We start from the raw sequence: 57,671 nt of genomic DNA, 5'->3' as shown, positions 1-57,671 counted from the left end.
CGCGACAGCGGTTAGGCTATCATAAGAACGTTCAGGGGAACATGGACCCAGGGGTGCTATTTGGGTCACAGGACTTCATCCGCGATCGCATTTTGGATACGATTCGTAAAGCTGGAAACCGAGGTCATATCTTTAATTTGGGTCATGGTGTATTACCGGGAACCCCAGAAGATAACGTCAGGTTCTTCTTTGAGACAGCCAAACAGGTTGATCAATTGCTCACCGTTCATGCGTAAGAGATTGGGGATGGGGAAACACTTCCCTTTGATCGAGGGAACCTGGTTTTTAATGTAGGGGCGGGTTTAACTACTATCGTTTCTTCCCTCACCCCGATTTGACTAAACCCGCCCCTGACACAAATGCAGGTGACGCCACTACTAGCGTGATACAGCTAAAATTGTGGAATAGAGGTTGAGCTAGGATTAGGATATTCAAGATCTAAAATCAAATGGCTCCCAAGCGAATCTTCATGACCGGTGCTAGTGGTTGTATCGGTCAGTATGTAGCCGAAACTTTAATTCAACAAACAGATCACGAGTTGTATTTATTGGTCAGAAATCCAGATAAATTAGGATTTGACTACCATGCTCGTCCGGGTATTACAATTTGTCAAGCTGATTTACGGCAGATTGATCAGTTTGGCGATTTGCTTAAAACTGTAGATGTAGCTATTTTGGCAGCAACGGCTTGGGGAGGAGTACAGGAAGTTTTTGATATTAATGTGGTCAAAACCCTGCGGTTGCTGGATTTGCTGGATACTCAACGTTGTGAACAAGTCATTTATTTTTCCACTGCTAGCATTCTCAATCAGCAAAACCAGTTACTCAAACAAGCCGGTCAACTGGGAACCGACTATATCCGTTCCAAATATGACTGTTTACAGCAGCTCTCAAAACTCGCGATCGCGCCTAAAATTACTACAGTGTTTCCCACGTTGGTATTGGGGGGAGATGAGCGTAAACCTTACTCCCATATTTCATCAGGGATTAAGGATGTGGTGAAATGGATGGACTTAATTCGTTGGTTCAAAGCCGATGGGAGTTTCCACTTTATGCACGCCCAGGATATCGCTCAGGTAGTGCGCTATCTGGTTGATCATCCTCCGAGTCAGGAGTTGACAGCGAACACAGACGACGTATTATCGAGAAATCGTTTAGTCTTAGGAAATCCGCGCCTCACCGTGAATCAGGCGGTAGAAGAAGTCTGTACTTATTTCGGTAAAAAAATTTATGTTCGAGTCCCGTTATCGATTGGACTAGCGAATCTATTAATTATCTTATTCCGGATTCAGATGGCGGCGTGGGATCGATTTTGCCTCAACTATCGCCATTTCACTTATCAAAACCCAGTGAATCCCCAGACATTCGGTTTACCAACATACTGTCCTACCCTGAGTGACGTTTTGAAAATCAGCGGTATTCCGTAGGGGCGCACCGACGTGCATTGGTGTCAACTTAAGGTGAAAAGCAGGGGGAGCAGGGGGAGCAGGGGAAGCAGGGGGAGCAGGGGGAGCAGGGGGAGCAGGGGGAGCAGGGGAAGTAAAATACTTTCGTTACCAAGTTCGATGAAATACCTCGGTTGAGGCTATTCCTTCCTTGAATGGCTGTAAACCAGAATTGGTAAGGGTTATGGCTTAAGTTGACACGGATGACCGACGTGCGCCCTACACCGACGTGCTTTGTCAACTTAAGCTCAAAAAGAAAGCAATACCTTGAGACAGACCCCTCCCTAACCCTCCCCGTCGCCTTGGGGAGGGAACTCTAAGGGCTTTGGTTTTTCCCCATAGCCGATACCCGACACCGGACAAACGGGTTCAAAATATAAATTGTTACCTACTTCCTATCGCGTGTTCTATACAATGGAATAGAAAGAGATGGAGTTAGCGTTATAACCCCATGCTATCCATCCAGTTTTCGCGGATGATACCCTGGTCAAAAAACGGTTTCCCAAACAAGTCTCAATAATCTTTCTGGAATCCGTCTGATGGGTGATGTAGATTAATACAGCCTTTGACTAAGGTCACTCATTCCCCAAGAGGGTATCGCGTATACTATCTGCTAGAGGAGAAGCCCAGTCATCTAACCTGAGACAGATTTTAAGCCCAAAATGCTGAGAATTCTGTAAAAACGGAAACTGTGGCGATGCGTTAGCAGTAAATCTCAGTAAGGGTTTCCTGGCAAAACAGGTAACCCTTATCGCTGAGAAAAACGAAAAACGCTGTTATCCGGTCATCAAGGGTGGGAATTCTAGTAATAAGTGATGACACACTTCGATCAAGTGTCGTTATCGGTCGTAATCTAAGAGATCACTATGCCAGCCACTCCTTTTACCGACACTGAATTCGACCACGACCAACCTACCTACAGCCTGGATTTGCATGATACCCACGGCGATATAGACAATCCTGTGGATGATTTCGTTGATCCAGATATTGAAGAGGACATCGACACGAGTAGCTTTGCTAAAAGTGCCAACCGCCGCACCACCGATTTGGTGCGGCTATATCTTCAAGAAATCGGTCGGGTTCGTTTATTGAGACGAGATGAGGAAGTCTCAGAAGCTCAAAAAGTTCAGCGCTATATGCGACTACTGGACTTGCGCGTCAAGTTCGCCACACCAGAGGAGCCAGTTATTGAGCATTTCGTTCATTTAATCGAAACCCATGACCGTTTAGCCTCTCAATTAGGACATCGCCCCTCCTTAGAACGCTGGGCGACAACTGCTGGGGTGGATGTGGCTACCCTGAAGCCAAGTCTGGTGGCGGGGAAACGGCGCTGGGCGGATTTAGCGGAACTGACGGTTAAGGAACTGGAACAGGTTCAAGCCCAAGGGTTGCAGGCGAAGGAACACATGATTAAAGCTAACCTGCGCCTGGTGGTGTCGGTGGCGAAGAAGTATCAAAATCGCGGTTTAGAACTGCTAGATTTGATTCAGGAAGGAACCTTAGGATTAGAACGGGCAGTTGAGAAGTTTGATCCGACTAAGGGGTATCGGTTTAGTACCTATGCCTATTGGTGGATTCGTCAGGGAATTACTCGTGCGATCGCGACTCAAAGTCGGACAATTCGCTTACCGGTTCATATTACCGAAAAGCTGAATAAGATTAAGAAAGCCCAGCGGAAGATTTCTCAGGAACGAGGACGTACCGCCACGATTGAGGATATCGCCAAAGAGTTGGAAATGGATGCGCCGCAGGTACGGGAAGTGCTGATGCGAGTTCCGCGATCGGTTTCCTTGGAGATTAAAGTCGGGAAGGAGAAGGATACAGAACTAGGAGATTTACTCGAAACAGAGGAAACCTCCCCAGAAGACGTGTTGATGCGCGAGGCTTTACAGCGGGATTTACAGCAACTCCTAGCTGATTTGACCAGTCGCGAACGGGATGTGATTTGTATGCGCTTTGGTTTAGGCGATGGACATCCCTATTCCTTAGCTGAGATTGGGCGGGCGCTGGAACTGTCTCGCGAACGGGTACGGCAAATTGAGGCGAAGGCGTTGCAGAAATTGCGCCAACCCAAGCGGCGGAATCGGGTGCGGGATTATCTGGAAGCGTTGAGTTAGGGGAATTCCCCACACATTGTAGAGACGCGCCATGGCGCGTCTCTTGGATTATTTTCACCCCACCCCTTCCCAATCCTCAATTCCTAGTCCATTCACCCGACTGAATTCGCCCGTATTGTGTGTTACCAAGATTAAACCATTCGCTAGTGCAATAGCTGCAATTTGTACATCATAGGGACTAATCGGTGTACCCAAAGCCGCTAAGTGTGCGCGAATGTTTCCGGCAACTTGGGCAGATTTTTCATCTAAAGGTAAAATTGAAAATTGAATGAAAAATCGTTCTAGTGTCACTAAATTTCGTTCAGGATTACTGCTGCGATAGGCTCCGTAAACTAGCTCAATCTGTACGACAGTACACAAATAAATGGTTTCTGGTTTTTCCGCTGATAGGCGCTTCGTAACCGCTGGACTCGTATTATTTAACAAGCGAATACAAACATTCGTATCAAGCCGGTAGGTCAAAATAGCGTCTCCCTCGTCTCATACTCTCCTTGCGGTTCGCGGACTAGCGGTTCTCCTACCCAACCTCCAATCACTTCTTCAAAAAAACCAGGCATCCATTCCGTTTTTGATTTTGTTGGTTGTAATACTTCAACGCTTCCTTGATAGAAACGTTCCACAATAGCTAATAACTGAATACCTCTAATAATTACTTCCTCTGGTGAATTGTATTTTCCCGTATTAACCTGACGTTGAATAAACTGTTCTAGTTCTGGAGTTAAAGACACATTCATTGATTTTTCCCCTATACCTTCACTATATTATTACTTGCTAGGAGCGCTTGGCGAATAACGGATCAGGGAAACGCTATCCCTGTCTTCATCAGTAAGTAGAAGCGTTGAGTGAGGGGAATTCCCCACACCTTGTAGAGACGTTGCATGCAACGTCTCTACAATGGTAGATTTAGAAACCATCAAGATTCTGGAACATCCACTGCGTCTCGTTCTGTGCGAATCCACTTATTTTCCGGCTTCACGAGAAACGCAAAATACAGGGGAATCTTCCACAAAATATAAAAGGGTACAGTCAAAAGGGTCTGTGCTGGTATATCCTCACGGCAAAACTTAGCCCATGCGCCAATAATTGATAGTAGAATTAATACTCCTTCTAACCCGACAAAAATCGCTGGTATCCAGGATATTCCCACAACTGCTGCTAGTAACGTTCCCCCCATAGCCGCTACCCAAATCATGACTAATAGAGAAAGGGGTGGTACAACTAAATCAAGAGCGATCGCGAACAAGTCAACCCGTCGCTGAATCACAGACTGACCAAGGAGTCGCGGAACTTGGGTGAGTAAGGTTTGTAAATGTCCATGTTCCCATCGGGTGCGTTGAGTTTTGGCGGCTTCCTGCTGCTGGGGGAGACACCCGATGACTCTAGCGTCTAAACAAAATAGGGGAGAATGTCCAGCGATGGCTAAATCGATGCCAAGCTGCATATCCTCGACTATATTATTACTCGCCAGGGGCGCTTGGTGGATGACTGACCAAGGAAACGCCATCCCTGTTCCCATTAATAAGCAGGGGAATCCTAGGCGATTTAGTCCACGGGGACGGACTAAGTTTTTCACCCGAACCGATAGGGCGGAAATGGTATCCTTGGGTGTAGGGTTGGGGGGTTGTTCTAACAGGTAAATCGCTTGGGTGGGTCTTTTGGACGTGTTGGCACGTTGAGCGAGTTTCGCGATCGCGCCTTCATGTACGATACAGTCAGCATCTACGAGTACCACGATATCGGGTGGGTCGGTGGCAAGGTACTTTATGCCGTAGTCTAGGGCAAATCCTTTACCTTGATGTTCTGTATCTTGGCGTTCGATTACTGTTGCGCCTAAATGACGTGCGATCGCGGCGGTTTCATCGGTACAATTATCGGCAATAACCACCAGTCGGTCTTGATCCGTTAGCTGGGGTATTATTGTTTTTAGGGTCGTGCTAATTCCAGAGGCTTCGTTGTGGGCGGGAATTAACATGGTTACGTGGGGATGGGAGTCTGGGGCGACTGCTGGTGGTTGACGCGGTGGTAAGAGGGCGGCGAAACACTCAATGAACAATATCCCGATGGGGACGAGAAGGGAGAGTGCGATCGCGAGTATGATTATTTCTAGGATAAGAAGCCATGGCGGATTGGTAAACATGACCTGGAAACCTCGCTGTGTCTGGAACTTTGGGGATTCGGTAAGGGGGCAATAAATATCAACTGTTTAATTCCCAAAAATTAATAGAGAAGCGCTTTAACTTCCTACCAGCTAAAATTTACGCTATGAACTTTTTTAAACAAAAATGCAAATGTCGCTAAGAATAAAGACATTGCTAATAAAAGTGAGACATTACTGGCTAAACCAAATGCAACCATAATATTTCTTAAAGGGAGAAGCATTGAATGGGTTATAAATAATGGAAAGGCTAAAATCCCTATGCTTGATAATGATTGCAAAATTAACTTTACGCCAGAATTGAATTGATTATAATATACTAAAACAGTATTTGTTTTTATAAGGACTATAAGTACCAAACCTATATAAAAAAGCCATGTCCATAGATAGATTGGGCGAGGCCAAACCAGCCACATTTCAGACATTCCTACCTGTGAACAAACTACAAATCCTGCTGCAATCGCAGCGGCACTTACCCAAGTAAAACTTCTCGGTATACCTCTTTTTCCTTTTTCAACCTGTTGACGTATTATTATGCCTATTGCGATCCCACTAAGCGTCCCTGCGGTTAAATTAAAGTAACTATATTTAGCGCTAATCATAAGTTTAGCAAGTTCTATAAATCCATGAGTTTCATATACGCCTATAGGATCAAAAAAGTAATAGTGAGAGCAATAAAGAATAATACTGAGGAATATTGCTTTCGCGGCTGGATTTTTATTAGAGATAGCCTTAAACCAAAGTGGTAGGGTTGCGGTGATTAGTAAATAGTATGTTAGAACGGAATAGAATGAGTTAGTGAAATCGGTTAAAGTTTTGACTTCCCCATCAACAAGCTTATTGGCAAAGATCATTAGTGCGAGAACTAAAATTCCCCCTGCCAATAATCTCAAGGTGGTATAGAGGATTTTTCTTAGACGACTTGGATCAGTGTTAAAAATGCTAAACATCGAATAACCCGCAGATACCCCGTAGATGATCACAAATCCAGGAGTTCCTGCCGCAAATATATTGGCTAGCAATGGTTTCATTGCGGTTCCGATAAGGCCGGGAAGCATACCAAAGAAACCATCCGACCAGTGTCCACATATAACACAGAGAACTAACAAACCACGAACGATGTTAATGTTCATGCTTGTTCGTGTGTACTCGTTGGATATCGTGTGCGATGTTTTCTGGCTGTTGTCTTTTGAAGTTTCTATACGCTTAGCAAGTTCCCTGACCGATAATCCCTGTAACATACCTCTGGCGATTTCTGGCGAGATGCCAAGCTTTTCCATTTTGACCATTACAGAGATGGCAGTCAGCGAATCTCCACCAATTTCAAAAAAGTTGCTATCTGCATCAATATACTCTACACCCAAAACACCTTTCCATGCTGCAATAATTTCTTTCTCGCGTTCTGAAAGCAGTTGTTCACCTTGTCCTGGGTCAGCCTGTTCTGCTACTTGTGCCAGCTTTGCTGCTTGCAGGGCTTCCATTTGTGCCGCATAAAGTTGTGTAAGCTTGCGTCTTTGGATTTTGCCAGTGGCGGTGGTGGGAAACTCAGCAAACTCCATGATTTTTACGGCGTCTGCACTTTGAATTTTCTGCTTGGCTGCCGCTTGTACTGCAGCATCTTTGATGGTTTGTTGATCTAAACCTGCGCTTTTTAGAATACCCACTAGAATCGCATCTCCCCTCACAGAGTCTTCGACTCTAGCCACCGCAATACCTGATTGAATATTGAGAGTCTCTCTGATGCATTTTTCAATGTTGTCGGGAGATACCTTTATGCCACCACAATTGATCAGGTCATCCGAGCGACCTAAATAATAGATATAGCCATCTTTAATCGCACCCAAATCATTTGTTTCATGCCATCCATCGGCATCAATGTTTTTCTTGACTTGACCAGCAATCAGCAGCGTTTCGGCAACATGAGGTCCTTTAATCGTGATTTTGTTGTCAGCAGATAGTTTAATTTCAGTTTTTCCGTAAGCTTTACCCACAGATTCAAGATGTTCACCTTGGGTTTTATCGACCCTCAGAAATGTGCTTCGAGATGCTTCTGTCAGACCATAGTGCTGAACAATTGTTGCTTGGGGAAATAGTTGGCGTAACTGTTCTTTCTCGGCTCGGCTCATGTACTGGCTGCCAATCTCAATCCATTTGACAGCAGCAGTTTCATCTCCAAAAATCTCTTGACATTGGAACATTGTACGCCACAAACTGGGAACTGCTGAAATGGCGTTTATGGAGCCTTTGATCAACATATCTCGTATTTCTAAGGGGTTAAAGCCATTTTCGGGGATATAAAACTGACCGCCAGCAGTCGCCACAGCTCTGCATCGACCAAAACCAAATGAGTAATTTACCGGAACCCCAACATATTCTTTAATACTGGAGTCGATTTCCATAATTTCATTCAGGCGCTCGACAACATCATTTAGAGCGCGGTGGGTAAGCAGTACACCTTTTGGTTTTCCCGTTGTGCCGGATGTGAAAGAAATCTGAGCAACGGACTGTTTAGGCTTTGGCGTAAACTTGATATCACACCAGCCAAATTCTGACTTAGGTTCAATTATCTGGGTTGCTCCAGTTACCTGAATTTTGTATTGATCTGTTTTATCACTCAAAAACACCGCGATTTTATCGTGGTTGAAACAATCAAATACCGTTTTAACAAAATCTATTGAGTTGACAGAAACAATCCCGATCACGGGTTGTTTTTCATATATATTGTGTTCCACCTGGTTTATATGCTCAATAGCCATAGATAATAGATATAAGGTTAAAAATTAAAGGACGATTAAATTAATTAGACTTTTCTGCTGGAGTGATGCTGGATGTTTTTATTCCTAATGGTAATGTAGATTTAGGTTGAACCTAATCTAACTGAATCAGTTATGAGTCAAATAAGTTTTACTCTTATTTAAATGCATGACAGCTTAATTTTTGCAGGTACACCAACGGCTGTTGCTCCTACAGGTACGTCATTGAGTACGACGGCGTTAGCACCAATCTTAGCATGATCACCGATACTGACAGGACGAATGATTTTTGCTCCCGCACCAATGTCAACATGACCTCCTATTTTAACATTTGCTACTATTGTTACCTGTTGGAGAATGAGGCAATTCGGTCCAATGACCGCATTAGGATGAATAATCACACCATTGGGATGGGTAAGAAGTAATCCTCCACCAATCTGGCACGTTAGGGGGATGTCGGCACCAGTGATCACGCTCCAGAAGCGATGCTGGAGGACGTTAACCGGACCTAAAAATCTGCCCACAATTCCTTCGTTTGCCTGCCACTTTTGATAATTGCGGATAGATTTGAGCAGTTGGCGGCTAGGGTCCCACCACCGGCGCAGTTGTTCGCGACTCCAGTCGGGTTCTGTGGCAGAAATGTTGGGAACCTTGACGGATTTAACCATTGTCCTGAGTGTTTCGGGATTTTATGATCTTAGCAGGTACACCCACGGCTGTCGCCCCTGCGGGTACGTCACAAAGGACGACAGCGTTGGCACCGATATTGGCGTTATCGCCGATAGTCACGTTACCAAAGATTTTCGCCCCAGCACCAACGTTAACTCGATGCCCTAATTTTGGGGCATCAAATGGATGATCCACGTAGCGATTGCCCAGGGTAACGCCTTGACGGATAATACAATCATCACCAATGGTACAATCGCCGTGAATCACAATCCCATGTTGATGTTCGATGATCACACGACGACCCAGTTGAACGCTATAGGGTAATTCTATGCCGTAGGTATTACGGATTTTGCGATACAATGCTCGGTAGAGAAGACTAAACGGCGCTCGTAAGAGTTTGGGTTGAATTTGCATTCGCCAGACGCCAAAGCGCTGAATCGCAACGGCGCGGAATCCTGGTCGAGTCCAGTCGAGATCATGAGCAATCCAGTCTTCTTTGATTTGTTGCCAGAGTCCGAGTTGCTTAGGTACTGATTCTTCGGCGATGGTTTGTATCTCTGGTTGCGTGACCATAGTTTTTCTGGTTAACTGGGCGGTTGAAACCGCAGCTACACAAACTAAACCCGCCTGCGCGGGTTTCCACATCTCTAGTTTTGGAGCATCCCATTTTGGAAACACCATTCCCCAAAGCAACGATATTTCAATGGTTTCAGCCCTAGAAAAAGAGCTAACGCGCAAAATTGGAATGCTCCCTCTAGTTTTTCAGTATTAGTCCGCGTAGGCGGACTTTGTTTGTCTAGCCGCGATTTCCAATCGCCATGGCTGAAGTTGATTTAAACACGACAATAGTTTTATCACTATGATACACCGCCTTTGAGGAATACGCTATTGCGGAGAAAATCTCCTAGGAGTTGGGGCGGATCAGTATCAGGTTTATGTTGAATTACCCGACGCAAGCGCCACAAGGTAAACCCTGAAGCCCAAAGGAAGTCAGCGATGAAGGCGTACAGCCAACCGTAGTTTTTGATAAAATACCGTCGCCGAGAATCAAACCAGTACTGGGGGCGGCGTTTGGGGGGGCGTTTGGTATCAGTAACGCCAGAACTTTGTCCAACTAGGTGGACAACCCGACTTTCGGGAACATACCAACAACTCCAACCCACTCTTTTTGCTTGTAGGCAAAAGTCCATTTCTTCGTAGTACATGAAGTAGTCTTCATCGAGTAAGCCTACCTGTTCAAAAACTTCGCGGCGGACAATCATGCTGGCACCGGCTACCCAGTCAGTTTGGCAGGGAGCTTCGGGAACGGGAGGAGCAACAACCCATTGTTCGAGGAGTTTTGAGACTATACCCAGACGCAGCCCGTTATCGAGTTCACTAAATGCTGTATGAAAGCGAAATGCCGAACGTTGGGGTGTGCCATCGGGATCTTCTAAGCGACTTCCGGCAATTCCCACATCGGGATGGTCGTTCATGAAGTCTACTAGGATTTTTATGGCATTGGGGCGTGCGATCGTGTCGGGGTTGAGGAGTAGGATGTAGGCAGGGAGATTGGTTGACTCCAGGGCTGGACGAATTCCCGCGTTGTTGCCGAAAGCGTAACCGCCGTTGTGATCCAATGGCATAACCGATGCCCAGTCACCCCAACCTTCGGTTTCTATGGCGGTGCTGATTTGCTCAACTGACCCGTCGCCAGAGGCGTTATCGGTTACAACAACGCGAGTACCGGGTAGGGATTGGATTTCTCCGACTAGGGAACGGAGACAGTCAATCGTCATAGTGGGGGTACGGTAGTTAAGGATAACGATCAACAGATGATCAGCATAGCGAGAATGGGTTTGAGTGAGATTAGACATAATAAACTGGCGATCAAGAACAAGATTTGTCATCCGGAACACTATCCGGAAACAGCCTCGATCCTTTGTGGATATAGGTAAAGAAGTACCGAAGTTCGCGTTTGTGCTGAATAGCTCTCCAAGCAAACTGAATCGGTCTTCCAATAAGTTTGTGTAATGCCATTTATTGCCGCCTCAACAATTTGTTTTTCCTAGAGTGACAGAAGAGTGATACACTGAATAGCTTTGGGCGCGAGTGGTTTAGTCTACATTTAGATATTCTAATGCCATGCGTAGAGAAGATGTGTCAATTATTGTGGGTGATAAAGAATATTTTCTTGCTTGAAATGGCTTGAGGTTAAGGTCTTTGAACACGCTATCACTCATCTGACCGGTAACTCCGCACCATGTTCCTCCCACGGCATTAATCATCTTCCGAAAACTTTGTGGTATAAAACCTGGGTTAAATAATTCTATAACCTTTACCTGATTACGATTAAAGATAAGAGTAGATATGGCGGCTCCATGTAGACCTACTACCACTTTTGCATTTCTAGCTATTGACAATTGTTCACTAATTGACAAGTCTTCAAAGTAGAATTTTTTGAATTTGTATTGTTTTAAAGTATGTTCAACTTCATGTTCATTAATTAAATTTCTTGTTTTTTTTCGTGATATAAATACTCGATCAGGAGTTTCGGATGTATAACCCTGAATATCCAACTTGTTAAAAATATCTTCATATAATCCTAGACAACTTTGAAAGCCATTAAGATTATTACCATTGCTCAATACGTTTATCAATATATGCTTTCCGTAAACTTTTTTGTTTGTACAAATAACCGAAAACCCCATACTTTCATAGATTTGTTTACCTATAGAAGGTCTCCTATCCCCAATTGATTGACCCAAAATTACTGTTGTTTTAGGGTATACGTCACGAGTAATTAATAGTTTTGGCAATATATGAGTCAAGACGTGAGCCATATTGCCATCTACCTCATATCGGGTATCATGGATATACTCCTCGTCTATTTTAAGTTCTGGTGCAAGTTTTCTGTATATTTTTTTATATAGTCTTCCTCCCATTTTTACTCCAATATCGGCTGTAGAGCCGTGGTGAACCGTTAATTCTATTTCCTTGCTGTCACATTGGTATGCTGGCAGATGATGTGTCATAATTTCGGGTTGCAAAAAGGTTACTAATCGCGTTGGATAAGTAAAAATTTTTGACTCTTTTACTTTTATACTAGGGCTTAATCGTTTCATTTTTTATACCTTGCAATTAACTCAATAGTATACCGAAAATATGATAAATTCATTAATGTTTGTTGTCCTAAATTCACACACCTCCTTACCTGGAAAATTGTAACTTTTTAAAATTCAATTGATTCTTTAATCCTTCTGTTGTTTACATTAATCTAGATATTTCTTGATCAACTCACTACGCTCGCGAAAAACTACCTCATCATTGAATCTGCGACCGTTTATAGCTGCCTCTTTTATTAGCTTCGACAACTGATGCCGTTTTTTAAACAAAGTGTTTAAAAGCTCGCCGAGTTGTTTCCAGTTTTTCATCGGCACTAATATACCACCACCATACTCTTTAATGAGTTCCTCAGAATACTTGCTTTGATAGCCAATAATTGGTGTTCCGCAAACTAATGATTCAATTAGGCAGCGAGGAGATTCCTGAGTAACATGGGTAAAGAGCATCAGGTGAGATTCTCTTATCCGCTTGAGCAGTTTATCTCGATCTGGCTCAAATCCGACCAGCTCAATACAAGAATTCAGACCCAGATGACCAATCAATGCTTTCATTTCATCCAATAATTTCCCGTCACCGATCCAAGTAGCATGTAGGTTCACCCCCAATTGCCGAGCCATGCCTATTGCCTGAACCCAGTCTAGCGGAGCTTTCATCGGATCTATACGTCCTGCATAACAGATGCGAATTATCGGCTCATTAGCAACAAGCTCCACTTTTTCACCTAACTCTCTATCATTGATATTGTCTGAAGCTTTCAGGTGGATGTCGTAAATCAAATGACTGTTATCGCAGAAAGAAGCATAGGCTGCATAGCAATCGCCACCTTGCCATAATCCAAGGGCACAGTTTTTAATAATCCACTTGTGGTAGCTAAACATTAAAGATGCCAATAATTTTGCCTTTATTTGGGCTGGTAGTTTGGCTTTCTTACTTACTTCAAGCATAATTTCATATTCAACACGATCAGTGTGGATGGCATAAGCCCTACCCTGTTTTTTAGCCTCCAACGCCGCAACTGCAGCCCAGTCACCAATCAACCCGCCGATGACAAATTGAAGGTAATGGCAACGGGAGATCAATTCTGCTAAAGATTTACGCCCAGAACGATAACAAGATAAGAATTTTGGTAACGAGTAAGCCCATGGCAATGGCACCAGTTCAAATCGCTTAGGTTCAGATAAAGTTGCCGTGTCACGCCAAACCATTGTTGTGTTCTGTTCGGCTAATGACTCCGGAATGAGAGGTGCTACAACAACGACAAACTCGAAATTATCAGCCCACTGTTCCAAGCCATGGCAAGCCTGAAATTCAAAAAATAATTGGTTCCCTTTGGCTCGAAAAGGAACCGGCAAAACTAGTAGCATTCCTTTTTGTTTCATCATCACTGCTATTATATATAGTGTTTTTATTTGATTCGTGTACAGCCGAAGCCCTGAAAGCCTTACTTAGCAAGGGTTGCTTGTTTACATCTCAACTAAAAATGCTATAACTCCAATAATTGTCATAGCGGCTAATTTCTTTTTATTTTATGATAATAACGACTTAGACCAAGATTACCTCCTTTGAGCCAGGGAATGCTTTGTGGTCAATAGGCGACGCTTCACGTTCCTCGTTTGTGTTTCTTGCAATACCACCCCAGCGATTCCCCCACTGGCAAGGGGAAAGACTGGATTAAACATATCATTAGTAAGATTATCTGCCATATACAACGTCACCACAACCGCCACAACCGCCGCTGGTGCAACTCTGGGATTAAACCATAAACGAGCCGGATAACGCCAGCAAAAGATTAATATCGGTAGGCATAGGGCAGGGATGAAACTAAATAAACCGACTAACCCATTAGTACCGAATACAATAATCCACAAGCTGTCCGGCAAGGCAGCTGCTACAGGCTCTCCTGCCCAATTTTCTAGATATACCCAGCTTCGCCCCCATCCGCCCCAGCCAAAAATTATCTGCTGCCTTGCCTTCTCTCCAAAAATCTGTTCATTATCAAATCGAGCTTTTAAAGATGATGCTCTATCTTCATTGGTTATTTCAGTCATAACGGAAATAATCTGATCCTGCTGTGGCTGAGTAAACTGCCCAGTTGCTACATAGTAGGGGTAAAAAAAGATACCTCCAATCAAGAGTAACAACGGCAGGGCTGTGCCGAGTTGGCGGGCAACCAAGAGGATAATCAGTCCAAAGGCGCACAGAAACCATGCCCCTGTGGATTTACAGAGTATAAAGGTAATCAGTAATACAGGAACTAACCAACTCATAGATATTCCCCAGACTTGTTTAATTACCCCAGCTTGCCACAGCCAAATGCCAACGAGGGTAGCTGCCATCATCCACACACCCACAGCTAAACCATGCTGCATAAACACTTGTGGTCTAAATCCGCCATAACGCATTGTTTGAGCGAAACTATGAGGAAAGTAACCATAAACCATACTGTGCAATTGGGGGCTCATGCGAACTTCAAACAGGCATAAAGGCACATAAATTATGCCACCCAGGAATATGCCAAGCGCTAACAGACGTAATCCTTTCAGATCATTGAAATAAATTCGCCCCAAAAAATAAGGAAATCCCCACTGCACTGTTTGACTAAGTGCGCTGGAGAAACCGTCATAAAAACCCAAACCATTACTCATGGATGAAGCTATTGGACATACACACCAGATTAGCATTGGCAGGTCAAGCCAACGGAGTTTAAAGGAATGGAAGCGCCCCACATCGAAGATACAAGTCGCTAGCAAAATACCATAGCTTGCTGCCGATATCCGGTTATAGTCCGGGAAACCGGGAAACGAAAATCCTGCTTTCTGGGGCAGAAATAGCCAAGCACCCACGAACCCAATAACCACTGCCTTCTGTACCGGAAATCGAGCAAACAGGTACAACATGACTGGTATCCAGGCAAGCATTGCCAGTTGAGCTTGAGGAGTCATAGGCGGGGTTTTCCGTAAGTTTCATTTGAACTTTCGAGACTCTAACCACTTTATTAGGATATCTGTGATCCAGTCTCTCTCTGATTCAAGTTGCCAACAGTAGGAATTACTTCTTGAATCTGGAGCTTTATGAATTACTTTTGTTTAATGTCTTATCCACTCCCTCAAAAAGTTGTATAACTTGTTTCTGAATCTGGGGAATTGTAGCCCTCAAGGTGGCTGCGGCCTCTTGACGGTTGCCAAATTTCTTTTCCACTTGACTCAAAATTTTCTGCTCATCCTCGGTTCTTAAATCTACGACGTAGTTTCCCACACCAGCAGATTCAAACACACCGATAAATTTACCACTGTAGGCTAGACCAATTGCGGGAACGCACTGGGAAATTGCTGCGATACAGGAATGCATCCGTGAGCCTAAAAAGAAGTCACAACAACCAATGAGATATTTAACTTGCTTATGATTTAATTTATCTTCTACCAGTAGAACTCGTTCTGGATAGTCCCCTGATATTTGGTCATATACAGTTTGACATGCCTGGTTATCTTCTCCATAAACATGGGACACTAATATAACAATGGTATCCTTTTGTTCCATAAAGTATTTAATGATTTTGCCCGGTAGTTCCCGGTAATTGCCCTTGAGTCCAAATTGCTGATCCGCTTTTTGTCCTCCATTATAGAGAATGCCACTAATATTCAGGCCTATTATGACTTTTCCTTGTTCCTTTAACTTTTCCAGTTGCTTAATTATAGGAACATCTGGTTTATCGGGTTCCAGAACAAAAGCAACATCAGGTATATAAATAATTGACTTGTTTTCAGCTGCTGACCCTAGCAGTTCTTTTGTATATTCAACGCCATTTTTGTCTCGACTATAAATTAGAGTAGCTTGCTTGAGAATGTATTTGACTAGCGCCTTAGCCACAGGGCTTTTAAATGGTCCATAGGTTTGGGGAAGTAAAATTAATTTTTTTTGACACAGAATAACCAATATTTTCAGGAAAGCATCCGACCTAAAACGTGACATTCCATAAAGATCACTAAAGCTATCGCCATAGGTAATATCAGCCACTAGGTCGGCTTCCATTAATTCCTTGAAATAGAGATTTGTCCTTTCAAGGAATTGCTGAAATCCTTTGAACGGTAGGAGTTTTAAAAGCAGAGCATAAATAATCAGTACATATACATTATTCGGTTTTGACAGATTGATACCTGTCCACAAGGCTCTATTTTTAATCCAAATGTCTCGCCCACCAATGGTTATTTTCTGATCAGATTCGTCTACAACCGTCCGCAGAATTACTTCTGCATCATGCCATTGCGTGAATATACACTTTAGACTTGCTTCACTGAGAGCGTTCACTCCCATATTTGGGGTTTCCAGGGAGGCTCCCATTAACCATATTTTTGGGGATTTATTCTTCATTTTTGTTTAGATGAATTAAGATGGATAAGATTACAAACAACCAATCTTGTTTACCAGTCAATGACGATCCTATTTATATAAATTCAGTTCTCTATTCTGGGGGCATCATATAATAATGTAATGATAATGTAATGAACTAGACAAATTTCATCCTTGCTGCCGCTGTGCAAAAACGAGGAAACGTGGAGCCAGTTTACTCGCAAATAAACCTAATGATAACCCGTTGAACATCTGCATTCGACGATTTTGAGGGATAGAGTAAGAAACACGCTTCACCTCCAATCCTGACTGATGTAACCAAGAACGTACCATAGCTTCGTTGCTTAAATGTATCCCCAAAGTTTCAAAATCAGGCTCACCACCTGCTTCTATATCAAAGGGAGCAAACGTTTCAGAACTGAATTGACGGCACTTTGCATTCAAGAAGGTGGCAATTATTTCACCGTTCTCTTTTAAAAGATTAGCAAAGCGGGTCAAGATAGGTATAGGTTCCTGTAGATGTGGTAATACATCATCAAAAATAATACAGTCAAATTGTCGTCCGGATAGAGTGTTGAGTGCTGAATTAAAGTCGGGTTCCACTGTTTTGATCCCTTTGCGACTCGCCGTTGCCGCAATGACTGCATCTAAGGGTATTGCTGTCACTTGATGACCTTTCTGGAGCAATGCTACTTCAGTATTTCCTGAACCGCATCCAATTGAGAGGACATCTTTATGTCCAGAGTCCACTGCCTGTAATAGTTCTGAGTCACAGGGAGCGTAGTAAAATTTGTCAAAACTCCAATTTAATAGTTTAGTCTCTGTTTCAAACAGGCGAGATTGGGATAGGCTTCCCGATGCCACTTCTATTAAGGTTTTGACTTGAACGTCAACTTCTTCTTTCGGAAGACCGAATGTTCCTAAATATTTGTTGGGTAAATGATGCAGCAAAAATCGGTCTAATTGGGTAAGACACATCACCTTAGTCAGACCACAGTAGAGAAATGGGTTAGAGGCAGCACTTGCCATAACATAATACCGCGATCGCTGGGGTGTCAAAGAGTAAGCGCCAGAGTCAATCGCAATACGTAACTGGGAACGAGTCAACAGGTATAAAGCCGAATGCTTATTGCTAAACTCAGCAAATGTGTAGGAACCAAAGTTTTTTACTGAATCGGGCCACCAATGAAATGCGGCATGGATGGTCGATATATCAACCCTGTTGTCTTGTGTAAGTTCATACCGAAAAAAACCTGCAACATGGTTGTCTGGCAAATATTGAGTCGCCTCTAGGAATGCTTCTATGTGATCTGAGGTTAGTAGGGTATCATCTTCTGTATAGATAAATAGATCGTACTCGTCAGCGCATTCTGTAAATAGACGGCGGTGAGCATAAGGCAATGAGCGAGGATCTGGTGTTGGCAACCCGACAACAACCTTTACTTCGGTTCCCAAATCCTTATGAATATTTGTGTGTACTACTATGTCTTTCTCATAAGGTAAAGCCCGGTATTGATCTAAAACCTGCTCAAGGTAAACATCGTTCTTTGTACCGTAGTTAGCGATTGCAACTAAAACTTTCATTATAATTTTTCCATAATAAGGAATTAGTTTAAAACACCTTGTTTAGGCTGATGTTCGTTGAAATGATGTATTCCCTTAAACTATTTTACTGTTCTAATACCACCTCCTTATAACTCCCCGATTTAAGCACCTTTCCTTTTTCTAAAACATAAACCCGATCGCAGTTTTCCACCGTAGACAGCCGATGAGCAATCACAATCAGGGTTTTCGTCCCTGCCAGAGCGTTAATCGCTGCTGTCACCCGACTCTCTGTCTCATTATCCAATGCCGCCGTCGCTTCGTCCAGTACCAAAATCTCCCGTTCATGATATATTGCCCTAGCAATACCAATCCGTTGGCGTTGTCCCCCTGATAAGCGTACTCCCCGTTCACCTACCCCCGTCTTGATCCCATCGGGTAACTGCTCAATCAATTCCTCAAGCTGTGCGGCTGCGATTGCCTTATGCAATCGTCCCTGATCAATTTGATCATCAGGCACACCAAAAGCAATATTCCGTTCGATTGTATCATCAGTTAGAAAAATAGACTGGGGAATATAGCCGACCAGATTTTGCCAAGAGCGCAGATTCTCATAGATTGATACACCATCTACTTTAATATCTCCACTTTCTAGCTCTAAAAGTCCTAATATCACATCCACTAACGTCGTCTTTCCTGCTCCCGATTTACCAATTAAGGCAATGGATTCCCCTTTCTTAATCTTAAAAGAAATCTGGTCAAGCGAGAGTTCTGAAGCCCCCGGATAACGATAGGTAACATCAATCAGCTCGATTTGATTCGCGAAACTCAGAGATTTACCGCCTTGATTTCCCTGTTTGACTGACCCTTTCGCTGTTGAATCAGTTAAACTCTCTAAACTATTGTGGACTTCTCGTTTCTCTATCTCCTTGAGATCCAAGTAGAGCATATCTAGCGCATGGCTAGAGGTTCGCATTTGCGCCATTGAACTAATGAACTGACTTGATGCTGGAATTAAGCGCACTGCAGCCACAGCAAATACTCCCATTACAGCAGTCAAATCTTGCTCACTCTCAGTGAAAAAGATGTGAAACAGAGAAACAAAGAGAACGACAAATACAATTAAGCTGGTTTTAATAAAAATGTTCGGTAATATACTTGATGCTTGGGATAAAGTAGCCGCCCTCGCATATTGACGAGCTTGCCTGTCTATTTGATTCTCGAAATACACTTCACACCCGATTACCCTAGTTTCTTTCAATCCGCCGAGACCATGATTGATCGTGCGAATCATTTCTCTCTGAGTTTCCGATTGAGTTTTCCCCCACCGTTTAAATCTATGTCCCAACTTATTGAACAATAAAAATGTCGGCACTAAAATCGCCAAAATCATCACTAGAAGTAGGGGGCTGCTATAAGCCATTAACCCCACTAAAACTCCGACAACAATGCCGTTTGTCATGAAGAGGAGTAGGGCTAACAAACATCCCTGAGTAAACATATTCGTTTCGCTAATAATATTTTTGATGATGTTCGCTGTATTTTGTTTTAAGTAAAATGTATAGGGGGCATCTAAATAAGCTTTGAGTAACCGAGATATCAATCGGCTTTTTTGTTGATGTGTGTATCTATAGATATAGGTTTGAGCAAGGAAATAGAATATGGATTGAATACAAAAAATTGCAATAATTATAAATCCGACGATGGGAATAAATTGTTGAGGCGATTCAACTCCTGACTTTCGATAAGCCCAGTCAAGTACGGTAATACTTTGAATCGATTCTGGATTGGACGCTAGGCTGAAAAATGGCCCGACTAAGCCAATACCAAAGGCTTCGAGAATTGAGGTGAAGATAAATATTAGTAAGAGGAATACAAGACTTTTTCGGCTTCCTGTTAGGACATATAAAACTTTGGAAAGATAGTCAATCATCTGTATAAATATTTTTTAGATTAGAGCCTATTTACATGAATTGCCGGGGATGGGGAAGGGCGCACGTCGGTCATCAGTGTCAACTTAAGCTCAACCCCTCACCCCCAGCCCCTCTCCCACGCCGGGGAGAGGGGAGCAAGAGAGTCCGGTTCCCCTTCTCCCATGCAAAAAAAAGCTCTCGCATCCTCTGTCATCCCTCCTCGTAGGGGGGAACGAGGGGGGTGGGAGAAGGAAGGGGTTAGGGGATGAGGGGGAAAATGTCGAGGAGTAGGCAGACACAGATTAAAACCTTGTCAGTAGTAGTTTTCACCTTAAGTTAACACCAATGCAGGTCGGTGCGCCCCTACGGATGACTTTTGTTTATGAACAGGATTTGCTTTGAGCAGTAATACACATAGAATACTGAAAGTCGGTTGGCTTATAACCACACTGTTAGCTTTATGATGGAAGGCTGTAGCTCAATTCACTTACAGTCGGGTAGGGTAGCCAGTCTATCCTATACTCTTCCAATTTTAGAGGATAAATAGCTCAACTGTTAACCCTTGTCTGGGAAACACTTTTTATCACAGAGGGTTGAGGAGAGGGCGACCCGAACCCATTAAGTAGCTGGAGTTGTTAATTAGTGCAAGCGGGTCGCCCCTACCTTACTTTTTACGGTATGTGGTGCAAGGTGAGTTGTAGAGACGTTGCATGCAACGTCTCTACAACTATCTTTTCGGTTCCACCCAGATGTGACTAAACCCGCCCCGAATCAGGGTTCTAGACTTTGTGAAAAGTCAGGTCGCCCCTACAGGTTCACCCCAGTTTTTGGGCGACTAAGGTTATCAAACTAATTCTATTTGCGAATCATCGCCAATCATAAACCGCAACGCTTTGGGACGCCGTGGCGCTACACTCAACTGCGCCCGTTGTCCAATCACACTGTCCACAATCCGCTGCTGTACCCCCATCACCTTCGCCCCCTGTAAAATTACACTATGCTCTAAATCGGTATCAACCAGCGTAACCTGGTCAGCTACACTACTATAGGGACCAATAAAACAATTTTCCAGATGGCAATTGCTGCCAATGGTCACCGGTCCACGAATTGTACAGTTGACCACATTTGAACCCTGACCAATCTTGACCCGCCCAATCACCTGACTCTTTTCATCAACCTCACCCTGAACAGCGGTTTCTAACAAGGTATCTAAAATAACCCGGTTGGCTTCTAACAGGTCATCTTTTTTCCCAGTATCCAGCCACCAGCCCTGTAACTGAAAGGCTTCCACCTTCTTCGGTTGGTCAATTAGATATTGAATCGCATCGGTGATTTCCAATTCCCCTCTAGCCGAGGGTTGAATATTCGCGATCGCGTAGTGAACTGTGTTAGAAAATAGATAAATCCCCACCAATGCCAGATTCGACGGTGGAACCTTGGGCTTTTCCAGTAACTGCAAGACTCGCCCCTCTTCATCTACCTTAGCCACGCCAAAGGCGGTGGGATTAGGGACGGTACACAGCAGGATTAAGGCATCTAGCTGTCGTTCGTGAAAGCGTTCGACAAATAAGCTCAAGTCACTTTGTACCAGGTTATCACCCAGATACATTAAAAAGGGCGAATCACCAAGAAACGGTTGAGCAATCTTGACCGCATGTGCCAACCCCGCCGGCTGATCTTGCCGGATATAAGTAATCTTAGCCCCAAAGCGATCGCCATCTCCAGTTTTGCTCTTAACTTCCTCTCCGGTTTCTGGACTGATAATAATTCCTATATCGGTAATCCCTGCGGCGACAATTGCCTCAATCCCATACCATAAAATTGGCTTGTTGGCAACCGGAACGAGTTGTTTTGCTCCAGTATATGTTAGGGGTCGTAGTCGCGTTCCTTTTCCGCCGGAAAGAATCAGTGCTTTCATAAGATTTGCTTAGATGGGCTGGAGTATAGCTGGGAAGTGACATCCTCCTACACTGTACCCGCAGGGTACAGTGTAGGCTTCCTTCGTCGCAGCCTTACGATTGCGCTTCCGGCGTTTTATAGTTGGGAATATGCCCAGCCCAACTCTCTTGATATTGATCGCCGCGTTCCAGTCTCTATCCAAGATTAACCCACATAAACAGTGGTGAATTCTTACTGACAAATCTTTTTGAACTAGGCGATCACAACAAGAACATATCTGGCTTGTGTTATGAGGCTTTACTTTCACCACCGACTTACCAGCTTTTGCAGCTTTGTAAGTGAGAATTGACAAGAATTGACTCCAGCCAGCATCATTTATTGATTTGTTTAAACCTGACTTGGCGCTTTGCCCATTGGGTACATACCTCCCTTTTTCATCCTGTTTAGGTTTGTTTTTCCGGGACAAGTTTCCCGGTTTGATGTCCTCCACAAAGAACACCTTCTCGTCCCGGCTCACCAGTCGTGTAGCTGATTCATAATGGAATTTTTTCCGCTTCCGTTGCAACTTTTGGTGATGCTTGGATATCTTTTTGGCTAGCTTCCGCCGTGATGCCGACTTATGCGGCTTCCCTTCTTTGCGGTTAGCTAATTTTGCCAATTTCACCTCGGACTTGCGGTAATGTTGTTGAATAGGCTCAATCTCTCCATCCGATGCCGTCCAGAATTTTTCCAAGCCCACATCCAACCCCAAGGAGTTTTCTTCTGTTGCTTCTATCTCTGGTGGCTTCAGACTAGGGACGGATTTGTCTTCCAATGTTAGGGTTATGTACCATCCGTCAGCACGACGCGATATCAGTGCCGCCTTAATTGTGAATCCTTCCGGGATGAGGCGATGGTAGATTAGTTTCATCTGACCTACCTTGGGCAGGCTGATATAAGCAATATCTCGCCGTGTGCCGCCGTTTCTGCGCCGATGAGGATTAGCGGTAACACTCAGGCACTCCGGCTTCAACTGCGGGATTGAAAACGTCCGGTATCGCCTCACTGACTTGAAGCGCGGTTTTCCGCTTCGCTTCCCGGTTGAATCGCCTTTGATCAACCGATTAAACGCATCTTCTACCCGCTTAACCGCTTCCTGTATTACCTGAGAGTGAACCCCTTTGTATAAGTCCTTGTGGAATTCTCTTGACCAATGAGTAGCGCGTTTTTGACTGTAGTATGTTGGTTGGTCTTTGAGTTCTGGCAAATGGGTGATAAAAATTGGACAAGCATTGACTGGAGAGCGATTACACTCCCACCAGTTAAACCGTTCTTCCAGCATTAGATTGTGTATCCTGCACAACTTGTACAGCCAGTCCTTTAGCTGTTTTGACTGTTGCTTATCCGGCACAATCCTATACTGGTAATTCAGTTTAAACGTGTCTTTACTTCGCTTCAATTTCTATCACCTCCCTATGGCAATTATATATCAACCTCAGCCAAATACTATCCGGAAACATAAAAACAAGTTTTCTTTCAATGGCGATTCATCTCAGACGCTGACCCTACGGGTACAGCGCGAGGCTTATCGCCGAGAGAGCTAAATAATTCCCCGACACCCGCCAAGAACTCAAGTTCTTGGCTTATAGCTTAAGTCGTCTAAAGACGACTATAATTTTTATCCAGTCAGCTTTAGCTGACTTTAGCTTTCAGTTTTAAACCCAAGGCGGTTTAATGCTTCTGATCATAAAGTTGTTTAAGCATTCGCCGCAACCCGGTGCGCCAATGGGGAGGATGATTCCCTAATACAGCTGATATCTTCTGACTTGACAGTACCGAGTATGCTGGACGCGCTGCTGGTGTGGGATATTCAGCCGTGGTAATTGGTACAACCTGCTTGACTTGTAACGGGAAGCCAATTTGTAGAGCTTCCTCAAATATAGCCACAGCAAAATCATACCAACTGGTGACACCGCTATTAGTAAAGTGATAGATACCCGTCAGAGTATCTGATTGGAGAGATTGAGCCAACTGCGCGATCGCACCTCCTAAATCCCCTGTCCAAGTTGGTGTCCCCACTTGATCCACAACCACTCGCAGTTGGTCACGTTCCGCTCCTAGTCTTAACATGGTTTTAACAAAGTTGCCTTTCCCTTGCGCCCCATAAACCCAAGCGGTTCTGAGAATCAGGGCGCGATCGCAGTGTTTTAGCACTCCCTCTTCTCCCCATAACTTTGATTGACCATAAGCATTGATTGGATCAGGAGTATCGTCTTCAGTATAAGGTGTATTTTTTTTACCGTCGAAGATATAATCGGTGGAAACGTGAATTAACGCCGCCCCCAACTGCTGTGCGGCTTCTGCCATAATCGTGGGAGCTGTACCATTGATCGCATTTGCCAGTTCAGTTTCGGTTTCCGCTTTATCTACGGCAGTATAAGCTGCAGCATTAACAATCAAATCAGGCTTACATTTACCGATAACCTGGCGAATTTTATCCGGTTGAGTTAAATCCAACCTGTGACGGTCAACCCCCATCACCTCTCCCAGGGGGGCGAGGGTTTGTTGCAGTTCACTCCCCAGTTGTCCAGCCATACCTGTGAGTAATATTCGCGTCATGGATAAACTTCCGCTGTCTTCAAGGGTTGCCCTGCTTGGTCTTTTGCCGATAAGATCGGCTCTGTGGTCAAATCCCAATCAATGCCTAAATCGGGATCATTCCACAGCAACGTCCGTTCATGCTGCGGCGCATAATAATCCGTTGTTTTATATAAAACTTCAGCTACCTCAGAAACGACTAAAAAGCCATGGGCAAACCCCCCAGGAATCCAAATCTGTCGCTTATTTTCCGCACTCAGCCGACAGCTTACCCATTGCCCAAACGTGGGAGAACTTTGGCGAATATCCACCGCCACATCCAATATTGTCCCCACGATAGCCCGTACCAACTTCCCCTGAGGTTGCTGGATTTGATAATGTAGTCCCCGGAGAACGTTTTTGACGGAACGGGAATGATTATCTTGGACAAAGGTAGCGCCGATATTCGCTTTCTGTGTAAACGCTTTCTGGTTGTAGCTTTCCAAGAAAAAACCACGCTCATCCCCAAAGACGCGAGGTTCTATAATTACAACGTCTGGAATTTTAGTCGGAATAATTTGCATTTAGCCTTCTGGAGCTATATATCTTTGACGAAAAGGAGTCGTGCCGAAATTGATATTACACCTCTAGAATAGAAGTTAACTGAGTCAATTGAAAAGCTACTGAAGTTAAGAAGTATGACCCGCATTGGGGTAGTCACCATTGGCAGAAATGAAGGGGAACGACTAATTCGCTGCCTGAAGTCCGCGATCGCACTCCTTCCCCAAGATACACCAATTATATACGTGGACTCCGGTTCCACGGATGGCAGTGTGGCAGTGGCTAAATCTCTAGGTGTTCAGGTGATCAACCTGGATATGTCCCTACCGTTTACCATGGCGCGGGGAAGGAATACGGGATTTAGATACCTAGTCGAACAGTTCCCCGATATCAAATACGTCCAGTTTATCGACGGCGACTGTGAATTTATCCCCGGCTGGATTGAACAAGCCATCGAAACCCTAGATAATGATGATAGATTAGCGATCGCTTGTGGACAACGGCGGGAACGATTCCCGGATGCCTCAATCTATAACCGCCTCGCTGACATGGAGTGGAACACGCCTGTGGGTGAAGCCAAAGCCTGTGGCGGGGATGCCTTAATCCGCGTCAGCGCCATTCGGGAAGTGAACGGCTACAACGAAACCCTCATTGGTGGGGAAGAACCGGAAATGTGTATCCGCCTGCGTCAACGGGGCTGGAAAATTGCCCGCATTGATGCCGATATGACCTATCATGATGCCGCAATGCTCAAGTTTAGTCAATGGTGGAAACGCTCCATGCGTGGGGGCTGGGCAGTCGCAGAAGGTGCGGCGATGCATGGTGATCCCCCGGAACGGTATATGATTCGGGAAAATTTGAGCGGTTGGATGTGGGGATTTGTTCTACCTGTGACGGCTCTAAGTTTGGCTTGGGTTACATCGGGTCTGAGTCTATTATTATTTTTGGGTTACCCTGTTTTGATGTGGCGAGTGTATCGGTATCGCTGCAGTTATGGTGATTTGCCGTCCCACGCCGGATTGTATGCTCTTTTTTGTGTATTGTATAAGTTTCCGCAAGTGATTGGGCAGATGAAATACTGGCTGAGCCGATGGCGGGGTCAGCAGGCAACATTGATTGAATATAAAACATCTGTATAAGATCCTCCTGTTTCCTTAAAGGCTAAAGCCCTTACTACAAACGATACGCCCTCTGTAATAGAGTCTGGGGGTGAGTGACGTTTAAAGGCTAAAGCCCTTACTACAAACCTGCTAAAATAGCTCTGCTAATTTTGCCGCCTCTTTCGTTGCATCATGCTGTTTCGCTACTCGTTCTGCCCCCGCCTTACCCATCTGTTCCAGCTTCTCTACCGGAAGCTGTAAGGCAGTACGCATTGCTTCAGCCAAAGCGTTAACTGAACCTGCTGGAACTAACCAACCACACACTCCTGGCTCAACCAGTTCGGGTATGCCTGCTACATAGGTACTAATCACGGGACGAGAAAGAGCCAATGCCTCCATAATTACCACAGGTAAGCCTTCGGCAAAACTAGGGAGTACCACAGCCCGTGCTGCTAAAATCTGTTGCTGTACCTGATCATTACTCAGCCATCCGGTAATCTCAACCTTATCCTCTAACCCTAGCTGTGCGATTCTATTTTCAATTTCTGGTCGTAGTTCCCCATCCCCAACCAGTACAATTTTAAAGGACAAGCCCTCTGCCGCTAACAAACCTGCTGCTTCTATCAACAGCAGATGTCCCTTCTGTTCGCTTAACCGCCCAATGCACACCAAATGTGGACAATCTGGCACAGGGATAGGGGACTGAGTTAAAAACTTTGCATCCACCCCACAATGAACGATATGAATTTTCGACCATTGTTCTGAAGGACACCAGCGATACAGTTGACTTTTGCCGAAGCTGCTAACTGCCACAACAAAAGCTGCTCGCTTAATTTTTTCCGCTAAGGAGATTGCTCCTACTTTATCAAATTCTTCCGGTCCATGAACCGTAAAGCTATAGGGTGGTCCGCCCAAGACGTGACACAACATTGGCACAGTCGTAGAGTTGGTGCCAAAGTGAGCGTGAACATGGGCAATGTCTGCCTCAGCAAACCACCCTAGCAACACACAGGCTTCTGCCAGATAAGCGAGATGAAGCAAAACTCCTCGCTCTGATCCCCAACCCACCTGAATGGCTAGCTTTAATGCACTCAGAAACCGAATCGGTCGGGTTATGACAACCCGGAGTAAGCTCAAGAGTAAGCCTACTATACCAATATCTAATACAACCCGTGTCTTTTCCAGCTCTAACTTGTCCCCTTCGTCAACTAACTCGGACGCACAGGAACGGATAGCGAATCGAGCAACGGGAATCCCACAGGATTCTACTCCCAGAATTTCCCGTCTGATAAAGCTGTGGCTAACTTTGGGGTATTGATTAACTAAATAGGCAACTGTCATTGGTTATTAGTTATTGGTCATTTGTCCTTCGTCCTTCGTCATTTGTTAAGGGCGGATTTTGTTGTTCCTTTATCGGTGGGGAGGGCGGGTTTTGCTGTTCATACCAAGTTGCTTTCTATCATGTCATTCTGAGCGAAGCGAAGAATCTGGACAGATGCTTCGCGTCACTCCGTTTCACTGCGTTCTGCTCAGCATGACAGATTCTACCTTAGACTGCAACTTGGTATCAGTTATCAGTGGAGAGGGCGGGTTTTGTTGTTCCGTTATCGGTGACTAGCTGAATTTAGTCCCTCAACCCGCCCCTACAGATTCCCTAAACCCGCCCCTACAATGGGTGACCCTAGACGTTCCACCGGAACGTCTCTACGATACAATCACGAGACGGAAACCGGGGTTTTTTCCCAACTATTATCCTGGGGCGCGGGCGGTAACCCCATAAATCCTGAACGTTTGATATGATTGGCGATAATCCCTAGTGTGGGCAAGCCAAAGGCATCTAACTGCGTGATAGTTTGCTTAACTAACGAATTCTTGGTTTTCTTAATTGCTGTCACCATCAACAACCCATCCGTGTGCCTTGCCAAATAACTGATATCCATACAACTGGGGAACTCTGGCGTATCATAAACCACCAAATCAAATTTAGTCTGAAACTCCGCCATGAGTTCCTGCATCTGCGCCGAGGCAAACCGCCGCGTCAGATTTGGGCGAGGTTGACCTGCGGTTAATACAAACAGATTATCAGAAATCGGCGATCGCTGGATAAAATCATGAGGCATCAAATTCTCTGCCAGCAAGTCACTCAACCCTTTGGCATTAGGTAAATTCAACTGTTGATGAATCTGAGGGTGCATCAAATTTGCATCCACCAACAGCACCCGTTGACCCATTTGGGCTGCCGTTTGCGCTAAGTGTAACGCCACCGTGGATTTACCATCCCCCAACGCCGCAGAGGTAACACTCAGGGAACGAATCGGGCGGTCAGAAAACAGAAACCGGATACTGGTATAAATAGAGTCAAAGGCTTCCAGAAACGTCGCATCCGGATAACTCTGCTCCCCAGTCTCTTTATCCTGCCTCAGATTCCAATTTTGATAAGCCGGAACTTCACCCAACACCGGCAAATCCGTCGCATCCTTAAGGTCTTCTGTGCTATAAAAAATATCTCTAATTTTTTCCTGGAGAACCCCTAACCCCAGACCTAAGACTACTCCCCCCATCACACCCATCAACAGCAGTTTATCAGAGGATTCCGCCATATTCAAAGGATTCCCTGCTCCATCACGGGCGATTTGCGGTTCTGACAGAATTTCCCAAGGCAGTTTATTTCCCGCTTCCTCAACTTGGAATGTTTCCCGCTGCCTTAAAAGTTGATTTAGCGTCTGAGTCGCCACTTCCAACTGCCGCTGGAGTTCGCTATACTGACGGATAACTTCAGGCATTTGAGCGGCTTGTTGAGCGAATGTAGCTCTCGTCTGGGCTAACTGCTGAGTGCGTTCTTCTAAGAGTTGAATCTGGTTCGTCGCTTCCACCAGTTGCTGAATCAGCCCCATGCGAACTGAATTCTGAAATGTCATCACATCAGAATTATTCGTCGTGCTTTTTAGGTTCTCGCCAATAATCCGCTGGGCTTCTTGATTCAGCAGTGCCAGTAAATTCTGTCGCTGTTCCTCTAGGGCTTGCATCCTGGGGTTATCCGGGCCAAACCGGGCAGATTCAATGGCAATCTGACTTTCAACTTCCTGAATTTTCCCCAATAACCCTTGATAACGAGGGTCTTGGCTTAAGGCAGATGAAGCAATGGCTTCCTCTGGTGATAATCCTAATTGTTGCCGCAAGTTAGTCGAGAGGGTTCTCAACTCCCGTAGCTCTTTTTGGGTGGCTATCTGTTCGTTTTCAATATCCCGGACTTGGGCAAGTAATTCTGCCCCTTTAGATTGGGGGTCAATCAGGTTATACCGCTCTTGAATACTCTGAATCTGTTTCTGAAAATTAGTGACACGCTCCTGCAATTTTGGCAGTTGCTCATCGATAAATTTAACCCCTTCGCCAATACTGCTCTGGCGTTCATCCAGGCTATACTTTAAATATTTCTGGGCGGTTTCCTCTAAAACCAACTCGACCAGTTTTGGATTATATCCTTGATAACTCACTTCCAGGATCTTGGTTTCAGAGCCTCTACCTTGTCCGACAGTGATCTGTTCAATATTTAACCCTTGCCTTAAAGCCCCGACACTAAATCCCGGATATTCCGTTTCAATTTCCTCGACCACTGGCTTGAGAACACCCACTCCCTTTAATATTTCAATCTGAGTCGGATAATCCAGACTAAACATTTTATCACTTGGCACTCCATTGGTGCGAGCCAGGGCGCTAGGGTCACTTGCCCGTTCTTCATTAGTTACGGGTTCTACTAATAGGCGAAAATTTCCTGCATAAATTGGGGGTTCTTTGGTACTTACATACCAAGCAGCTGCGGTAGTTAGGGTAGTCAAAACAGCAATCAGCCAAGCTTTGCGCTTCGCGGTTCGCAACAAGGGACGCAAATTCAATCCACGTTGAGGAGTCGCTGTCACCTCATCAGCAAAATCGGAGGACAATGGCGGATCAAGTCTATCGCCCTTGCCGTTTGATGAAAGTGCAGAATCCCGTTCTATTTCCATGTTGACCTCTGTCATGTTGACTGTACCGCACCCAAACCCTTCTTTAGCAACAGTTCCTGGCATGTCTATTATGCCAGACCATTGAGCCAACTGTCTCTATCCCTCGGTGTCTCACACAATACTTTTTTGCCAATTGGCGAGTCTGCTTAATCCATTTTAAATGAAACCCCCGATGACCATCAATAAAGGTTTGATAAAGTTTACCCTGCTCGGTTGCTTGGACAACGTTAATACAACTTAGCATCAGGAGTGATTGTCTATTTTCAATAATTTTATCCATGAGTCCCCTTAGCCCCAACCGAGCTTGGCTGTCTTGATCTTGCTGTCAGGATGAAGAGTGAGTACAATAAAATTTAGCTTATTCACTCGGTACTTTGTACAAATTAAATTTTTGCTTTAAAATTAACCATGAAAATATTAAATTCTCCACGAGATACCTTTTCCATAATCGTTTTGGGTCAGAGAATAATTGATACAACCATTCGAGTCCAATCTGCCTCACCCACTTTGGCGCTCTTTGGATATTTCCCGCTTCAAAATCGAGGGTTAGACCGATACTCATAATAATCTTGATATTTGTCAACTTTTCCTTTTTTTTATTTATAAAGTGTTGATTGATCAATAGCTCTTGCTTGGGAGTTTTTGCTCCCACAACTAAAACAGTCGCCTTAGAATCATTAATCAGTTGGATAATTTTCTGGCATTCTTCTTCATGATTTTCAAATCCCCAAGGTGGAGAATATTCGGCTACTACAATTTGCCTGCATATTCTACTATTAATTCGGGTTTTGGCTTTTTGGGCTACGCTTGAATCCGTTCCCAATAGAAAGATTCGGATATCTTCGTCATCTTTATGATAGTTACAAAAAGCTGGAAATAGATCAATTGCCTGTAGTTTCTCTTTCAGGGGGGTTGCCAGAAACTTTGAAGCATAAACCATCAATTGACTATCACATAGTCTATAATCAGCGGCATGGTAAGCTGATAAGAACTCTTGATTACTTTGAAATTGCATAAGATGTCCGACATTAACTGTCAATACAATGCCCTTCTTAATAGTTACTAATGCCTCTGGCATTGAAATATTATGAATATACGCATTAAGCATTTTAACTTTTTCGTCTCGGTAAACACGATCATGTTTTTCAGAAAGTTTACTTTTGAAGCTCCATTTTTCTAAAGACAAACTTGAACGAATTTTTGAGCGAGTTGTCAGTGTTTCATTGTCTACGATAAAATAATACTGAAACGTTTTAGGATTTAAAAGCTTACTAACTTGTGGACTAATACCCCACAATATTAATTGAAGTTTTTTGTCATTCGATTGACCCGATATAACATATAAATCTCTTATAGCTAGACTATCAAAAAATGCCACCTTGCTCATGTCAATGATAATACGCTTGACATCTTTAGGTTTTACTGGATTAATTTGTTCTTGGATAAAATTCGTCTCTTTTATGTTGACTATTTCTGGAAGGATTATTAAAATATTTTCCTTCTCTATCAAAACTTCTATTTTTTCTGAATAATCATTCTTATTTTCGGTCACTTCATTTGTATAGTAATTCCCCATAGAGTTTAAATTTTCACCTTGACAACTATTGAGTAGGTCTTCATTTTGAACAACTAGTCTATCGATAACAGAGAGTTTTTGTAATATTTTTGCTGACAAACTCAATGTTTTAATTCGAGTTTTTGACTCTATAAACAAAGTTTGGCTTTTACAGAGTAATTTTGATAGTAAAAAGAAAGGAACAGCTACTCCAGCTCCCGTTGATACTATTAAATCCGGTTTTTCTTTGAGCAAAACTATTCCGGCTAAAAAAAGATTCCGGACGAGATTGTATAAATTCCGATTGGTTGGACTATACGCCCAATAAGCACACCACTTGCCAATATTAATCGCTGATTCTGTCGTTTCGGTTTTAAAGGTAACCCAACAAATATCTTCAAATTGTTCCCAAAACAATTTTAGCTCTTGCATGGCTTTGAAATGACCACCTGAAGAGCATACCAACATGATTTTTTTTGATTCTTGAAGATTATAGTAATTCAGTAATCTTTTCCAATGATTATCATCTTCCTGAACAATAAAATTGGGAACTATCGGCTCTCTAATGAACTTGACTAAATCAGTGGGGGAGCGGGCGATAGGAACTCCTAGCGTTTCTAGGAATTCAGCCATTTCGAGTTGATGATCATCTACATGCTCCCCAAAACGCCTAGTTCTGGGTACAAGAATGTAAGGTTTTCGTAATGAATTTAACAGAATAAATGTTCCTTCGCCACAGTGACCAATAACAATTCTAGCCCGGTTTAAATATTCTTTGAACATTTCTTCAGGCAAGAAATCATAAGACTTTACTTGCCTAAAATTTTCTATTTTCTCCTGATTAGAAGAACCGTATTGTATTATAACTTCTTCAGACTCTTTAATGAATTTATACTTAATAAGTATATTAATCCAGTCAAGTAAAGAATCAAAAGGATATTGTTCTGTTCCAAGGGTTACGACTATCATGAATGTACCATAAGTATTGAACTTTAGTTAAGTCTACTTTCAGAAAATGCTCATCTATCAGAGGGGGGAAACAGGCGCTTTATAAATATTTAACTTCTGTTTCAATATCAGCCACAAGAAACCAACATCATCAACAAAATATCGTTTCCACAATCATCTCGGTTCAATCAGGAACTGCTCAAACCACTCTAGACCGATGTCTCTGAGAAAAATTGGCGCTCTTTTGACATTGTCGGCTTCAAAATCGATGGTTGCACCGATTCCCATAATGATTTTAACGTGATCATCAAATTTGTTTTTGTATTTACTGATAAACAACTCTTGTTTCGGTGCCCCGACTCCTACACCCAACACTGTAGCGCCTGACTCATTAATCAGTTGCACAATTTTTTGGCATTCTTGTTCATCATTTTCAAATCCCAAAGGGGGTGAGTATTCTGCTACGACGATTTTCCGACCAACTTTAGCGTTTATTCTTGCTTGAGCTTTTTTGGCTACGCCCGGAGCCGCTCCTAATAAAAATATGCGAATATCTGGATTATTTTTGTGATAGTTGCAAAACTCTGGAAAGACATCTGAACCCGATAATTTTTCTTTGAAGGGAGTTCCCAAAAATTTAGAGGCGTAAACCAGAATTTGGCTATCACATATCAAATAGTCAGCCGCTTTATAAGCCTGTAGAAACTGTCGATTTTCTTGTAATTGCATGAGGTGATCGACATTAGGAGTAAAGACTACACCCTGCTTTAATTTCTTTAAAAACTCATCTTTAGAAAAATTATCAATATACAAGTTAAGAATTCTAACTTTTTTGCGAACTGAAAGACCGCTATCTTCACTAGCTAAAGACATCGGCATAACCTCTGATTCAGGTGTAAACTGACTATCCTGTTGATCTTTCATTGAGCGTGGAACTGATGATGAGTTCATAGTAGAAGCAACCCCATTAATAATAACATTAACTTAGGCTGGAATTGAATGGCTATTGATTCAATTTAAGGAGCCTGCGCCGAATAGTAAATCTGTCAGCCGACTGATTTTCAGATGGTTAACTGGTGTTGGCTGATAACCTGTAGAAGATACTCTAAATAGTCGAACCCAATTAAAGTTGAGCATGAGGACAAGGGAATAGGAAACAGGGAAATCTTAACAGTAAGGATTTGACGCTTTAACATTTCTTAGTACAGCGGAAAGAATTTATGTCTAGGTACTTCTATGTCTTTCCCTTGGCTAAGAATGAAAGATTGATTGATTCTGTTACGATACATTTGGTGTGAATCTTAGCGAAAATACGCCACCCGTGCATCCAAACCCTGCGATCGCAGCTGATGGGAAAGACTTTCGGCAGTGTTACGATCTGTAAATGAGCCAGCATTGACAAATTTGCCCCGCCCGGAGTCGGCGGTAAACGCCCCCGACGCATATCGTTGCACTCGGGTAAGTGTATCACCGTTGTAAATGGGGACAATGACAACATAGCGATTAGATTCAGGAGTCGGGATTAACCCCAACGCCTGAAGTGTGTCTTGACTCGCCACGCCATCGGGAAATAGATTATTCGCCTCCTGAAACTGCTCCACGGCGTCCTGAGTTTGGGCGCCATAGATGCCATCAACTGGACCTGGATCAAAACCTGCCTGTCTTAACTTTAGCTGAAGTTCAACGACATCTTCACCGCGATCGCCGGGACGCAACTCTCGGAGGTTAAACGGTTGCGTCGGAATGGGAGGCGGCGGCGTCACTTGCCCTCTAGGAGGGGTTAAGATGTTCCCGATACTCGGAGGGGTAGGCAATGTGCCGATCATGGAACTCGGGGGAGGTAAAGTGGTTAGGGCTAGGGTAGAATCGAAGGGGGAAAGACTCTTAAGGTTATCGAACAAGAAAGATTGAGTGCGTTGACCGACAATTCCATCCGCAACCAGTCCCTGACTACGCTGAAATTGCCGGACAGCATCTGTGGTGATTTGACCAAAATAACCTGTGGGTTGTTGATTGAAATAGCCTAATTCCCGCAAACGCTGTTGAATCTCAAAGACTTGAGATCCACGACTTCCTTGCTGTAGCGTTTGGGCTACAGCTTTATCTGTGATTCCTAGGCTGCTAAGGATGATGGCGAATAATAGCCAATGCCAGGGTACGCCAAACCAAGGCTTGGTCGGCTGCCATTCATCCAGATTGAAACTCTCTAGAACCACCTCGGCTTGGCTTTCCGACGCCCAGACAAGATGGCTATAGGCAAGGGTTTCCATAGGTTTCCCCGATAGCTTTTATTGCTAGTTTATCAAGCTATCTGGGAAAATGGTATGGGGGGTATGTTATTGTTGTCGGCTGGGGATGATGTCAAATTAATCCTGATCGCTCGATGAGAACCGCCGACAGCGCTGCTATCCCGGTAATTGTCAAGGCTAATATAGGGTGTTGACCTTGACTTACGGCAAACGAGGTGACGATTCCAGCACCCAAGGCGGCGGTAATTAATGCTGTCCAGATATCTTTATTCGTATTTTTGTGGTACATGCGTATTTTTCGTTAAAGGATTTTGGATCAATTTAGACAAGTTTTCTAACCGTACCACTCTCTTTTCTTTAACTGAAGTCTTTGCTGAAGTATTGCAATCAAGATTTAGATTTAGCTAACTTTCTTAATATAATCTCGATGCCACGCTATTTTGATGGATGATGGTTATGCCCAGTGATTGAGCAACTACTGCTATCAAGTCCGGTTCAGCGCTGATGATATATCCGGGTCTTGGCGGGAAAGCAATCGCACTAGTTAGAAATTCAAGCGGACATGATGCTAAATCAGATTGAGGAGTGATGAGGATGAGCCAAATTAGCCAATGGAGTAAGCTTGCCGCACTCTTGGCGTTAGGATTTACTTTAGTAGAAGGTTTGACAGCAACGGCGAGTGTAGCTGTTGGTGCAGGACAGACCCCGTTTGTGACCACTTTTGTTCATACCCAAGAAAATGTAAAGATAAATCCTGACAGAAACCTTTTAAGCCACCAGGGTGTGACGTTCTCATCAAAGCCATCTCATACCATTTCTGTTGAATCGTTAAAGGCTTACACAACTGGACTAGCGCCCAGTGGGTTAATAGGGCGCAACATCATCGAACATGGGTATAACCCGACAAGTTCTTTTCTCCTCACTCAAGGGCTGAGTGGGCAATGTCGGGCGGCGACGCAGTCAATTTTTATCTACGCGGAACGTTCTACCGCCAATCCAATTCGCGCCTTACAAGCTGATGAGCAAGTCATCCTCGCCGAAGCCAGTGGTAGGAATGGTTGGATTGCAATTCGTTCTCCAATTAGTGGATTTGTCCAAGCGAAAGATCTTAAGCCTTGTCCGGGGAATACTGCTGCGACTACGCCCTCACCCACACCGCCTAACCGTTGTCGGCGAGTGATTTATGAAGAAGAAGAAGGGTTAGCGATTCGTGAAAGTCCCAATACGAATTCAGCGAGAGTGGGTGGTGTCTTCCCTGGCGATCGCGTCGCTCTTTCTGATCCGCCCCAATTTAGATTAGATGACGCCGGACGGGAATGGGTGAGGATTACCGCCCCGACGGCTGGGTGGATATCGAATGGATTTCCGCAACTGGGCGATATTAATCTGAAGGCGTGTTTCTAGTGTCATTGGTCATTTGTCAAATAGTTCTCGTACTTAAAACTGAGTCGGGGCAGGTTTAGTTAAGTTACAGGTCGGCTTGTCAAACGTGCAGCTTATGACTTATGATAACCATATTTAGCAGTTGTAGTTAGTAAATTTTCTATGCTAATAACTTCTCTGAAATCACTAAAAATAGCAATCAACTCTCTGACTTTTCGCCATTGATTCCTAACTCACACGCAAAGGAGTAAAATTAATGTATTCTTCAAAGCCAGCCACCGTTCTTGTTAGCCAACCCCCCCTAGCGGAATTCGGATTGCCCTATTTACCCTTGATGTGGGGAATTTTGAAAACCCAATGGGAACACTACGGCTTGGAACCAGAACAGATCGATTGGTTGGCGCCGATTAATGAAGTGGCAATTGAAGCCGCCCCCTTATTGCGTCCCTATGGAGATACTCCAATCGATGTATTGGTCTTAAGCTGCTACATCTGGAACTGGAAATTGCAGTGTGCGATCGCGCGAGAAGTAAAATCCCGCTACCCTCATTGTTTGGTCATTGCTGGGGGACCAGAAGTTGACTACAAAGATCCCAAGTTTTTTCAGAAGAACCCCTATATCGATATGATCTCGGTGAAAGATGCGGAGATTACGCTCACCAATATATTCAATAAGGTAATTCAGCATGGAAGCAGTCGCGAGTTGACTGAAGCCAAGTCTGTTATGTTTGCCGATATTCCAGGTCTGTATTTACCCAATCCCAAAGGTGACTTTCATATCTGTACCGGACCTGCAGAAGTGCCGACAGAGTTTCTCTACAGTCCTTATCTCGAGCAGAGCGCCGATTATGAATCCAAGATAGCGGCTGCGGGACAGGGTATTGTAGCTCTGTGGGAAACCAATCGCGGTTGCCCGTATAAGTGCAGTTACTGCGATTGGGGTTCGAATACGATGTCGAAGATCCGTCAATTCCCGATGGAGCGAATCGAAGCCGAGATAGAGTGGTTTGGGAAACAGAAGGTTAGCTTCTTATTTTCAACCGATGCCAATTTTGGGATGCTGCCGAGAGATCCAGAAATCGCGGAATTGGTCATCAGAAGCCATCAAAAAACTGGATTCCCTCTATCCTTTACTTATAGCAACTCAAAAAACACTCCCGGTCGTTCGGTTGGTATTGCTAAAAGACTGATTGAGTCAGGCTTACTTTCATTCCATTTGCTTTCCATCCAACATACTAGTCCTGAAGTTCTTGCCGCAACAAATCGAAGCAATATTTCAGTGAAAAAGCAACGGGATATCGTTCGTGAATTGATGCAGGACGGCATAACAACTTACGGACAATTGATATTAGGTATTCCTGGAGATAAGGTCAATCTATGGAAAGCTTGTCTTACGGATATGATGGAATGGGGAATTCACTCGCGCTACTGGGTGAATCCATACAACTTGCTTCCTAATGCACCCGCGGCCGAACCTGAGTTTATCGAAAAATGGAAAATTGAGACCGTTAAAAGGTATGTTTTAATCAACCATGGCGCTCGCCCGTGCGGTCCCATAGATTCCTCAATCGAGCATCCCGCATTAATCGTTCAAACGAAGACGTTCTCTCGACAAGACTGGGTGGAAATGCAATTATACACAAGTTTTATTCAATGTTTTCACTGTTGCGCGGTTAGCCAATTCATATCTATCTACTTGCGATTCACCCACAATATTACTTACGCGCAATTTTATGAAGACCTGTTTGAAAACTTTTTTACTCGCGCTCCCCTTGCCCAAGCATTATACCAAGCTATACGAGACTGCTATCAAACCTATCTAGATCGTGACGATGCCGTCGCATTTATGGACGTAGGTCAACTTCCTCAGCTCGAATTTCAGCTAGAACCCAGCCGTTGGTTATTTGTTCAGATATGTTTGCAGATTGATGGCTTCTTTGATGCCCTGAATGGTTATCTTATGGAACGCTATCCACAGATAGCAAATTTAGAAGATTTGATTCATTACCAAAAAAATCTGATGATTTTGCCAAGCTACGATCGTTCAAAAGGGAAAACCTTTATCGCCCATTGCGATTGGATTACATATTTTGCCGATGCATCAAAACGCCTATCGTATGAAGATGCGGCAATGCCAGAGCCAGGCCCGACCCCTAATGCGGTCATTGTGGTAAGTGATCGCTCTTGGTCGGACAATGGTCTTCATTATGCGTTCGATTGGGAAGACAAGACGGGAGTTCGGCGCTGGATTCAGTGGATTGATGCAATGGTTTTAGGTCGTAATGCTAGGACTAAAAATAATTTTCAAAAGCTCCGCATGATCAAACTGTGTGATACTGTTGTAGCTTAAGGAGTAAAATTAATGTATTCTTCAAAGCCAGCCACCGTTCTTGTTAGCCAACCCCCCCTAGCGAAATTTGGATTGCCCTATTTACCCTTGATGTGGGGAATTTTGAAAACCCAATGGGAACACTACGGCTTGGAACCAGAACAGATCGATTGGTTGGCGCCGATTAATGAAGTGGCAATTGAAGCCGCCCCCTTATTGCGTCCCTATGGAGATACTCCAATCGATGTATTGGTCTTAAGCTGCTACATCTGGAACTGGAAATTGCAGTGTGCGATCGCGCGAGAAGTAAAATCCCGCTACCCTCATTGTTTGGTCATTGCTGGGGGACCAGAAGTTGACTACAAAGATCCCAAGTTTTTTCAGAAGAACCCCTATATCGATATGATCTCGGTGAAAGATGCGGAGATTACGCTCACCAATATATTCAATAAGGTAATTCAGCATGGAAGCAGTCGCGAGTTGACTGAAGCCAAGTCTGTTATGTTTGCCGATATTCCAGGTCTGTATTTACCCAATCCCAAAGGTGACTTTCATATCTGTACCGGACCTGCAGAAGTGCCGACAGAGTTTCTCTACAGTCCTTATCTCGAGCAGAGCGCCGATTATGAATCCAAGATAGCGGCTGCGGGACAGGGTATTGTAGCTCTGTGGGAAACCAATCGCGGTTGCCCGTATAAGTGCAGTTACTGCGATTGGGGTTCGAATACGATGTCGAAGATCCGTCAATTCCCGATGGAGCGAATCGAAGCCGAGATAGAGTGGTTTGGGAAACAGAAGGTTAGCTTCTTATTTTCAACCGATGCCAATTTTGGGATGCTGCCGAGAGATCCAGAAATCGCGGAATTGGTCATCAGAAGCCATCAAAAAACTGGATTCCCTCTATCCTTTACTTATAGCAACTCAAAAAACACTCCCGGTCGTTCGGTTGGTATTGCTAAAAGACTGATTGAGTCAGGCTTACTTTCATTCCATTTGCTTTCCATCCAACATACTAGTCCTGAAGTTCTTGCCGCAACAAATCGAAGCAATATTTCAGTGAAAAAGCAACGGGATATCGTTCGTGAATTGATGCAGGACGGCATAACAACTTACGGACAATTGATATTAGGTATTCCTGGAGATAAGGTCAATCTATGGAAAGCTTGTCTTACGGATATGATGGAATGGGGAATTCACTCGCGCTACTGGGTGAATCCATACAACTTGCTTCCTAATGCACCCGCGGCCGAACCTGAGTTTATCGAAAAATGGAAAATTGAGACCGTTAAAAGGTATGTTTTAATCAACCATGGCGCTCGCCCGTGCGGTCCCATAGATTCCTCAATCGAGCATCCCGCATTAATCGTTCAAACGAAGACGTTCTCTCGACAAGACTGGGTGGAAATGCAATTATACACAAGTTTTATTCAATGTTTTCACTGTTGCGCGGTTAGCCAATTCATATCTATCTACTTGCGATTCACCCACAATATTACTTACGCGCAATTTTATGAAGACCTGTTTGAAAACTTTTTTACTCGCGCTCCCCTTGCCCAAGCATTATACCAAGCTATACGAGACTGCTATCAAACCTATCTAGATCGTGACGATGCCGTCGCATTTATGGACGTAGGTCAACTTCCTCAGCTCGAATTTCAGCTAGAACCCAGCCGTTGGTTATTTGTTCAGATATGTTTGCAGATTGATGGCTTCTTTGATGCCCTGAATGGTTATCTTATGGAACGCTATCCACAGATAGCAAATTTAGAAGATTTGATTCATTACCAAAAAAATCTGATGATTTTGCCAAGCTACGATCGTTCAAAAGGGAAAACCTTTATCGCCCATTGCGATTGGATTACATATTTTGCCGATGCATCAAAACGCCTATCGTATGAAGATGCGGCAATGCCAGAGCCAGGCCCGACCCCTAATGCGGTCATTGTGGTAAGTGATCGCTCTTGGTCGGACAATGGTCTTCATTATGCGTTCGATTGGGAAGACAAGACGGGAGTTCGGCGCTGGATTCAGTGGATTGATGCAATGGTTTTAGGTCATAATGCTGCGACTAAAAATAATTTTCAAAAGCTCCGCATGATCAAACTGTGTGATACTGTTATAGCTTGAGGTTTGTTGCAATGGTCAAACTGAAAATTCCCCTTACTGCGATCTCTTGACCATAACTACTCTGGGAAAGCCTTATTTTATAGCAAAAAATTGAACAAAGTGTCTTGTGGTTTGGGAGCATTCCAATTTGGCACGTTGGCTCTTTTACCCTTGTAATTGAGTTACTTTAGGTAATGCTTTTTCCAAAACGGGATGCTCCCTGTGGTTTTCGCTTTGTAAAGTTTTGAAAACTGAATTGACTTTGTATTGCTGCTTGCAGTATATTTGTTGCGTAGCTTGTCCAACCGTCGTTAATGGCAGGTCAATACTATGGCAACAGATCAAGAAAAAATAGATATCTTACACCGTTACATAGAGACGCTTAAAAGTGGTCATTTGGATGCAATTCATTCCCTTTTAGGTGATGAATTATCCAATAACCTTAGGCAGAGTCCGATGTCCCATGAAGTGCATTCCAAGGAAGAAGTTGCTGCCCATGGGAAGGCAGGAGGGTTTGATACTTTCACAATGCACGACATCTTTTGTGGTGAAGATAAAGTAGTTGGGCGGTATTCCTACACGCTTTCAAGCGATATCGTACCCAATGCGCCGGATGGCAAAACAACAACTGTAACTGGAATAACGATCATACGGATTGAGAATGGCAAGATTGTGGAAGTGTGGAACGAGCAGGATCACCTTGGTGCGGTGCTTGGTCTAGAGATACCGTTGGGACAAGGTTAAAATCAAATCGGCAATTCTCTATGCGAAATAATTTTTCTCATTGGTTTCAGAAGTCTTTCCAGAAATCGATTGATTTATGCAAAATTGTCAATCTATCTATATTGGTCCAAAAACTTCAAAACTATTGAATGAATCCAAAAATGAGAATTGTTACAATTTGATAATTGCCATTGCTTTTTGCGGAATCTAAATATAAGATTCAGACATTGTTTTGTGTAGTTTTGTCTTAAAGGATTTAATACTATGTCAACTACGGGAGCTTTACAGGAGCGTTCGTCTGAAACTACCTCCATTGAAACTCAAAAGGTAGTGAGCCAAGTGTCGGCCATGGCGATGGTAAATGAAGAATTTCGAAATCGCTTGATTGCTAACCCTAAAGAAGTGCTTGTCGAGCAGGGAATGGAATTTTCATCTGACATGGATTTGAAAATTCAAATTTGTCAGTCATTTGAAGAGGTTCCTGATGAGCGTCCCCGCAATACAATGTATCTGGTCATTCCTCAAGCGGAAGAACTGTCGCAGGAAGACTTGTCGATAGGAGTGTCTGCAGCTAATAGTTGCCAAAGTACGGCTAGCACGTGTTGCACGACTCCTTCGTGTCTCTCTAGTTCTTCTAGTGCATCGACGGAATGTGCCTAGGTGAAGCGATCTACAAAACAATACTCTAACTCTTGAGTCGGAGTAGTAATCCTTTATTAAGGAAATGATGTAGCGTTTATCAGGTGAGTGAGGTACACCCAGTCTTTTTGCCGTAAACTCGACGGCCTTCAAGAAGAACAACATGACCCATCATACCGGGAAAGGTTGCCAGCTCGTCAACGATTGTTTCGGTTTGGGTGAACGAATACGAGCGGGATAGAGCCGGAAGCCCTGAAAGGGATGACGGCTCGATCCCATGTCTTGTAGAATTGAGTCTAAAAACTAAAAATAAGCGCAACAGTAAAGTAGAGCAGTTGATATTCTTGATGTTGTGAAGGATAGTTCGGTCTCTATTTCATTTTCGCACAATCTAATGATTGAGAAGCCCAAAATAAAAAGTCATCTTTATGCTGAAGCGGTTGGCGAGAAGCGCGTTCTATTGATTGCAGAAGGTCGTTATTTTGCCTTGTCTGGTCGCGCTTACGCACAAGTAATTCCTTTAATTGATGGTTTTAGAACTACAGACGAGATTGTTGATACTTTAGAAAGTAAGCTTTCCGCAACTGAAGTCTACCGTACGTTGCTTTTGTTAGAAAAATACGGGCATATTGAAGAGTCTGTTGCAACGTTGCCGAGTTCGATCGCAGCGTATTGGAATACTTTGGGCGTGACGACTCACGCGGCTAGCGAGGCCTTAGATGCCAAGCGTGTCTGCCTGTTTCCATTTGGGAATGTTCCAAAACAAGCTTTTTTGGCCCAACTAGAAGCAATGCACGTTAGCATCGCATTGCAGGATGATGCTGACTTGTGGGTGGCTCTTGTGGACGATTACCTGCAAGGGGGATTAGCTCAACTCAATCGACGCGCTCTTGAAACAGATAAACCCTGGCTGATCGTCAGGCCGAGTGGGGTTTATGCCTGGATCGGGCCGCTTTTTTTTCCCGGACAGACGGGGTGTTGGGCTTGCCTGTCCCAAAGACTGCATAACAATTTTGAGGTGGATCGCTATGCCTGCCAGATGATGCATCGCGATCGCCCCTACCCTGCCCTAGCTGCTCTGCCTGCAACGGTCAGTATCGGCTTGGGAATTGCGGCTGCAGAAGTTGCTAAATGGATTGTATTGGGAGAAGCGGCTTCTCTTAAGAGTAAAGTGCTGACCTTTGATTCAATATCGCTGCAAACCAAAGAACACCTCCTCGTCCGCAGACCTCAATGCCCAGAATGTGGCGAGCCAGCGAAGTGGAAGGGAAATTTGCCCGTTCCACTCCGGTTGCAAAGCGTTGTCAAACAGTTTGTCAGCGATGGCGGCCATCGGGCTGTAACGCCCGAACAAACCCTCAGCAAATACGAGCATCACATCAGCCCGATTACGGGAATCGCGAAAAGTCTTACCCGCGTCTCGAACCCTGACGATGATACCGTACATGTCTACGTGTCGGGCAATAATATGGCTGCGCGTTACGATTCTTTTACACGGTTGCGTCGCCACGTTCGTAGCGCCTGTTGCGGTAAGGGGATTTCCGACGCTCAAGCCCAGGTCAGTGCCTTATGCGAAGCGATCGAGCGCTATTCGGGGGTCTTTCGCGGGGAAGAAATTCGCCAGATCGGTACGGCACAAGCCCTAGGAGATCGCGCGATCGATCCGCGCGATTGCATGTTGTTTAGCCCTCAGCAGTATCGCGACCGCGATCGATGGAACGCGCTAGATCGGCGTTTAGATACCATCCCTCTGCCCTTCGACCCGACGGTGGAGATGGAGTGGACTCCCCTCTGGTCGATGACCCGTCAGGAATTTCGTTACTTACCCACGAGCTACTGCTTCTATAGTTATCCTTCACCTCCCGAACAGTTTTATTGTTTGCCAGACTCTAATGGTTGTGCGGCAGGTAATACGCCAGAGGAGGCCATTCTACAAGGATTTATGGAATTGGCCGAGCGAGATAGCGTTGCCATGTGGTGGTACAACCGGCTACGGCGACCGACTGTGAACCTTGATAGTTTCGACGATCCCTTTATCCAAGAACTCAGGGTGTATTACCGTCAGATCGATCGGGATCTGTGGGTACTCGATTTAACGAACGATTTGGGCATTCCTGCCTTCATTGCCATTTCCAACTATCTCGGAGGCGATACAGAGGATATCATCTTTGCCCCAGCCGCTCATTTCGATCCCAGAATGGGGGTGGTGCGAGCGCTTACGGAGCTAAACCAGATGCTGCCGGGGGTTGTCTCAAGCAAAGGCAGGGGTACGGGATATGAGTACGACGATCCAGAAGCTATCCATTGGTGGCAAACCGCCACCTTAAAAAATCAGCCCTACCTGCTTCCCGCTCCCAATACTCCTGCTCGCCAACGCAACGAATATCTAACTGTTCACCATGACGATATTCGCGAAGACGTGATGCATTGCCAATCGATTGTTGAAGGCTTGGGGCTAGAGATGTTGGTGCTAGACCAAACCCGCCCGGATGTGGGGCTGCCTGTTGTTAAGGTTGTCGTTCCGGGGCTGCGACACTTTTGGGCACGCTATGCGCCGGGGAGACTGTACGATATTCCCGTCAAACTAGGTTGGCGTACCGCGCCACTTTCCGAAGAAGAATTGAATCCGATTTCAATTTTTATTTAAGCGAGTGGAGTCGGTTATGAGTAACATTGATGCAGAGGCAAGGTTGTGATGGCTGTTGAGGATTTTCCGAAAGTTTACCTGACGGGTTCGTCCGATCTCAGTCGCGGACGGTCTTTGCAGGTGAAGCTGCGAGAGGGGCTGGCGCTGAACCAGGCATCAGATGGAACGCTTGCAGTCATCTTTGAGCTAGGACAAAAAATTTTCTTCAAGCAGATGCCAGCTAGCGTAAGACAGGTGTTTGTGGAATTAGCTTCAGAAGGTGCCACGATCGACGAATTGAGCGAAAAGATTTTGGCTGCCGATGGAGGGGATGCCCTCACCCGGTTCTATTTGCATTTTAACCAATTGCTCCATCACGGTGCAATTCAGCACGCGGCTGTGGTGGCAGGACGGTCTATTGCCGCGATTGTGGGCCTAGCTCAAAACTATCAATTTCATCTCCAGCAGCTCGATATTGATCGACCCTATTATCTCTCTCGCTTTGCCTACTGCCGTCGGGAGGAGAATCGTCTGCTCTTGGAGTGTCCCCTCGGTTACGCTCAGATCGTTCTCCACCATAGCCTTGCTGCCCAGGTTTTGTGGGCGCTCGCCCAACCTCACTCCGTTCGACAGCTAGCAGAACATCTGCCGCTACTGGGAATTGAAGGGGTGGCCGACTTTTTCCAATTGCTGCTGAACGCCCAAGCTCTGACTCCAGTGTCAGATGAGTATGCCGCTCCTGCTGAGGATGGCGACGCTACCCTAGGTCAATGGAGTTTTCACGATCTGCTCTTTCACAGTCGTAGCCGATATGGTCGAGGCAGTTATCCCTTTGGAGCCACTTTTCGGCACATTGATCGCTTTCCCCCTTTACCTGCCCTACGCTCGTCCCCCGAAGGTCAGAAGATCGATCTCTACCGGCCGGCTCTCGATTGCCTCGACGATCTACCCCTCATCCAAGTGATGGAAGAACGGCGCTCGGTTTACGACTACGAAGACTCGCATCCCATTACGGTGAAACAGTTGGGCGCATTTCTCTATCGCGTTGCTCGGGTACGATCACTAGGAGATATGCCAGTTCAAACCGAACGAGGACAAGCTGTGATGCAGATTAGCAGTCGTCCCTATCCTGCTGGCGGTAAGTGTTACGAGATAGAGATTTATCTAACAGTAGATCGATGCGACGGACTCTCAAGCGGACTGTATTACTACAACCCTCAGGAACACGGTCTTGTGCTGTTGCGCGAGCGCGATAGGTGGGTGGACGCCCTTTTGAATTACGCTTCTATCTCCGCCCCGCGCGGCAAGCCCCAAGTATTGATTCATCTGGCGGCACGGTTTGGACGCATGTCTTGGAAGTACGATGCGATCGCTTATGCAACAACTCTCAAACACGTCGGTATCCTCTACCAGAGTATGTATTTGGTTGCGACTGCGATGGGCCTCGGTCCTTGTGCCCTAGGTAGCGGCGACTCAGATACCTTTGCAACGGCGGCTCGGACGGACTACCTGGCGGAAACTTCCGTGGGAGACTTTATGCTGGGTAGTTTGCCAACTACCGATACAATCGATCAATAATGCGATCAATACTTTGAGAATATCCTGTGGAGTGAAACTTTGGAGCCTCGTTTATGTTACTCAATACCTACCACCAGGCCATGCAGAAATATGCTGACTTCAAACGTTTTAACGAGAGGTGGGTTTCCGATCCAAACTTCCGTAAGGCTTTGGCAGCAGATAAGGTTGGCACCTTGACAAAGTACAATATTCATTGCCATCCTGACGATGTCCATTCGTTGCAGGATATTCAGCCCAACCAACCCGGTCCGCCATCGGCAGCGATGAAAGCGATATGGGAAGTGGTATTGGCTAAATCCACTTTTGTTGGCGAATTCTATAAAAAGGAGGGGCAACCAAAAGACCCACGGTTCAAAGCATGGCGGGAGCGACAAATTGCACGGCAGTGGCTCGAAATCGGACCGTTTCCTACAAAATCCAATATTCACGCATCCTTGAGTATCGAACTTACCAAGGGCTGTTCGGTTGGTTGTTGGTTTTGTGCTTTGTCTCCAGAGCAATTGAGTGGCGTTTTTTCCTATACCGATACCAATCGGGTGCTGTGGCGAGACGTACTCAATGTCCTGAACGATCATTTGGGGCCGGCAGCAAAAACAGGTTTTCTATACTGGGCAACCGATCCCCTGGACAATCCTGATTACGAACGATGGTGTCTTGACTATCACGAGATTGTGGGTATTTTTCCGCCGACAACAACAGCAAAAGCCGGTGAAGATCCCGAACGTACTCGCGCCCTGCTCGAACTCTCGCAATCGCGGGACTGCTGGCTCAATCGCTTCTCCATAATCAGTCTCAAGATGCTCGATCATGTGCATGCGGAGTTTAGTGCCCAGGAACTGGCTCAGGTGGAATGTTTGCCTCTAAATCGCGAGGGTGCCTTTGTCTATGGCAATGCCGGGCGATTCCGCGAGCGAGCGCAAAAAGATCCTAAGCTCATGGAGCAGCAGCGTAAATCTCTGTTATGGGCTCCTTGGTTCACTGCCGATCCATCTTATGCCGACTGCGATGATTATCCAATGTCGAGCATTGGTTGCGTAACGGGTTTTTTGATTAATATGGTCGATCGCAGCGTACAGCTGATCGCTCCTTGTGCGTCGAGTGATCGTTGGCCCCTAGGATATTTCATCTTTGATCGCGGCCATTTTGCTGATGGGAATGAATTGGCTCAGTGGATAGACCGTACGATGGACGAGCGGATGTGGCCGATCTTGCGTGGAGGCGATCGCCTTCGCTTTCATCATTGGTTGGAGTTAGAACCTTTGGAGGATGGATTCCAACTCAATGGGCGCTTTAAACAGAGACTTGCCTTTCGAGGGCCGGAACGCAGCAATCAATGGAAAGCCATTGGGGATCTCGTGGCGCAAGGAGATCGAACGACCGAAGATATCGTTGAAACAGTTTCCGTGCAGCAAAATATCAACCGCGAAGTGGTGTATTCAATGTTGAATAGTCTCTTTTGTACCGGGGTCATTGACGAGCTCGACCTTCCCAGTTGCTAGGGCATGTCATTCATGAATTTGAAACATCCATGAGTTTGAAACATCCATGAGTTTGAAACATCCATGAGTCTGAAAACTGATCGTCCACTGCAACTCTCGTCCCACCAACAGGATCGGCTCTGGCAAATTATTGCGCGGGCAATGCCGCCCCACGAACGTATAACTTGCGAAGCTGTCGTTCCGCATGCCGAAAATAGGGTTAAAATCGACAAGCTCAGACGGCAATGGCGTCAAGCAGTTACAGACGGAACGCCGGGCCAGTTTCAGATATATCTCCAAATGCTTGGACTGAGTGAAGAAGACTTCGATCGCTGCTTGAACGATGTCGATTTGCATCATTTCACTGCTTTACCTCACTGGGCTAAGACTTTAGTTACAGTGTTAGATGCAGCCGTCCGCAATGAAGCAAATTTAGTTCGCTCGATCACGGGAGGCGAACATCCGCAAGACGAACGAAAAATTCCTCACGGGCGAGCCATAGAGCCATTTTTGGAGGTCGCCCAACAGTTTTTAGAGACGTACATTGCCCGAGAAAAATGGGCGGTTTCGCCTGCGGGACTCGCGGATATGGTGGCTGTTATTGCCCGTCGCCTGTCACAGTTAGTGGTTCCCATTCTAGATTTCGAGCTGCGTTTGGCAAATGCTAATGCTGGCTTGTTCGGCCGGCAGGATGCGAGCGAACAAGCCGTGTTAGAGAATACGGTGGATAGCTGGCTTGATCGGTTCGAGCGATTTCCTGTCTTGGCTCATTTGATGGCAATTTCCTACGCCCACTGGCAGGAATGGATGAGGGAGATATGTGATCGCCTGTCAGTAGATTGGATATTACTGCGCGATCAGATGTGGGAAGATTTGGAGCCGGGTTTGTTGACGGGGTTTCGAGGAGATGCGGGGGACATTCACGGATGCGGGCGAACCGTAGCAATTCTCAGCTTTGCGAGTGGGAGCAAAGTTGTCTACAAGCCGAAGGACTTGCGCTGTGTTGAGGTGTTTCTCAATGTGCTCGCTTTTCTCAATCAGGGCGGCTTAGAGCCGCCCTTACACGTTCGTCGCGTGATCGTACGGGATGGCTATACTTGGGAAGAGTTCGTTCCTTTCCAATCCTGCCAGACGATGCAGGAAGTGGAGCGTTTTTATCGTCGCATGGGTATTCTCATTCGCCTGCTACAGCTCTTTGAAGGGCGAGATTTTTGGCTCGACAATCTCATTGCCCACGGCGAACAACCTGTCTTTGTCGATCTAGAAATGCTGTTGCAACCTCGCCCAGACTGGCAGCTTTCAGCTGAGCAACACATCGCCCGAGACATTTTGGCTGAGTCTGCCCTCGAACTGTGCGTCCTTGCTATGCCAACGCCTATTGGTGTTGGGGTTGGCACCGAAGATTTTGGTGCCCTGGCCTTGCCTGGCAAATTCGTGATGCCCTACAAACGCGTGTTGAGTTCTAGCAAACCTGCGTGGAAAGGTTGCCCTAGCCGCAATGACTACACTACTTGGACCCATACAGATCACGCACCGTTATTGAACGGGACTCCCATTGATGCTGCCAACTACCTCGATTTTCTATTGGAAGGCTATGCGAACGCCCAGCAATGCCTAGAGGCCCAACAAGAAATGCTTCAGGCCTCTGACGGACCGCTAGCTGGTTGGACTGGTTTGTGGGTAAGATTCATCTACCGTGATACTTGGACCTATCACAGAATCGTCAGATCGAGTCTAGTGCCAGCGTTGCTGGCCGATCCCGTCCAGCGAGAGATTTTTCTCCAACAACTTCTCCGTCCTGTGATCGCAGAGGATTTGGACGGAGCAACCCGTGATCGCCACGCCCAGATTGTTTGCAGTGAAATTGCAGCGCTACGACAACTGAATATCCCATTGTTTGGAGCATTGAGCGATGATGATCGGATCTTAACCTTGGAGGGGAGTGAGATTATAGACTATTTCAACGGCACGGCCTGGGAGCGACTACAGAATCGATTGAAACATCTCAAAAGCTTTCCCCTTGATCGAGAAATGGAACTAATCCGATCTGGTTTTGTTACAGGTCACCGGACGGCTCGAAAACAGTGGAATGGGTTCAAGCGAGATAGCAGCATTTCTCCCCCAGCCGAGCGAGATCGCTGGTTAGAAGAAGCAATTTCCATAAGCGCAGAAATTTTGGCGGATGCTGTCGAATCCCCCACAGGCAACTTAGCCTGGTTGGGTTTTGTTTATAATCCCTACATCGATCTGCTTTCGGTAAATATATTGCAGCCCGATCTACTTACAGGCAGTTGCGGTCTGGCAGTGCTGTTTAGCGATCTGTACGCGGCAACGGGCGGGGAACAGTGGAAACAGGCAGCGTTAGGAACGCTTGCGGGCATTCAAAATGCAACTGAGGAAGCTTTTTCTACCTGGCAAAGAAAAGATGCGACTATTCTGCATTCGGATATGCCCGTGCATTGCGGAGGCTATTTGGGCTTAGGTGCTTTGATATTCAGCTTGTGCTACTGCGCTCAGATTCTCGCCGCGCCAGATTTGACTCGTTTGGCTCTCTCTAATTGGTCGCGCCTGCCAACGGAAATGTTTGTACAGCGAGCTAGCACTGATGTTGTTTCTGGTATGGTTGGGCTTTTCCTTAGCACGATCTCTTGTGCCAATAGAAGTGGAGACGTAGAAGGAATCGAGATTGCTATCAACTTAGCAACCCAATTGCTCGACTTACGAGAGCAGTCTGGAGAGTTTCCGCCCCCGCCGTACGCTCCTCAAGGACTGAAACGTTGTTGGGGTTTTCCAAATGCTGAAGTTGGTTTGGCATTGGGATTATCCAGAACGATTCAAAATAGTGAATGCGTTGTCCCCGTCCGCTTTCAGCGCGAGCTGGAGAATGCGATCGAGCGCATTTTCCAACTGTCCAAACCCACACCAGGACACCTTCTAGCATACCTAGAACTCGATGTTGATCGAGCTATCGATCCGATTAACTTCTATCTAGCTATAGAACGCCCAGCAACCGATACAGTTGCACTGTTAGATGCTTTTGAGGTTGCTGCAACGGCTTTTGAAATGAGTGGCGAGCCGATGTATCTCGAACGCGCTTCGCTCTTTGCCACTCAGATCCATTGCACTCGGGCAGAAGCCGGATATTGGTTCCCCACATCTCTGGCTGCTGATCGCCACAACCTATCGATCTTTTGGGGTCTAAGTGCCATTGCAAGAGCATTTCTGAGGATGGATAACTCCACTACAGTTCCCTCAATTCGACTCTTGCACCTTCCTCAGTAATATAACCTGAGTTCGATATAAGAAGCTATTTGAGGCTGTTTAACGGAAGAATGACGATTTAAGGCTACGACAGAATCAGACTTTCAGCTTATACCAGATCCGGTTAATAAAGACTACTTACTATTCAGGGGAGAAACCTTGCAAATAGAAATGAAGTTGATTTTTTTTAAGTACCCTATCATAACCAGATTTGGGATTACGTCGAACTCAGGTTACACAGGGCTTGCTGAATACACACTCAAAATTAAGACGTGCCATGGCACGTCTGGCAAATTCAAAATTCAAAATTCAAAACCTATTCCACTCGCTCAACATTTCCCGCCTTGACCCAACCTTCTTGTTCACTACCCGACAAGCGTACTCTCTGCCATTTTTTATCATCGCTTTCTTTGAGGATGATAATATCCTGATTGTAGGCTACCCCGCCAATGCGATTGGCATCAAGACTGGGAGAATCGCGCAGGCTTAATCCTTCGGGCCAAGTTACCCTCGCTTCATAAGCACCAGGGGGTAATTCCTCGGGTTCTGGGGATTCACTGGGAGTAGGACTAGGACTAGGACTAGGTTTTGGCTTCTGGGTAGATTGGGCGGGTTTCTTCGCCGAATCGGGAGATTTAACTGGCTGGGCTGGTTGTTCTTCAGCAAAAATGGGTTTAGCTGGATTCGCTGACAATTTTGTGAAAAAGTAATAGGCGACAGCGCCACCTCCTGCTAATAGTATGGTAATACCCAGAATAAGACCGATAAAAAATTTGGCAATACCTGATAAAATCATAGGATTTGTCATTCCTAAAAAAAACTCAAAAGTCTCTCACTTGCACGGGGCGGGTTTAGTCGCATCTTTTGTGAGGTAAACAAACGATAATAGTGAGAAGATCCCCTACACAAAACTATGCCCGATTAGCAAAGTCAAGGATCACAACTACAAATTTTTATTGGAGTTGACGCTGAATCCGACTACTCAAACGAGTATCTCTAGACGCCATACGTGCTTTTCCCGCCGCCGCCCAGTCTTTGAGAAATTGAATTTGTTCTTGGGCGGTACGAGCGAGGGGAACGATTTGGCTGGCGGCTTCTAATATATCATCAGTGGTAAAATCTCGATTTTGACTAAAGCCAATGTGCATGGCTTCGATCAGGGTTTGTTCAATTTCTGCACCGGAAAAGTCGGGGGTTTCGTAAGCTAGTCGTTCTAGATCATAGTTCTTTAGGTTATGAGGCCGTAGTCGCCCTAAGTGCAGTTCAAAAATAGCTTGGCGTTCGTCTTGAGAGGGTAAGCCAACGAAGAATATTTCATCAAATCGCCCTTTCCGCAGCATTTCAGGAGGGAGTGCTTGGATATTATTGGCTGTGGCGACGACAAAGACGGGAGATTTTTTCTCGGCTAACCAGTTGATAAATGTACCAAACACCCGACTAGCGGTACCGGAATCGCCTTTGGATTCCACTCCCGCAAACGCTTTGTCAATTTCGTCAATCCAAAGAATACAGGGGGCTAAGGCTTCAGCGAGTTGAATCATTTGGCGGGTACGGGATTCTGATTCTCCGACTAAGCCGCCAAATAAACGCCCCACATCTAAGCGTAATAGGGGAAGATGCCAATGGTGAGCGATCGCCTTAGCAGTTAGTGATTTTCCAGTTCCTTGGATTCCCACTAATAGCAAGCCACGGGGATGGGGTAATCCATATTGTCGGGCGCGTTCAGTAAAAGCACCGCCTCGACGTAGCAGCCAGTCTTTGAGGTTATCTAAGCCACCAATATCGGAAATTCTTTCTGCGGTGGGGTAATAGTCTAAGATTTGGGTTTGACGAATCGATTGGCGTTTCTCCTCTAGCACCATTTCCACGTCATCGGGTTGGATTTGTCCCCGCGCCGCGATCGCTCTGGCTAATACCCGGCGTATCCGTTCTAAGGATAACCCTTGACAAGAGCGCACCAGTTCATCTAAAACTTTGTCGCTGAGGGATTGGTGGGTTGCGGCGACTAAGCGGCTAATTTCGGCTTTGATTTGTGAGACATCGGGTAAGGGAAACTCTTGTACTGTCAGCACTTCAGTTAAGTCTGGGGGGATGGCGACTTGGGGGGTGACGATGACGATATTTTTCGGCTGGGATTTGAGGAGTCGCGCCAGGTTTTTCAGTTTACGGGAAACGGAGATATCCTCCAGAAAGCGGTGAAAGTCTCTGAGGATAAAGATAGAAGGGGCATTCGGGGGGATTTTCTCGACAAACTCTAAGGCTTGTAAGGGATTGCGGCGTCCAAACCCTTGATCATTAGGGTTTCCTTGATAGCCATCGACAAAATCCCACAGATAAACCCCACGTTCACCCAAGCGTTGAGCCACCTGTGCGATCGCGACTTCGGCTCGTTCTTCTTCTAGGGTGGGGATGTAAATCAGGGGGTAGCGGGCGCGTAGAAGCAGCTCAAACTCATCATTAAAACTCATGGTGTATTGGGGTTAAATGCGACAACCTCAAACCGAATCATTCACCAAACCTATATTTTACCTCTGTTCAATGAGAGGAGGGCGGGTTTTGTATCTCAGTTCGGAAAAATCGTTAACATTAATTTCTCAACCCGCCCCTACCTACATAAATCTGGGAAAATGACCAATGACCATTATTTGGGCAATTGTCCCTTTAAAATTTCCAGAGCATCCCAACGTCGGTCTGTTGGCTTAGTGGTGCTATTCTCATCAATAACAATTCCTGGACAGTTAGCGTCACATAACTGTCGGGGAGGAATTTCTAGACACAATTGCTCATAAAGCCAACTATTGGGATCAAAATACCCTTGGGGATGTAAGGTTTCCACCAACTCCTCCAAGGGCGTTTCTCGTTCTAGGACACCCTGATCCTTTTGGTCGGCGGCTTCATCTAACCAAACCAGTTCAGACACATCCAAGGTTAACCGATGATTGTACTGCTGCAAGCAACGGTTACAGGCTAGGGTAATAATCGTTTCCGTTTGCGCCGATACTTCCAAATAATTCCCTTGATGCTTAACGTGTAAGCCGCCTCGAACGGGCGTTAGAGTTTCTAAATCAGGCAGGAATTCATTCACCTGAATCACATCGGTTTGCTCTGGTAATTTAAGCAATCCAGGAATATAAACTGCTTCCATGATGCCACTCCTTTGCTGCAAACAACCCACCGTACTCCAGAGGTTAAACCCTCGCTCGCCACTCAAGGACGTAGACGAACCACTAAGCGGCGATCTGGTTCTTGACCCTGACTATGAGTTTCTAAATCTTCACATTCCTGAAGAAACGTATGCACTTGACGGCGTTCTGCAGCGGAGAGCGATCGCAATTCATAATCTTGACCGGTCTCCCGCACTTTCTGAGCCGCCTGATCTGCTAGTATCCGGAGTTCCTCTTGACGCCGCAGACGGTAACCATTGAGTTCAACGGTATACGCCGCCTGATCTACTGGTAGCTGACTGAGGTTAAGAATTGCGTTTGCCAAATACTGTAGCGCATCCAGAACCTCACCATTGGTGCCAATCAGGGTTTGAATTTCTGCCTCGGTCAATTGGCTTTGCTCAATGGTCAACCAGTAGCTCGCTTTAGGATCTTGGTTCTCTTGCGTAACTTGCACCGTCGCCGACACATTGGATAAGCGTAGCAACTCTTCCAGCCACTGCTGACCCCGCTGCTGATTACTCATAACTAACTTGACGCTTTTTTCTTGGAACGTTTCGGTTCAAATGGCAGTGATTCTCGCCCTTCGCCTGACTTTTCTTTCGATTGGGTTTTCTGTTCCGCTTTTTCTTGCTCCTCAACCATTTTCTGGATATTTTCCGGTAGGGGTTCTCGCATCAAAATAAAGGATTGTAGCGTCTGAAAAACGTTAGCAATCACCATATACATCAACACACCGGCTGGTAAGGGGAAGAAGAAGAACATCCCAGAAAATAAAACTGGTGTAATCTTATTCACCGTGTTTTGCTGCGATGAACCACTTGGAGCATTCTGACCGGTGAGAATCTGGTTCACATACAAACTCACGCCAAAAAATAGAATCATGCCGACAATATCCCAGTGGATGCTGCCATCCTCTTCAAAGGCGCCCACCCGTCCCAAGGCGTCAATAAAGAGGAATCCTCGATCTGCCGCCAATCCTGGAATTGTTGCCTTGAGCGTTACCTCGCCCGGTGCTAAGGCTTCAATGGTGCCATCTTCTCTCAAGCGCACCTTATCTTCCCCTTTGGTGATTTCCCATCGAGGAATAATTTTGGTGTCTGGATATTCCTGCTTCAGGGCGCTTAAGGATTTCCCCTCAACGGATTGAAAGTCGATTGGCGTCTTCTCCCCCACCACTAAACGATTACCGCTCGGTAATACGGCGGCGACTGGTGCGTGCACACCATCGGCAAAGTAAATATTTTGGGGTTTGGTGGCAAAGGCTTGGGGTTGGATGAACTCCATTTTTTCCCGGGGAAAGATTTGAACATCCACCGTATAGTTCACATTAGAAAACGGTGATCCCCGCAATGTGGCAAATAGGGCAAATAAAACAGGCATTTGTAGCAGGACAGGGAAACAGCCAGCTAGGGGATTACCAAACTCCTGGAAGAGTTTGCTCATTTCCTCTTGTTGCTTCACCTTGTCATCGCCATAGCGTTTCTGAATGTCCTCTTGCCGCTTTTTCATTAAGGGTTGGGTAATTCGCATACGCCTCATGTTGCGAATGGAGCCTGCGTTCAGGGGATAGAGAGCAAAGCGAATTACCAGAGTCAGTGCCACGATGGCAAGACCGTAGCTAGGCACAATCCCGTAGAAAAAATCCAGGATTGGCAGCATGACGTTGTTAGAGAGAAACCCGATACCAAAATCCATTCGTATAAATTCAACCTAGGCGCTGTAACGTTTTCTGAATCTAATTTATCGAATATTGGCGGCAATGGGAGGCAATGTCACCCAATTTATCGCTCTTAAGAATCTAAGCTGTAATTGGATGGGGCGACTTTGGCGTCGATCGCCCTCTTTGGCAGCCCAGAGAAATTCAATGGGCAAATGTATCCAAAGTTACGGAAATTTTTTGAGCGGTATAAAAAAGTTCAGCTATTTCCCGTACCCCACACCCAAACCCTAGGAACATTGCCCTCCTGCTCACCGCCGCTATACTTTAAGCCTTAACGGAATCCAGCGGTTTACCCGTTTTGGCAGACACTTTTTCACCGATGTAATCGTAAATTTCGCGAAACTGAGGCATAGCCCGCAGTTCTAAACGGCTACCATCTTTCAGGATAACCACAATATCTCCCCAAAGACCGATACCACGGGGAACTTTCCGCAGTTGAGCAATTTCGGAGTATACAATATCCGTGCGATCGCGCCCTTGCCATCCTCCTGTCACCGAAATGCGGCGAGTGGTAATCCGATAGCGCAACCACAACGCCCGCACAACTGCTCCAATGGTTAAGGGCAAGGCGATAACCGTGAACCCCAGCAAAATGTTTATAATCAAGTCACCGACGTGGGGACCCCCCTCATAATAGGTTTCTTCTTTAATGCCCATTTATTACCTCAGCATCTACCAATAACTGCTCTAATTCTTGCAAAAATTGAGCATATTCGCACTCCAAGGCGTTGGGAAGTACTCCAACTATGACGTACCAACCCGGTTTCAGTCGCGGCAATAATTGGCGCAAAGCGGCTCTAATCTGTCGTTTCAAGCGATTACGGACAACGGCTTTTTTACTGACTTTTTGGCTGACGGAAATACCAATGCGAGTAGGCGGCTGGCTTAACAGATTAAGCTGTGAGCTGTCTGAACTTAGAACATCCTCATGGATAACCCTAGGCAACCGCAACCCTCGCACTGTTAAATGACGTCCATAGCGACGAATTCCCTTTTGGTATACTGCCTTAAAATCTCGCCAATGCCTGAGTCGATTTGCTTGAGGCAACAATTGTTATTTGTCCTTTTTCCTTTTTCCTTCGTCATTCGTCAGGGAAGGGGCTATAGGGCGCCTGATCAAGCACCCTATAGGACTATCGACGCCTAATGGTGAATTTGGCGTAAGTCCTGAGCCTTTACCAGGTGACATTACACCGCTAGACGATAACGTCCCTTACTCCGGCGGGCTTTAATCACAGCTCGACCGTTTTTGGTTCGCATGCGGGCGCGAAATCCGGATTTGCGTTTTTGCTTGCGGCTAGTACCGCCTAATGTGCGTTTTGTCATCGTTTATTGTTTATCTTTTTACCAAACCAGATGGGAATACTTGGGAAAACTCAAAAAAGTTCTACAACTTTTCCCAGTTAACCCAAGAGTCACAATTTTCTAGCTTAACATTCCAATCCCCTAATTTGTCACGCCTGGGTATTAAACTTATCCCTATCTCTCATTCCTCATCGTAAACCTCTATTCCTCCCCGCATTGCTTCGCTGAATGCGGGGAGGAATAGAGGTCAAATCTCACCACATTGAGTGGCAAGATTTGACCAGTCCAGTTGAAGGCACGACGATTAACCCCGTGCTTCGCTGCAACAACTGGACTTTTTTGGCAGTAAACTGCCCCAATCGTTTCCAATTTCCATCGCTAACGGAAACCTGAGTTTTAGTGTCCCCAGAACACCAGCCTGTGTAAGTCTTTCCCGCTT

General features: G+C 45.3%; 43 protein-coding genes and 2 pseudogenes (1 of these 45 running past the window's edge). 13 read left to right on the top strand and 32 right to left on the bottom strand.

Annotated features, from left to right (window positions below; genetic code table 11):
* From hemE to sigC, 3 genes are all read left to right on the top strand, one after another.
* A protein-coding gene (hemE, locus tag ACLGGO_RS00995; protein ID WP_446417944.1) for a uroporphyrinogen decarboxylase crosses the window boundary here: on the top strand, positions 1–236 show its final stretch. Its footprint begins 826 nt before the window's first position; only the last 236 of its 1,062 coding nucleotides appear in the window; the start codon falls outside the window, past its left edge; it ends in the stop codon at positions 234–236.
* Between the two features lie 212 nt (positions 237–448).
* On the top strand, positions 449–1,426 hold the full coding sequence (locus ACLGGO_RS00990; RefSeq protein WP_446417943.1) for an NAD-dependent epimerase/dehydratase family protein: 978 nt from the start codon (positions 449–451) through the stop codon (positions 1,424–1,426).
* A gap of 884 nt (positions 1,427–2,310) precedes the next feature.
* Complete coding sequence (gene sigC / locus ACLGGO_RS00985) at positions 2,311–3,561, top strand: RNA polymerase sigma factor SigC (RefSeq protein ID WP_446417942.1); 1,251 nt, start codon at positions 2,311–2,313, stop codon at positions 3,559–3,561.
* A gap of 54 nt (positions 3,562–3,615) precedes the next feature.
* On the opposite strand, the gene vapC is transcribed toward sigC, so the two are convergent.
* From vapC to rfbC, 17 genes are all read right to left on the bottom strand, one after another.
* On the bottom strand, positions 3,616–4,023 hold the full coding sequence (gene vapC, locus ACLGGO_RS00980; RefSeq protein ID WP_446417941.1) for a type II toxin-antitoxin system tRNA(fMet)-specific endonuclease VapC: 408 nt from the start codon (positions 4,021–4,023) through the stop codon (positions 3,616–3,618).
* Positions 4,020–4,295 carry a ribbon-helix-helix domain-containing protein gene (locus ACLGGO_RS00975; RefSeq protein WP_446417940.1) on the bottom strand — a complete coding sequence of 92 codons (276 nt, stop codon included), beginning with the start codon at positions 4,293–4,295 and terminating at the stop codon, positions 4,020–4,022. Before ACLGGO_RS00975 ends, vapC begins: the two co-directional genes overlap by 4 nt.
* Before the next feature lie 179 nt (positions 4,296–4,474).
* Entirely contained in the window at positions 4,475–5,698 is a 1,224-nt protein-coding gene (locus ACLGGO_RS00970) for a glycosyltransferase family 2 protein (RefSeq protein ID WP_446417939.1), read from the bottom strand.
* A 104-nt stretch (positions 5,699–5,802) separates the two neighbouring features.
* The gene (locus ACLGGO_RS00965) at positions 5,803–8,472 is read right to left on the bottom strand and encodes an AMP-binding protein (protein WP_446417938.1); all 2,670 of its coding nucleotides are present in this window, start codon (positions 8,470–8,472) and stop codon (positions 5,803–5,805) included.
* 158 nt (positions 8,473–8,630) lie between these two features.
* The gene (locus ACLGGO_RS00960) at positions 8,631–9,137 is read right to left on the bottom strand and encodes a serine O-acetyltransferase (RefSeq protein WP_446417937.1); all 507 of its coding nucleotides are present in this window, start codon (positions 9,135–9,137) and stop codon (positions 8,631–8,633) included.
* Positions 9,130–9,711, bottom strand: coding sequence for a serine O-acetyltransferase (locus tag ACLGGO_RS00955; RefSeq protein ID WP_446418002.1), 582 nt, complete (start codon positions 9,709–9,711; stop codon positions 9,130–9,132). The genes ACLGGO_RS00960 and ACLGGO_RS00955 overlap by 8 nt, the downstream gene beginning before the upstream one ends.
* Before the next feature lie 284 nt (positions 9,712–9,995).
* Positions 9,996–10,994, bottom strand: coding sequence for a glycosyltransferase family 2 protein (locus ACLGGO_RS00950; protein ID WP_446418001.1), 999 nt, complete (start codon positions 10,992–10,994; stop codon positions 9,996–9,998).
* Between the two features lie 240 nt (positions 10,995–11,234).
* A complete protein-coding gene (locus ACLGGO_RS00945) occupies positions 11,235–12,242 on the bottom strand; it encodes a glycosyltransferase family 61 protein (protein ID WP_446417936.1) in 1,008 nt (335 codons plus the stop codon).
* Between the two features lie 147 nt (positions 12,243–12,389).
* Positions 12,390–13,625: a glycosyltransferase gene (locus ACLGGO_RS00940; protein WP_446417935.1), complete on the bottom strand. Its 1,236-nt coding sequence runs from the start codon at positions 13,623–13,625 to the stop codon at positions 12,390–12,392.
* A 171-nt stretch (positions 13,626–13,796) separates the two neighbouring features.
* Positions 13,797–15,185: an O-antigen ligase domain-containing protein gene (locus tag ACLGGO_RS00935; RefSeq protein ID WP_446417934.1), complete on the bottom strand. Its 1,389-nt coding sequence runs from the start codon at positions 15,183–15,185 to the stop codon at positions 13,797–13,799.
* Between the two features lie 127 nt (positions 15,186–15,312).
* On the bottom strand, positions 15,313–16,611 hold the full coding sequence (locus tag ACLGGO_RS00930; protein ID WP_446417933.1) for a polysaccharide pyruvyl transferase family protein: 1,299 nt from the start codon (positions 16,609–16,611) through the stop codon (positions 15,313–15,315).
* 147 nt (positions 16,612–16,758) lie between these two features.
* On the bottom strand, positions 16,759–18,174 hold the full coding sequence (locus ACLGGO_RS00925) for a class I SAM-dependent methyltransferase (RefSeq protein ID WP_446417932.1): 1,416 nt from the start codon (positions 18,172–18,174) through the stop codon (positions 16,759–16,761).
* An 85-nt stretch (positions 18,175–18,259) separates the two neighbouring features.
* Positions 18,260–20,065, bottom strand: coding sequence for an ABC transporter ATP-binding protein (locus tag ACLGGO_RS00920; RefSeq protein WP_446417931.1), 1,806 nt, complete (start codon positions 20,063–20,065; stop codon positions 18,260–18,262).
* Positions 20,066–20,889: 824 nt separating this feature from the next.
* Complete coding sequence (locus ACLGGO_RS00915) at positions 20,890–21,963, bottom strand: glucose-1-phosphate thymidylyltransferase (protein WP_446417930.1); 1,074 nt, start codon at positions 21,961–21,963, stop codon at positions 20,890–20,892.
* 9 nt (positions 21,964–21,972) lie between these two features.
* Positions 21,973–23,382, bottom strand: coding sequence for an RNA-guided endonuclease InsQ/TnpB family protein (locus ACLGGO_RS00910; RefSeq protein ID WP_446417929.1), 1,410 nt, complete (start codon positions 23,380–23,382; stop codon positions 21,973–21,975).
* Positions 23,383–23,654: 272 nt separating this feature from the next.
* Entirely contained in the window at positions 23,655–24,542 is an 888-nt protein-coding gene (gene rfbD / locus ACLGGO_RS00905; protein WP_446417928.1) for a dTDP-4-dehydrorhamnose reductase, read from the bottom strand.
* Positions 24,539–25,084 (bottom strand): dTDP-4-dehydrorhamnose 3,5-epimerase, encoded by a 546-nt coding sequence (gene rfbC / locus ACLGGO_RS00900; protein ID WP_446417927.1) that lies wholly within the window; start codon positions 25,082–25,084, stop codon positions 24,539–24,541. The genes rfbD and rfbC overlap by 4 nt, the downstream gene beginning before the upstream one ends.
* A 114-nt stretch (positions 25,085–25,198) precedes the next feature.
* Between rfbC and ACLGGO_RS00895 the strand changes: the two genes are divergently transcribed.
* Complete coding sequence (locus tag ACLGGO_RS00895; RefSeq protein ID WP_446417926.1) at positions 25,199–26,200, top strand: glycosyltransferase family 2 protein; 1,002 nt, start codon at positions 25,199–25,201, stop codon at positions 26,198–26,200.
* Between the two features lie 111 nt (positions 26,201–26,311).
* Here the strand turns inward: ACLGGO_RS00895 and ACLGGO_RS00890 are convergent, their stop codons facing one another.
* From ACLGGO_RS00890 to ACLGGO_RS00865, 6 genes and pseudogenes are all read right to left on the bottom strand, one after another.
* Entirely contained in the window at positions 26,312–27,502 is a 1,191-nt protein-coding gene (locus ACLGGO_RS00890; RefSeq protein ID WP_446417925.1) for a glycosyltransferase, read from the bottom strand.
* A 374-nt stretch (positions 27,503–27,876) separates the two neighbouring features.
* Positions 27,877–30,255, bottom strand: coding sequence for a GumC family protein (locus ACLGGO_RS00885; RefSeq protein ID WP_446417924.1), 2,379 nt, complete (start codon positions 30,253–30,255; stop codon positions 27,877–27,879).
* Between the two features lie 268 nt (positions 30,256–30,523).
* Positions 30,524–32,689 carry a WecB/TagA/CpsF family glycosyltransferase gene (locus ACLGGO_RS00880; RefSeq protein WP_446417923.1) on the bottom strand — a complete coding sequence of 722 codons (2,166 nt, stop codon included), beginning with the start codon at positions 32,687–32,689 and terminating at the stop codon, positions 30,524–30,526.
* 57 nt (positions 32,690–32,746) lie between these two features.
* Positions 32,747–33,541: pseudogene (locus ACLGGO_RS00875) on the bottom strand (WecB/TagA/CpsF family glycosyltransferase).
* Positions 33,542–33,969: 428 nt separating this feature from the next.
* On the bottom strand, positions 33,970–34,938 hold the full coding sequence (locus ACLGGO_RS00870) for a peptidoglycan-binding protein (RefSeq protein WP_446417922.1): 969 nt from the start codon (positions 34,936–34,938) through the stop codon (positions 33,970–33,972).
* A gap of 91 nt (positions 34,939–35,029) precedes the next feature.
* Positions 35,030–35,206: a hypothetical protein gene (locus tag ACLGGO_RS00865; RefSeq protein ID WP_446339817.1), complete on the bottom strand. Its 177-nt coding sequence runs from the start codon at positions 35,204–35,206 to the stop codon at positions 35,030–35,032.
* 305 nt (positions 35,207–35,511) lie between these two features.
* On the opposite strand from ACLGGO_RS00865, the gene ACLGGO_RS00860 reads away from it, so the two are divergent.
* The 9 genes from ACLGGO_RS00860 (at position 35,512) to lanM (ending at position 51,061) form a co-directional block, all read left to right on the top strand.
* Entirely contained in the window at positions 35,512–36,321 is an 810-nt protein-coding gene (locus ACLGGO_RS00860) for an SH3 domain-containing protein (protein ID WP_446417921.1), read from the top strand.
* 235 nt (positions 36,322–36,556) lie between these two features.
* Positions 36,557–38,650: a B12-binding domain-containing radical SAM protein gene (locus tag ACLGGO_RS00855; protein ID WP_446417920.1), complete on the top strand. Its 2,094-nt coding sequence runs from the start codon at positions 36,557–36,559 to the stop codon at positions 38,648–38,650.
* 12 nt (positions 38,651–38,662) lie between these two features.
* Complete coding sequence (locus ACLGGO_RS00850) at positions 38,663–40,756, top strand: B12-binding domain-containing radical SAM protein (protein WP_446417919.1); 2,094 nt, start codon at positions 38,663–38,665, stop codon at positions 40,754–40,756.
* A 309-nt stretch (positions 40,757–41,065) separates the two neighbouring features.
* Entirely contained in the window at positions 41,066–41,479 is a 414-nt protein-coding gene (locus ACLGGO_RS00845) for an ester cyclase (protein ID WP_446417918.1), read from the top strand.
* 243 nt (positions 41,480–41,722) lie between these two features.
* On the top strand, positions 41,723–42,118 hold the full coding sequence (locus tag ACLGGO_RS00840; protein ID WP_446417917.1) for a hypothetical protein: 396 nt from the start codon (positions 41,723–41,725) through the stop codon (positions 42,116–42,118).
* A 373-nt stretch (positions 42,119–42,491) separates the two neighbouring features.
* Complete coding sequence (locus tag ACLGGO_RS00835) at positions 42,492–44,744, top strand: TOMM precursor leader peptide-binding protein (protein ID WP_446417916.1); 2,253 nt, start codon at positions 42,492–42,494, stop codon at positions 44,742–44,744.
* A gap of 48 nt (positions 44,745–44,792) precedes the next feature.
* Positions 44,793–46,301: a SagB family peptide dehydrogenase gene (locus ACLGGO_RS00830; RefSeq protein ID WP_446417915.1), complete on the top strand. Its 1,509-nt coding sequence runs from the start codon at positions 44,793–44,795 to the stop codon at positions 46,299–46,301.
* Between the two features lie 53 nt (positions 46,302–46,354).
* On the top strand, positions 46,355–47,800 hold the full coding sequence (locus ACLGGO_RS00825) for a radical SAM family RiPP maturation amino acid epimerase (protein WP_446417914.1): 1,446 nt from the start codon (positions 46,355–46,357) through the stop codon (positions 47,798–47,800).
* 63 nt (positions 47,801–47,863) lie between these two features.
* Positions 47,864–51,061 (top strand): type 2 lanthipeptide synthetase LanM, encoded by a 3,198-nt coding sequence (gene lanM / locus ACLGGO_RS00820; RefSeq protein WP_446417913.1) that lies wholly within the window; start codon positions 47,864–47,866, stop codon positions 51,059–51,061.
* 295 nt (positions 51,062–51,356) lie between these two features.
* Here the strand turns inward: lanM and ACLGGO_RS00815 are convergent, their stop codons facing one another.
* The 9 genes and pseudogenes from ACLGGO_RS00815 to ACLGGO_RS00775 form a co-directional block, all read right to left on the bottom strand.
* Positions 51,357–51,848 (bottom strand): SH3 domain-containing protein, encoded by a 492-nt coding sequence (locus ACLGGO_RS00815; RefSeq protein WP_446417912.1) that lies wholly within the window; start codon positions 51,846–51,848, stop codon positions 51,357–51,359.
* A 145-nt stretch (positions 51,849–51,993) separates the two neighbouring features.
* A complete protein-coding gene (locus ACLGGO_RS00810) occupies positions 51,994–53,508 on the bottom strand; it encodes an AAA family ATPase (RefSeq protein ID WP_446339820.1) in 1,515 nt (504 codons plus the stop codon).
* Between the two features lie 173 nt (positions 53,509–53,681).
* A complete protein-coding gene (locus ACLGGO_RS00805) occupies positions 53,682–54,185 on the bottom strand; it encodes a YceD family protein (RefSeq protein ID WP_446417911.1) in 504 nt (167 codons plus the stop codon).
* Positions 54,186–54,247: 62 nt separating this feature from the next.
* The gene (locus ACLGGO_RS00800) at positions 54,248–54,730 is read right to left on the bottom strand and encodes a Jag family protein (protein ID WP_446417910.1); all 483 of its coding nucleotides are present in this window, start codon (positions 54,728–54,730) and stop codon (positions 54,248–54,250) included.
* A 2-nt stretch (positions 54,731–54,732) separates the two neighbouring features.
* On the bottom strand, positions 54,733–55,902 hold the full coding sequence (gene yidC, locus ACLGGO_RS00795) for a membrane protein insertase YidC (protein WP_446339823.1): 1,170 nt from the start codon (positions 55,900–55,902) through the stop codon (positions 54,733–54,735).
* Between the two features lie 289 nt (positions 55,903–56,191).
* Positions 56,192–56,584: a PH domain-containing protein gene (locus ACLGGO_RS00790; protein ID WP_446339824.1), complete on the bottom strand. Its 393-nt coding sequence runs from the start codon at positions 56,582–56,584 to the stop codon at positions 56,192–56,194.
* Positions 56,574–56,978, bottom strand: a complete 405-nt coding sequence (gene rnpA / locus ACLGGO_RS00785; protein ID WP_446417909.1) for a ribonuclease P protein component — start codon at positions 56,976–56,978, stop codon at positions 56,574–56,576. The genes ACLGGO_RS00790 and rnpA overlap by 11 nt, the downstream gene beginning before the upstream one ends.
* A 137-nt stretch (positions 56,979–57,115) precedes the next feature.
* Positions 57,116–57,253, bottom strand: a complete 138-nt coding sequence (rpmH, locus tag ACLGGO_RS00780) for a 50S ribosomal protein L34 (protein ID WP_446339826.1) — start codon at positions 57,251–57,253, stop codon at positions 57,116–57,118.
* Between the two features lie 233 nt (positions 57,254–57,486).
* Positions 57,487–57,671, bottom strand: a pseudogene (locus ACLGGO_RS00775) (hypothetical protein); the annotation flags it as partial.

This window comes from Coleofasciculus sp. (assembly GCF_046565525.1).
Taxonomy (GTDB): domain Bacteria; phylum Cyanobacteriota; class Cyanobacteriia; order Cyanobacteriales; family Coleofasciculaceae; genus Coleofasciculus.
This window is presented reverse-complemented; position numbering and strand designations above follow the sequence as displayed.

Bases quoted from the DNA above. Each gene is read 5' to 3' on its own strand.
- ACLGGO_RS00990 (WP_446417943.1), top strand. From the start codon at position 449: ATGGCTCCCAAGCGAATCTTCATGACCGGTGCTAGTGGTTGTATCGGT.
- sigC (WP_446417942.1), top strand. From the start codon at position 2,311: ATGCCAGCCACTCCTTTTACCGACACTGAATTCGACCACGACCAACCT.
- ACLGGO_RS00975 (WP_446417940.1), bottom strand. From the start codon at position 4,295: ATGAATGTGTCTTTAACTCCAGAACTAGAACAGTTTATTCAACGTCAG.
- ACLGGO_RS00970 (WP_446417939.1), bottom strand. From the start codon at position 5,698: ATGTTTACCAATCCGCCATGGCTTCTTATCCTAGAAATAATCATACTC.
- ACLGGO_RS00965 (WP_446417938.1), bottom strand. From the start codon at position 8,472: ATGGCTATTGAGCATATAAACCAGGTGGAACACAATATATATGAAAAA.
- ACLGGO_RS00960 (WP_446417937.1), bottom strand. From the start codon at position 9,137: ATGGTTAAATCCGTCAAGGTTCCCAACATTTCTGCCACAGAACCCGAC.
- ACLGGO_RS00955 (WP_446418002.1), bottom strand. From the start codon at position 9,711: ATGGTCACGCAACCAGAGATACAAACCATCGCCGAAGAATCAGTACCT.
- ACLGGO_RS00950 (WP_446418001.1), bottom strand. From the start codon at position 10,994: ATGTCTAATCTCACTCAAACCCATTCTCGCTATGCTGATCATCTGTTG.
- ACLGGO_RS00945 (WP_446417936.1), bottom strand. From the start codon at position 12,242: ATGAAACGATTAAGCCCTAGTATAAAAGTAAAAGAGTCAAAAATTTTT.
- ACLGGO_RS00940 (WP_446417935.1), bottom strand. From the start codon at position 13,625: ATGATGAAACAAAAAGGAATGCTACTAGTTTTGCCGGTTCCTTTTCGA.
- ACLGGO_RS00935 (WP_446417934.1), bottom strand. From the start codon at position 15,185: ATGACTCCTCAAGCTCAACTGGCAATGCTTGCCTGGATACCAGTCATG.
- ACLGGO_RS00930 (WP_446417933.1), bottom strand. From the start codon at position 16,611: ATGAAGAATAAATCCCCAAAAATATGGTTAATGGGAGCCTCCCTGGAA.
- ACLGGO_RS00925 (WP_446417932.1), bottom strand. From the start codon at position 18,174: ATGAAAGTTTTAGTTGCAATCGCTAACTACGGTACAAAGAACGATGTT.
- ACLGGO_RS00920 (WP_446417931.1), bottom strand. From the start codon at position 20,065: ATGATTGACTATCTTTCCAAAGTTTTATATGTCCTAACAGGAAGCCGA.
- ACLGGO_RS00915 (WP_446417930.1), bottom strand. From the start codon at position 21,963: ATGAAAGCACTGATTCTTTCCGGCGGAAAAGGAACGCGACTACGACCC.
- rfbD (WP_446417928.1), bottom strand. From the start codon at position 24,542: ATGACGCGAATATTACTCACAGGTATGGCTGGACAACTGGGGAGTGAA.
- rfbC (WP_446417927.1), bottom strand. From the start codon at position 25,084: ATGCAAATTATTCCGACTAAAATTCCAGACGTTGTAATTATAGAACCT.
- ACLGGO_RS00895 (WP_446417926.1), top strand. From the start codon at position 25,199: ATGACCCGCATTGGGGTAGTCACCATTGGCAGAAATGAAGGGGAACGA.
- ACLGGO_RS00890 (WP_446417925.1), bottom strand. From the start codon at position 27,502: ATGACAGTTGCCTATTTAGTTAATCAATACCCCAAAGTTAGCCACAGC.
- ACLGGO_RS00880 (WP_446417923.1), bottom strand. From the start codon at position 32,689: ATGATAGTCGTAACCCTTGGAACAGAACAATATCCTTTTGATTCTTTA.
- ACLGGO_RS00870 (WP_446417922.1), bottom strand. From the start codon at position 34,938: ATGGAAACCCTTGCCTATAGCCATCTTGTCTGGGCGTCGGAAAGCCAA.
- ACLGGO_RS00865 (WP_446339817.1), bottom strand. From the start codon at position 35,206: ATGTACCACAAAAATACGAATAAAGATATCTGGACAGCATTAATTACC.
- ACLGGO_RS00860 (WP_446417921.1), top strand. From the start codon at position 35,512: ATGAGCCAAATTAGCCAATGGAGTAAGCTTGCCGCACTCTTGGCGTTA.
- ACLGGO_RS00855 (WP_446417920.1), top strand. From the start codon at position 36,557: ATGTATTCTTCAAAGCCAGCCACCGTTCTTGTTAGCCAACCCCCCCTA.
- ACLGGO_RS00850 (WP_446417919.1), top strand. From the start codon at position 38,663: ATGTATTCTTCAAAGCCAGCCACCGTTCTTGTTAGCCAACCCCCCCTA.
- ACLGGO_RS00845 (WP_446417918.1), top strand. From the start codon at position 41,066: ATGGCAACAGATCAAGAAAAAATAGATATCTTACACCGTTACATAGAG.
- ACLGGO_RS00840 (WP_446417917.1), top strand. From the start codon at position 41,723: ATGTCAACTACGGGAGCTTTACAGGAGCGTTCGTCTGAAACTACCTCC.
- ACLGGO_RS00835 (WP_446417916.1), top strand. From the start codon at position 42,492: ATGATTGAGAAGCCCAAAATAAAAAGTCATCTTTATGCTGAAGCGGTT.
- ACLGGO_RS00830 (WP_446417915.1), top strand. From the start codon at position 44,793: ATGGCTGTTGAGGATTTTCCGAAAGTTTACCTGACGGGTTCGTCCGAT.
- ACLGGO_RS00825 (WP_446417914.1), top strand. From the start codon at position 46,355: ATGTTACTCAATACCTACCACCAGGCCATGCAGAAATATGCTGACTTC.
- lanM (WP_446417913.1), top strand. From the start codon at position 47,864: ATGAGTCTGAAAACTGATCGTCCACTGCAACTCTCGTCCCACCAACAG.
- ACLGGO_RS00815 (WP_446417912.1), bottom strand. From the start codon at position 51,848: ATGACAAATCCTATGATTTTATCAGGTATTGCCAAATTTTTTATCGGT.
- ACLGGO_RS00810 (WP_446339820.1), bottom strand. From the start codon at position 53,508: ATGAGTTTTAATGATGAGTTTGAGCTGCTTCTACGCGCCCGCTACCCC.
- ACLGGO_RS00805 (WP_446417911.1), bottom strand. From the start codon at position 54,185: ATGGAAGCAGTTTATATTCCTGGATTGCTTAAATTACCAGAGCAAACC.
- ACLGGO_RS00800 (WP_446417910.1), bottom strand. From the start codon at position 54,730: ATGAGTAATCAGCAGCGGGGTCAGCAGTGGCTGGAAGAGTTGCTACGC.
- yidC (WP_446339823.1), bottom strand. From the start codon at position 55,902: ATGGATTTTGGTATCGGGTTTCTCTCTAACAACGTCATGCTGCCAATC.
- ACLGGO_RS00790 (WP_446339824.1), bottom strand. From the start codon at position 56,584: ATGGGCATTAAAGAAGAAACCTATTATGAGGGGGGTCCCCACGTCGGT.
- rpmH (WP_446339826.1), bottom strand. From the start codon at position 57,253: ATGACAAAACGCACATTAGGCGGTACTAGCCGCAAGCAAAAACGCAAA.